This is a genomic window from Microbacterium sp. GCM10027623, from assembly GCF_042666935.1.
GTDB lineage: Bacteria > Actinomycetota > Actinomycetes > Actinomycetales > Microbacteriaceae > Microbacterium.
The window spans coordinates 161,881-217,179 of record NZ_JBHTHE010000002.1; the positions used below are offsets into that span (position 1 = coordinate 161,881).

General features: G+C 68.7%; 54 protein-coding genes, 2 tRNA genes and 1 other RNA gene (2 of these 57 cut by a window edge). 39 read left to right on the forward strand and 18 right to left on the reverse strand.

Features of this window, described 5'->3' with window-relative positions; all coding sequences use genetic code 11:
• On the forward strand, positions 1–7 hold the final stretch of the coding sequence (locus ACFQY2_RS08080) for a VOC family protein (RefSeq protein ID WP_378745223.1). The gene continues 392 nt to the left of window position 1, outside the view; 7 of the gene's 399 nt are visible here — the last part of the coding sequence; the start codon falls outside the window, past its left edge; the stop codon is at positions 5–7.
• 141 nt (positions 8–148) lie between these two features.
• On the opposite strand, the gene ACFQY2_RS08085 is transcribed toward ACFQY2_RS08080, so the two are convergent.
• The 5 genes from ACFQY2_RS08085 to aceB all read right to left on the reverse strand — a co-directional run bounded on the left by ACFQY2_RS08085 (position 149) and on the right by aceB (position 5,698).
• Positions 149–1,366: a pyridoxal phosphate-dependent aminotransferase gene (locus ACFQY2_RS08085; protein ID WP_378745224.1), complete on the reverse strand. Its 1,218-nt coding sequence runs from the start codon at positions 1,364–1,366 to the stop codon at positions 149–151.
• Between the two features lie 49 nt (positions 1,367–1,415).
• The gene (locus tag ACFQY2_RS08090) at positions 1,416–1,856 is read right to left on the reverse strand and encodes a hypothetical protein (protein ID WP_378745225.1); all 441 of its coding nucleotides are present in this window, start codon (positions 1,854–1,856) and stop codon (positions 1,416–1,418) included.
• A gap of 60 nt (positions 1,857–1,916) precedes the next feature.
• Complete coding sequence (gene rraA / locus ACFQY2_RS08095) at positions 1,917–2,381, reverse strand: ribonuclease E activity regulator RraA (protein ID WP_378745226.1); 465 nt, start codon at positions 2,379–2,381, stop codon at positions 1,917–1,919.
• A 76-nt stretch (positions 2,382–2,457) separates the two neighbouring features.
• Entirely contained in the window at positions 2,458–4,053 is a 1,596-nt protein-coding gene (locus ACFQY2_RS08100; RefSeq protein ID WP_378745227.1) for an isocitrate lyase, read from the reverse strand.
• Between the two features lie 40 nt (positions 4,054–4,093).
• Positions 4,094–5,698 (reverse strand): malate synthase A, encoded by a 1,605-nt coding sequence (gene aceB, locus ACFQY2_RS08105; protein ID WP_378746141.1) that lies wholly within the window; start codon positions 5,696–5,698, stop codon positions 4,094–4,096.
• Between the two features lie 213 nt (positions 5,699–5,911).
• Between aceB and ACFQY2_RS08110 the strand changes: the two genes are divergently transcribed.
• Positions 5,912–7,363 (forward strand): helix-turn-helix domain-containing protein, encoded by a 1,452-nt coding sequence (locus tag ACFQY2_RS08110; protein WP_378745228.1) that lies wholly within the window; start codon positions 5,912–5,914, stop codon positions 7,361–7,363.
• 30 nt (positions 7,364–7,393) lie between these two features.
• Here ACFQY2_RS08110 and ACFQY2_RS08115 read toward each other — a convergent pair whose 3' ends face one another.
• Positions 7,394–7,963 (reverse strand): TetR/AcrR family transcriptional regulator, encoded by a 570-nt coding sequence (locus ACFQY2_RS08115; protein WP_378745230.1) that lies wholly within the window; start codon positions 7,961–7,963, stop codon positions 7,394–7,396.
• A 77-nt stretch (positions 7,964–8,040) separates the two neighbouring features.
• Here ACFQY2_RS08115 and ACFQY2_RS08120 point away from each other — a divergent pair, with 77 nt between their 5' ends.
• On the forward strand, positions 8,041–8,739 hold the full coding sequence (locus tag ACFQY2_RS08120; RefSeq protein WP_378745231.1) for an MBL fold metallo-hydrolase: 699 nt from the start codon (positions 8,041–8,043) through the stop codon (positions 8,737–8,739).
• Between the two features lie 76 nt (positions 8,740–8,815).
• Here ACFQY2_RS08120 and ACFQY2_RS08125 read toward each other — a convergent pair whose 3' ends face one another.
• Positions 8,816–10,357 carry a PucR family transcriptional regulator gene (locus ACFQY2_RS08125; RefSeq protein ID WP_378745232.1) on the reverse strand — a complete coding sequence of 514 codons (1,542 nt, stop codon included), beginning with the start codon at positions 10,355–10,357 and terminating at the stop codon, positions 8,816–8,818.
• A gap of 56 nt (positions 10,358–10,413) precedes the next feature.
• Between ACFQY2_RS08125 and gabT the strand changes: the two genes are divergently transcribed.
• The 12 genes from gabT (at position 10,414) to ACFQY2_RS08185 (ending at position 22,188) form a co-directional block, all read left to right on the forward strand.
• On the forward strand, positions 10,414–11,778 hold the full coding sequence (gene gabT, locus ACFQY2_RS08130; protein WP_378745234.1) for a 4-aminobutyrate--2-oxoglutarate transaminase: 1,365 nt from the start codon (positions 10,414–10,416) through the stop codon (positions 11,776–11,778).
• Positions 11,779–11,866: 88 nt separating this feature from the next.
• On the forward strand, positions 11,867–13,339 hold the full coding sequence (locus tag ACFQY2_RS08135; RefSeq protein WP_378745235.1) for an NAD-dependent succinate-semialdehyde dehydrogenase: 1,473 nt from the start codon (positions 11,867–11,869) through the stop codon (positions 13,337–13,339).
• Positions 13,340–13,396: 57 nt separating this feature from the next.
• Positions 13,397–14,758, forward strand: coding sequence for an NAD-dependent succinate-semialdehyde dehydrogenase (locus ACFQY2_RS08140; protein WP_378745236.1), 1,362 nt, complete (start codon positions 13,397–13,399; stop codon positions 14,756–14,758).
• 129 nt (positions 14,759–14,887) lie between these two features.
• Positions 14,888–16,612 (forward strand): ubiquinone-dependent pyruvate dehydrogenase, encoded by a 1,725-nt coding sequence (gene poxB / locus ACFQY2_RS08145; RefSeq protein ID WP_378745237.1) that lies wholly within the window; start codon positions 14,888–14,890, stop codon positions 16,610–16,612.
• Positions 16,613–16,761: 149 nt separating this feature from the next.
• Positions 16,762–16,834: transfer RNA gene (locus tag ACFQY2_RS08150), tRNA-Trp, on the forward strand.
• Positions 16,835–16,875: 41 nt separating this feature from the next.
• Entirely contained in the window at positions 16,876–17,145 is a 270-nt protein-coding gene (gene secE / locus ACFQY2_RS08155; RefSeq protein ID WP_378745238.1) for a preprotein translocase subunit SecE, read from the forward strand.
• A 42-nt stretch (positions 17,146–17,187) separates the two neighbouring features.
• On the forward strand, positions 17,188–18,246 hold the full coding sequence (gene nusG, locus ACFQY2_RS08160; protein ID WP_378745239.1) for a transcription termination/antitermination protein NusG: 1,059 nt from the start codon (positions 17,188–17,190) through the stop codon (positions 18,244–18,246).
• Between the two features lie 341 nt (positions 18,247–18,587).
• Entirely contained in the window at positions 18,588–19,019 is a 432-nt protein-coding gene (gene rplK, locus ACFQY2_RS08165) for a 50S ribosomal protein L11 (protein WP_378745240.1), read from the forward strand.
• An 11-nt stretch (positions 19,020–19,030) separates the two neighbouring features.
• A complete protein-coding gene (gene rplA / locus ACFQY2_RS08170; RefSeq protein WP_378745242.1) occupies positions 19,031–19,720 on the forward strand; it encodes a 50S ribosomal protein L1 in 690 nt (229 codons plus the stop codon).
• Between the two features lie 211 nt (positions 19,721–19,931).
• Positions 19,932–20,741, forward strand: coding sequence for an amino acid ABC transporter substrate-binding protein (locus ACFQY2_RS08175; RefSeq protein ID WP_378745243.1), 810 nt, complete (start codon positions 19,932–19,934; stop codon positions 20,739–20,741).
• 12 nt (positions 20,742–20,753) lie between these two features.
• The gene (locus ACFQY2_RS08180) at positions 20,754–21,416 is read left to right on the forward strand and encodes an amino acid ABC transporter permease (protein WP_378745244.1); all 663 of its coding nucleotides are present in this window, start codon (positions 20,754–20,756) and stop codon (positions 21,414–21,416) included.
• Positions 21,403–22,188 (forward strand): amino acid ABC transporter ATP-binding protein, encoded by a 786-nt coding sequence (locus ACFQY2_RS08185; protein WP_378745245.1) that lies wholly within the window; start codon positions 21,403–21,405, stop codon positions 22,186–22,188. The genes ACFQY2_RS08180 and ACFQY2_RS08185 overlap by 14 nt, the downstream gene beginning before the upstream one ends.
• A 1-nt stretch (position 22,189) precedes the next feature.
• Here ACFQY2_RS08185 and ACFQY2_RS08190 read toward each other — a convergent pair whose 3' ends face one another.
• A complete protein-coding gene (locus tag ACFQY2_RS08190; protein WP_378745246.1) occupies positions 22,190–22,891 on the reverse strand; it encodes a LysE/ArgO family amino acid transporter in 702 nt (233 codons plus the stop codon).
• Between the two features lie 70 nt (positions 22,892–22,961).
• Between ACFQY2_RS08190 and ACFQY2_RS08195 the strand changes: the two genes are divergently transcribed.
• The gene (locus ACFQY2_RS08195) at positions 22,962–23,846 is read left to right on the forward strand and encodes a LysR family transcriptional regulator ArgP (protein WP_378745247.1); all 885 of its coding nucleotides are present in this window, start codon (positions 22,962–22,964) and stop codon (positions 23,844–23,846) included.
• 7 nt (positions 23,847–23,853) lie between these two features.
• On the opposite strand, the gene ACFQY2_RS08200 is transcribed toward ACFQY2_RS08195, so the two are convergent.
• Positions 23,854–24,531: a YqaJ viral recombinase family protein gene (locus ACFQY2_RS08200; RefSeq protein ID WP_378745249.1), complete on the reverse strand. Its 678-nt coding sequence runs from the start codon at positions 24,529–24,531 to the stop codon at positions 23,854–23,856.
• 334 nt (positions 24,532–24,865) lie between these two features.
• On the opposite strand from ACFQY2_RS08200, the gene rplJ reads away from it, so the two are divergent.
• Together rplJ and rplL are read left to right on the forward strand one after the other, a co-directional pair.
• Complete coding sequence (gene rplJ / locus ACFQY2_RS08205) at positions 24,866–25,354, forward strand: 50S ribosomal protein L10 (RefSeq protein ID WP_378745250.1); 489 nt, start codon at positions 24,866–24,868, stop codon at positions 25,352–25,354.
• A gap of 48 nt (positions 25,355–25,402) precedes the next feature.
• Entirely contained in the window at positions 25,403–25,783 is a 381-nt protein-coding gene (gene rplL / locus ACFQY2_RS08210; RefSeq protein ID WP_378745251.1) for a 50S ribosomal protein L7/L12, read from the forward strand.
• Between the two features lie 127 nt (positions 25,784–25,910).
• Here the strand turns inward: rplL and ACFQY2_RS08215 are convergent, their stop codons facing one another.
• On the reverse strand, positions 25,911–26,918 hold the full coding sequence (locus ACFQY2_RS08215; protein WP_378745252.1) for a LacI family DNA-binding transcriptional regulator: 1,008 nt from the start codon (positions 26,916–26,918) through the stop codon (positions 25,911–25,913).
• Positions 26,919–27,166: 248 nt separating this feature from the next.
• Between ACFQY2_RS08215 and ACFQY2_RS08220 the strand changes: the two genes are divergently transcribed.
• From ACFQY2_RS08220 to ACFQY2_RS08245, 6 genes are all read left to right on the forward strand, one after another.
• The gene (locus ACFQY2_RS08220) at positions 27,167–28,498 is read left to right on the forward strand and encodes an ABC transporter substrate-binding protein (RefSeq protein WP_378745254.1); all 1,332 of its coding nucleotides are present in this window, start codon (positions 27,167–27,169) and stop codon (positions 28,496–28,498) included.
• Between the two features lie 146 nt (positions 28,499–28,644).
• Entirely contained in the window at positions 28,645–29,985 is a 1,341-nt protein-coding gene (locus tag ACFQY2_RS08225) for a carbohydrate ABC transporter permease (protein WP_378745255.1), read from the forward strand.
• Positions 29,985–30,953 carry a carbohydrate ABC transporter permease gene (locus tag ACFQY2_RS08230; protein ID WP_378745256.1) on the forward strand — a complete coding sequence of 323 codons (969 nt, stop codon included), beginning with the start codon at positions 29,985–29,987 and terminating at the stop codon, positions 30,951–30,953. Before ACFQY2_RS08225 ends, ACFQY2_RS08230 begins: the two co-directional genes overlap by 1 nt.
• Positions 30,954–31,057: 104 nt before the next feature.
• Entirely contained in the window at positions 31,058–32,452 is a 1,395-nt protein-coding gene (locus ACFQY2_RS08235) for a cystathionine beta-synthase (RefSeq protein ID WP_378745258.1), read from the forward strand.
• Positions 32,453–32,560: 108 nt separating this feature from the next.
• A complete protein-coding gene (locus ACFQY2_RS08240; RefSeq protein WP_378745259.1) occupies positions 32,561–33,718 on the forward strand; it encodes a cystathionine gamma-synthase in 1,158 nt (385 codons plus the stop codon).
• A 226-nt stretch (positions 33,719–33,944) separates the two neighbouring features.
• Positions 33,945–35,261: a multidrug effflux MFS transporter gene (locus ACFQY2_RS08245; RefSeq protein ID WP_378746142.1), complete on the forward strand. Its 1,317-nt coding sequence runs from the start codon at positions 33,945–33,947 to the stop codon at positions 35,259–35,261.
• A gap of 33 nt (positions 35,262–35,294) precedes the next feature.
• On the opposite strand, the gene ACFQY2_RS08250 is transcribed toward ACFQY2_RS08245, so the two are convergent.
• Positions 35,295–35,630, reverse strand: a complete 336-nt coding sequence (locus ACFQY2_RS08250; protein ID WP_378745260.1) for a cupin domain-containing protein — start codon at positions 35,628–35,630, stop codon at positions 35,295–35,297.
• 62 nt (positions 35,631–35,692) lie between these two features.
• Between ACFQY2_RS08250 and ACFQY2_RS08255 the strand changes: the two genes are divergently transcribed.
• Together ACFQY2_RS08255 and ACFQY2_RS08260 are read left to right on the forward strand one after the other, a co-directional pair.
• Positions 35,693–36,382 (forward strand): phosphatase PAP2 family protein, encoded by a 690-nt coding sequence (locus tag ACFQY2_RS08255; RefSeq protein WP_378745261.1) that lies wholly within the window; start codon positions 35,693–35,695, stop codon positions 36,380–36,382.
• Positions 36,379–37,005: a GNAT family N-acetyltransferase gene (locus tag ACFQY2_RS08260; protein WP_378745262.1), complete on the forward strand. Its 627-nt coding sequence runs from the start codon at positions 36,379–36,381 to the stop codon at positions 37,003–37,005. Before ACFQY2_RS08255 ends, ACFQY2_RS08260 begins: the two co-directional genes overlap by 4 nt.
• A gap of 46 nt (positions 37,006–37,051) precedes the next feature.
• On the opposite strand, the gene ACFQY2_RS08265 is transcribed toward ACFQY2_RS08260, so the two are convergent.
• Entirely contained in the window at positions 37,052–37,744 is a 693-nt protein-coding gene (locus ACFQY2_RS08265) for a GntR family transcriptional regulator (RefSeq protein ID WP_378745264.1), read from the reverse strand.
• A gap of 224 nt (positions 37,745–37,968) precedes the next feature.
• On the opposite strand from ACFQY2_RS08265, the gene ACFQY2_RS08270 reads away from it, so the two are divergent.
• Genes ACFQY2_RS08270 through ACFQY2_RS08300 form a run of 7 tightly spaced genes read left to right on the forward strand, consistent with a single transcriptional unit; the run spans position 37,969 to position 46,609 of the window.
• The gene (locus ACFQY2_RS08270) at positions 37,969–39,279 is read left to right on the forward strand and encodes an ABC transporter substrate-binding protein (protein ID WP_378745265.1); all 1,311 of its coding nucleotides are present in this window, start codon (positions 37,969–37,971) and stop codon (positions 39,277–39,279) included.
• Positions 39,276–40,283 (forward strand): carbohydrate ABC transporter permease, encoded by a 1,008-nt coding sequence (locus ACFQY2_RS08275; protein WP_378745266.1) that lies wholly within the window; start codon positions 39,276–39,278, stop codon positions 40,281–40,283. Before ACFQY2_RS08270 ends, ACFQY2_RS08275 begins: the two co-directional genes overlap by 4 nt.
• On the forward strand, positions 40,283–41,152 hold the full coding sequence (locus ACFQY2_RS08280; protein WP_378745267.1) for a carbohydrate ABC transporter permease: 870 nt from the start codon (positions 40,283–40,285) through the stop codon (positions 41,150–41,152). The genes ACFQY2_RS08275 and ACFQY2_RS08280 overlap by 1 nt, the downstream gene beginning before the upstream one ends.
• A 41-nt stretch (positions 41,153–41,193) precedes the next feature.
• Complete coding sequence (locus ACFQY2_RS08285; RefSeq protein ID WP_378745268.1) at positions 41,194–43,368, forward strand: family 10 glycosylhydrolase; 2,175 nt, start codon at positions 41,194–41,196, stop codon at positions 43,366–43,368.
• On the forward strand, positions 43,365–44,150 hold the full coding sequence (gene otnI, locus ACFQY2_RS08290; protein WP_378745269.1) for a 2-oxo-tetronate isomerase: 786 nt from the start codon (positions 43,365–43,367) through the stop codon (positions 44,148–44,150). The genes ACFQY2_RS08285 and otnI overlap by 4 nt, the downstream gene beginning before the upstream one ends.
• Complete coding sequence (locus tag ACFQY2_RS08295) at positions 44,147–45,022, forward strand: 2-hydroxy-3-oxopropionate reductase (RefSeq protein ID WP_378745270.1); 876 nt, start codon at positions 44,147–44,149, stop codon at positions 45,020–45,022. Before otnI ends, ACFQY2_RS08295 begins: the two co-directional genes overlap by 4 nt.
• A 6-nt stretch (positions 45,023–45,028) precedes the next feature.
• Positions 45,029–46,609, forward strand: coding sequence for an amidase family protein (locus tag ACFQY2_RS08300; protein ID WP_378745272.1), 1,581 nt, complete (start codon positions 45,029–45,031; stop codon positions 46,607–46,609).
• An 81-nt stretch (positions 46,610–46,690) separates the two neighbouring features.
• Here ACFQY2_RS08300 and ACFQY2_RS08305 read toward each other — a convergent pair.
• A tRNA-Ser gene (locus ACFQY2_RS08305) sits at positions 46,691–46,775 on the reverse strand.
• Between the two features lie 75 nt (positions 46,776–46,850).
• Between ACFQY2_RS08305 and ACFQY2_RS08310 the strand changes: the two genes are divergently transcribed.
• Positions 46,851–47,738 (forward strand): rhodanese-related sulfurtransferase, encoded by an 888-nt coding sequence (locus ACFQY2_RS08310; RefSeq protein WP_378745273.1) that lies wholly within the window; start codon positions 46,851–46,853, stop codon positions 47,736–47,738.
• Positions 47,739–47,803: 65 nt separating this feature from the next.
• On the opposite strand, the gene ACFQY2_RS08315 is transcribed toward ACFQY2_RS08310, so the two are convergent.
• Genes ACFQY2_RS08315 through ACFQY2_RS08325 form a run of 3 tightly spaced genes read right to left on the reverse strand, consistent with a single transcriptional unit; the run spans position 47,804 to position 52,191 of the window.
• Entirely contained in the window at positions 47,804–49,996 is a 2,193-nt protein-coding gene (locus ACFQY2_RS08315; protein ID WP_378745274.1) for a DUF3488 and DUF4129 domain-containing transglutaminase family protein, read from the reverse strand.
• Entirely contained in the window at positions 49,989–51,173 is a 1,185-nt protein-coding gene (locus tag ACFQY2_RS08320; protein ID WP_378745275.1) for a DUF58 domain-containing protein, read from the reverse strand. The genes ACFQY2_RS08315 and ACFQY2_RS08320 overlap by 8 nt, the downstream gene beginning before the upstream one ends.
• Positions 51,174–51,183: 10 nt before the next feature.
• Positions 51,184–52,191: an AAA family ATPase gene (locus ACFQY2_RS08325; protein ID WP_378745276.1), complete on the reverse strand. Its 1,008-nt coding sequence runs from the start codon at positions 52,189–52,191 to the stop codon at positions 51,184–51,186.
• A gap of 214 nt (positions 52,192–52,405) precedes the next feature.
• On the opposite strand from ACFQY2_RS08325, the gene ffs reads away from it, so the two are divergent.
• The 5 genes from ffs (at position 52,406) to ACFQY2_RS08350 (ending at position 54,754) form a co-directional block, all read left to right on the forward strand.
• Positions 52,406–52,502, forward strand: an RNA gene (gene ffs, locus ACFQY2_RS08330) — signal recognition particle sRNA small type.
• A 63-nt stretch (positions 52,503–52,565) separates the two neighbouring features.
• Positions 52,566–53,162 carry a rhomboid family intramembrane serine protease gene (locus ACFQY2_RS08335; protein WP_378745278.1) on the forward strand — a complete coding sequence of 199 codons (597 nt, stop codon included), beginning with the start codon at positions 52,566–52,568 and terminating at the stop codon, positions 53,160–53,162.
• Positions 53,159–53,794, forward strand: a complete 636-nt coding sequence (locus tag ACFQY2_RS08340; protein WP_378745279.1) for a hypothetical protein — start codon at positions 53,159–53,161, stop codon at positions 53,792–53,794. The genes ACFQY2_RS08335 and ACFQY2_RS08340 overlap by 4 nt, the downstream gene beginning before the upstream one ends.
• Positions 53,795–53,852: 58 nt before the next feature.
• A complete protein-coding gene (locus ACFQY2_RS08345) occupies positions 53,853–54,332 on the forward strand; it encodes a molybdenum cofactor biosynthesis protein B (RefSeq protein ID WP_378745280.1) in 480 nt (159 codons plus the stop codon).
• Positions 54,329–54,754, forward strand: coding sequence for a molybdenum cofactor biosynthesis protein MoaE (locus ACFQY2_RS08350; protein ID WP_378745281.1), 426 nt, complete (start codon positions 54,329–54,331; stop codon positions 54,752–54,754). Before ACFQY2_RS08345 ends, ACFQY2_RS08350 begins: the two co-directional genes overlap by 4 nt.
• Before the next feature lie 87 nt (positions 54,755–54,841).
• Here the strand turns inward: ACFQY2_RS08350 and ACFQY2_RS08355 are convergent, their stop codons facing one another.
• On the reverse strand, positions 54,842–55,075 hold the full coding sequence (locus ACFQY2_RS08355) for a MoaD/ThiS family protein (RefSeq protein ID WP_378745282.1): 234 nt from the start codon (positions 55,073–55,075) through the stop codon (positions 54,842–54,844).
• Between the two features lies 1 nt (position 55,076).
• A protein-coding gene (locus ACFQY2_RS08360) for a DUF6457 domain-containing protein (RefSeq protein WP_378745284.1) crosses the window boundary here: on the reverse strand, positions 55,077–55,299 show its 3' portion. The gene runs 38 nt beyond the window's last position; the window shows 223 of its 261 coding nt (coding positions 39–261); the start codon falls outside the window, past its right edge — the gene reads right to left on this strand; its stop codon occupies positions 55,077–55,079.

A 55,299-nucleotide genomic window follows, 5' to 3' on the forward strand; every position in this document is an offset into this window, starting at 1 on the left:
GGGCTGACCGCCCGGGTGGTCCTGGCGGGGATGCGCCAGCGAGAATGGTCCTGCCGGTTGAGAATGCGCCTGGCAGGGCAATTCTCACGCGGCAAGGCAATTCTCACGCGGGCGGGCCGACGCGGGCGGGCCGACGGCGGGTGGCGGGTCAGGCGAACAGGCGCTGCAGACGCTGCACGCCCTCGAGCAGCTGGTCGTCGCCCAGAGCGTATGACATGCGGATGTAGCCGGACGGGCCGAAGGCCTCACCGGGGACGACCGCGACCTCGGCCTGCTCCAGGATGAGGTCGGCCAGCTCCAGTGACGTGGTCGGCGTCACGCCGCCCCACGTGCGCCCCAGCAGGCCCTGCACGTCGGGGTACACGTAGAAGGCGCCGTGCGGGTTCGGCACGATGAGACCGTCGATCTTCGACAGCTCCGAGACGATCAGTCTGCGTCGGCGGTCGAACGCCTGGCGCATCTTCTCCGCTTCGTCCTGCGGGCCGTTCAGCGCCGCGATCGCTCCGCGCTGGGCGACGTTGTTGACGTTGCTGGTCAGGTGCGACTGCAGGTTGCCGGCGATCTTGATCGCATCAGCGGGTCCGACCATCCAGCCCACTCGCCAGCCGGTCATCGCGTAGGTCTTCGCGACGCCGTTGACGAGGATGGTCTGCGCAGCGGCCTCCGGGACGGCCTCGACGACCGACGTGGCCTTCACGCCGTCGTAGGTGAGGTTCTGGTAGATCTCGTCGGAGATGATCCAGATGCCGTGCTGCACGGCCCATTCGGTGATGGCCTTCGTCTCGTCGGCGGTGTACACCGAGCCGGTCGGGTTGGAGGGCGAGACGAACACGAGCACCGTGGTGCGCTCGGTGCGTGCGGCCTCGAGCTGCTCGACGGTGACCTTGTAGTCCTGATCCGCACCGGCGAACACCTCGACGGGGACGCCGTCGGCCAGACGGATCGCCTCGGGGTAGGTGGTCCAGTACGGTGCGGGCAGCAGCACCTCGTCGCCGGGGTTCACAACCGCCTGGAACGCCTGATAGACGGACTGCTTCCCGCCGTTGGTGACGATCACCTGGCTGGGGGAGACCTCCAGGCCGGAATCGCGCAGCGTCTTCGCGGCGATCGCCTCTCGCAGCGCGGGAAGGCCCGCGGCAGGGGTGTAACGGTAGTTCGCCGGGTCGGCGAGTGCCTCGGCGGCGGCATCCACCACGAACTGCGGCGTCGCGAAGTCGGGCTCACCGGCGGCGTAGGAGATGATCGGCTTGCCCTCGGCCTTGAGGGCCTTGGCCTTCGCGTCCACCTTGAGCGTGGCGGACTCGGCGATGGCACTCAGCTTCTTGGAGAGCTCGTACTTGCGGGAGAGGGGGGCGCGTTCGGTCACACCTCAGATGCTACTCGGCCGGGAGTCCCGCTTCGAGGCTCAGACGCGGTCAGGTGTGGAACGTGTCCGGCACGGCGCAGTAGTCCGCGAACTGCCGGAACGGATGCTGCGGATCGGTGACGTCCACGAGTGCGGTCGATGCCGTGTGCGGCGTCTCGTCGCCGACCATCAGCCAGATGCTGAAGTGCCACATGCCCCGGCGAGTGTCATCCAGCAGGCCGGCGTCGCCCGCGACCACGAGCACCGCGTTCTCGCGCGCGCTGCGGAAGGGACCGACCACCTCGGAGCGCAGCGTGTCGGCATCCGGAGCACCCGGAGTGGCCGACGTCGCGGTGATGCCGCGGGCGGTGAGTGCCGTCGTGAGCTGTGCGGCGAAGGCGGCGGACCGGTCGCGGTCGGGGCTGGCGACGGCGATCAGGCGCGATCCTCGCGCGTACGAGTGCAGGAACTCGTCGATGACGCTGTTCAGGAGGTCGGCTTCGTCGGACATGGCACCAGGGTACGCCGCCTGGAGGACGGCGGGGCGGTGGCCGGGTCGGTGACGCCGGACTCACCGCTCGACCAGGATCCCGTCCTCGTCGGCGTACAGCCGTGCGCGGGGACGGAACGCCACACCCCCGAACTCGAGGGGAACGTCGACCTCGCCTGTTCCCGCCTTCGCGCTCTTGCGCGGGTTCGTCCCCAGCGCCTTGACGCCGAGCCGCATCTGCCCCAGCGCGACGCTGTCACGGACGCAGCCGTGGATCACCACGCCCGACCAGCCGGCATCCACCGCGCTCTGCGCGATCATGTCGCCCATCAGGGCGCTCTCCAGCGACCCCCCGCCGTCGACCACCAGCACGCCGCCGTCGCCGGGTGTCTGGAGGATCTGCTTGACCAGCGCGTTGTCCTGGAAGCAGCGCACCGTGCGGATGGGACCCTCGAACCGCGCGACGCCGCCGAAGGAGCGCAGCTGCAGCGAGAGGGACTGCAGGGCATCGCCGTGCAGGTCGTAGAGGTCGGCCGTGGCGGTCATGGTCTCTCCGATCGGGTGAGGGACGCCGTCGACGGGCTCAGTGACCCGGGGGTCCCTGAGCCCGTCGAAGGGGATGTCAGCTGAACTGGTTCATCGTGTTGTGCTGCCCGCCGGCCTTCAGGGCGGCCTCGCCGGCGAAGTACTCCTTGTGGTTGTCGCCGAGGTCGCTTCCGGCCATGTTCTGGTGCTTGACGGTGGCGATGCCCTGGCGGATCTCCTGGCGCTGCACGTCGCGCACGTAGGTCAGCATGCCCTCGTCGCCGAAGTAGCCCTTGGCCAGATTGTCGGTCGACAGCGCTGCCGTGTGGTACGTCGGCAGGGTGATGAGGTGGTGGAAGATCCCGGCCCGCGCCGACCCGTCGCGCTGGAAGGTGCGGATCTTCTCGTCGGCGATGCGGGCGAGCTCGGTGTCGTCGAACTCCACGCTCATCAGCTTGTCGCGGTCGTACTCCGAGACATCCCTGCCCTCGGCGACGAGCTGATCGAAGGCCTGCTGGCGGAAGTTCAGCGTCCAGTTGAACGACGGGCTGTTGTTGTAGACGAGCTTCGCCGTCGGCATCACCTCGCGGATGCGGTCGACCATGCCGGCGATCTGCTCGACGTGCGGCTTCTCCGTCTCGATCCACAGCAGGTCGGCACCGTTCTGCAGCGAGGTGATGCAGTCCAGCACCACACGGTCGACACCGGTGTCCTTGCGGAACTGGTACAGGTTGCTCGCCAGGCGCTTCGGACGCAGCAGCCGACCATCGCGCTTGATGACCACGTCGCCGTTGCCGAGCTCGCTCTCCTCGATCTCCTCCGCGTCGAGGAAGGAGTTGTACCGGTCGCCGAGGTCGCCGGGCTCGCGCGTGACGGCGAGCTTCTGGGTGAGGCCCGCGCCGAGGGAGTCGGTGCGCGCGACGATGATGCCGTTGTCGATGCCCAGTTCCAGGAAGGCGTAGCGGACCGCGTTCAGCTTCGCGATGAAGTCCTCGTGCGGCACTGTGACCTTGCCGTCCTGGTGGCCGCACTGCTTCTCATCGGAGACCTGGTTCTCGATCTGGATGGCGCAGGCCCCGGCCTCGATCATCTTCTTGGCGAGCAGGTAGGTGGCCTCGGGGTTCCCGAAACCCGCATCGATGTCCGCGATGATCGGGACGACGTGAGTCTCGAAGCCATCGATCTGCGACTGGATGAACTCCTCCGCCGTCTCGTCGCCGGCAGCGCGGGCGGCATCCAGCTGGGTGAACAGCAGGTCCAGCTCCCGGGCGTCGGCCTGACGCAGGAACGTGTAGAGCTCCTCGATCAGCGCCGGCACCACCGTCTTCTCGTGCATCGACTGGTCGGGGAGAGGGCCGAACTCCGAGCGGAGCGCGGCGACCATCCACCCGGACAGGTACAGGTACCGCTTGTTCGTGGATTTCAGATGCTTCTTGATGGAGATGAGCTTCTGCTGCCCGATGAAACCGTGCCAGACGCCCAGCGACTGGGTGTAGAGCGATGAATCGGCGTCGTACTCCGCCATGTCACGGCGCATGATGTCGGCGGTGTACTGCGCGATCTCGAGTCCGGTGCGGAACCGGTTCTGCGCGCGCATGCGTGCGGCGGATTCGGGGTCGATGGCGTCCCAGCCCGATCCGTTGGCGTCCTTCAGCTCCTGGATGGCGGCGATGTCGTCCTGGTAGTGAGTCATGTCATGTCCTTCGTGGTGGATGGCTGATGCGCGTGGAGCGTCAGTCGGTCTCGGTGAGGAAGCGGGAGTACCCCGGCAGGGTGAGGAATGCGGGGAACTCGGGCCGCAACGAGACGTCGCGGAACAGCTCGGCGGCATCGTCGAAGCGGTCGCCGGACGTGCGGGGCGCCTGGCCGAGCATCTCGGTGATCAGTCCTTCCACATAGTCGGCGGTGATCAGCTCGCCCTCCTCGGTGCGACGGTCCTGGTGGACCCACTGCCACACCTGCGAGCGGCTGATCTCCGCCGTCGCGGCGTCCTCCATCAGCCCGTCGATCGCGACCGCGCCCTGGCCGCGCAGCCACGCCTCGATGTATCGGATCGCCACGGACACGTTCTCGCGCACGCCGTTCGCCGTGATGGGTCGTCCGATGCGCAGATCGAGCAGCTGCTCGGCCGTCACATGGACGTCCTCGCGCTGCCTATCCAGCTGGTGGGGGTGCTCGCCGAGCACGGCGTCGAACTCCGCCTGCGCGGCGGGGATCAGGTCGGGGTGCGCGACCCACGTGCCGTCGAAGCCGTCGGCGGCCTCGCGCTGCTTGTCCGCGGACACCTTCGCCAGCGCTCGTTCGGTCAACTCGGGGTCGCGGCGATTCGGGATGAATGCGCTCATGCCGCCGATGGCATACGCACCGCGCTTGTGACAGGTCTTCACCAGCAGCTCGGTGTACGCCCGCATGAACGGCACCGTCATGGTGACCTCGCTGCGGTCGGGGAGCACGAAACGCGCCCCGCGGCCGCGGTAGTTCTTGATGATCGAGAAGATGTAGTCCCAGCGCCCCGCGTTCAGGCCCGCGCAGTGATCGCGCAGCTCGTAGAGGATCTCGTCCATCTCGAAGGCCGCCGGCAGGGTCTCGATCAGCACGGTGGCGCGGATGGTGCCGTGGGGGATGCCGATGTACTCCTCGCTGAACGAGAAGACGTCGTTCCACAGCCGCGCCTCCTCGCTGGACTCCAGCTTGGCGATGTAGAAGTAAGGGCCGCGGCCCGCACCGATCAGCGCCTGCGCGTTGTGGAAGAAGTACAGGCCGAAGTCGACCAGCGAACCGGATGCCGACAGCGTGCGCCCCGTGCGGTCGGTGAACTCGATGTGCTTCTCGGCGAGGTGCCACCCGCGCGGGCGCATCACGATGGTCGGGGTCGTCTCGGCGGTGACGCGGTACTCCTTGCCCTCCGCACTCGTGTGCGTCAGCTCGCCGCGGATCGCGTCGCGCAGCGACAGCTGCCCGCCGACGACGTTGCGCCACACGGGACTGGTCGCATCCTCCTGGTCGGCCAGCCACACCCGGGCGCCGGAGTTGAGGGCATTGATGGTCATCTTCGGATCCGTCGGCCCGGTGATCTCCACGCGCCGGTCCTCCAGACCCGGCCCTGCGCCGGCCACTCGCCAGTCGGCGTCCTCGCGGATGTGGGCCGTGTCCGCGCGGAACTGCGGGTCATGCCCGTTGCCGATCTCGAAGCGGCGTCGCATCCGGTCGGCGAGGCGATCGTGACGACGCCCGGCGAAGCGGTGGTGCAGTTCGGTGAGGAATGCCATCGCCTCGGGGGTCAGGATCTCGTCGAACCGGTCGTGCATCGGGCCGGTGATCTGCATCGCGGGCCCCATGCCGGCGACGGCGGTGCCGAGCGCTTCGATGGGGGCTGTCTGAGACGCGGTGGGGATGCTCATGATCTTTCTCCTCCTGAATGTCGGTCGGCACCGGGTGTGTCGAAGGGCCGGGTGGCTTGCCATCCACTCTGCGAGAACTTCGACTGCACATCCGGCCAGATCCGAGGGGAAGTTCGGCAGAATTTCTGTTTTCGTGACAGAATCGCCGGCATGGTCCTCGCAGAAGCCTCAGAAGACACCGATGCCCTCACGATCGGGCGCCGCATCCGGCAGCTGCGCACCGAGCGGGGGATGACGCTCGAGCAGCTCGCGACCCTCATCGACCGCGCCCCCAGTCAGCTGTCGATGTTCGAGACCGGCAAGCGCGAGCCCAAGCTCACCCTTCTGCAGGCCATCGCCCGCGCGCTGGACACCACGATCGATGCGCTGCTCGCGGGCGAGCCGCTCGACGAACGCAGCACCATGGAGATCGCCCTGGAGCGCGCCATGAAGGGGCAGACGTTCCGGACGCTCGGCATCGCGCCGTTCCGCATCGCGAAGTCGGTGCCCTCCGAGGCGCTCACCGCGATGCTCGCCCTGCACGGCGAGATCGAACGGCTCCGCGACGAGAGGGCGGCGACGCCCGAGGAGGCCCGGCGGGCGAACGTGGAGCTGCGCCACCTCATGCGCCGTCAGGACAACTACTTCGCCGACCTCGAGGCCAAGGCCGCCGAGATCCTCGCGGCGGTGAAGCATCCGGGGGGACCGCTCACCCAGCGCACCGCCTCCGAGATCGCCGCTCACCTCGGTTTCACGCTGCACTACGCGCCTGACCTGCCGCAGACCACGCGCAGCGTCGCCGACCTCGCCAACGGCCGGCTGTACCTTTCCAGCAGCATCCCCGCCAAGGGCGATGCGCGCACGGCGGTGCTGCAGGCGCTGTCCAGTCGCATCCTCGGTCACGGCGAGCCGCGCAGCTATGCGGAGTTCCTGCGTCAGCGGGTGGAGACGAACTATCTCACCGGGGCGCTGCTCGTTCCGGAGGCGCACGTGGTGCCGGTGCTGCACGAGGCCAAGGAGCGCCGGGCGGTGTCCATTGAAGATCTCCGCGACGCCTACTCCGTGTCGTACGAGACGGCCGCGCACCGGTTCACGAACCTCGCCACGCGACACCTGGACATCCCCGTGCACTTCCTCAAGGTCCACGAGTCGGGCACGATCACGAAGGCCTATGAGAACGACGACGTGAACTTCCCGACCGATCGTCTCGGCTCCATCGAGGGGCAGATGTGCTGCCGGCGATGGACGAGCCGGGAGGTGTTCGAGGTCGAGGACCGCTTCAACCCGTACTACCAGTACACCGACACCGGCAACGGCACCTATTGGTGCACCGCCCGTGTCGAACCGTCGAGTGAGGGTCTGCATTCGGTGAGCGTGGGGGTGCGCTTCGACGACACGAAGTGGTTCGTCGGGCGCGACACGCCCAACCGCGGGGTGTCGAAGCACTCGGTGGAGACCTGCTGCCGCCGCGCGCCCGCCGAGCTGGAGGAGCGCTGGCGAGAGCAGTCCTGGCCGAACGTGCGCACGCCGCGCACGCTGCTCGCCACGCTGCCGACCGGGTCGTTCCCCGGGGTGGACACCACAGACGTGTACGAGTTCCTCGAGGCACACGCTCCGCGCTGACGCGGTGTCCGGAGTCGTCGGCGCGCGGGCTCAGTGCGACCGGCGCGCGCCGATCGCGCGCAGCAGTGCGTCGAGGCCGAACTCGAACGCCTCGTCCACGTCGCCGCCCAGGCGGAACGCGCCGGCCTGCTCCATGGTCGAGAATCCGAAGATCCACGCGGTGAGGGTGCGCGCCGCGGGGAGCGGGTCACCCGGGACCGCGGCGGACACGGCGGTCATCAGGATCCGCAGGAGGGGCTCCGACGCGGTCGGGGAGGGTGCCGCCTGCTCGGAGGGTGCCGCGAACAGGAGCGCCGAGACACGCGGTGCCGTCGCGGCGAACGCGCGCAGAGCGCGAGCGAGCTCCTCGAGCGTCTTCGCGGGATCGCGGTCGGGAGACGAGACGTCGACAAGCCCGTCGACCAGCTCTCGGGCGGCGTCGTCCGCGGCGAGGCGCAGCAGATCATGGCGATGCCCGGCGCGCTTGTAGAGGCTGGGGGTGCGCATGCCGACGGCCTTTGCGACCGCGCTCATGGTGACGGCGTCGATGCCGTCCTGTTCGGCGATGCGGCGGATGGCGGCGACGAGTTCTTCCGGGCTGACACGCAGTGGTGCGGGCATGGCGATCCTTCGTTCGGTGCTTCCCTCGAGCATAAGGCTATTGACATTAGCCTTCATGGCTATGTAACGTAGCCATCATGAATGCACAGCTCCTTCGGATCGGCGACGACCTGGTCGCCATGCATGCCGTCGTCACCGATGACGGCGTCACGCTGATCGATGCCGGTCTCACCGGCGATCGCGCGGCGCTGCAGCGTGCGCTGCGCACCGTCGGCCGCACCGTGGCCGATATCCGAGGTGTGGTGCTGACGCATGGCGACAGCGACCACATCGGCGTCGCCGAGTGGCTGCGCGGCGTGCACGGCGTGCCCGTGCACGTGCACGAGGCCGACGCGGCGCGCGCCCGTGGCGAGGAGAGATCGCACGCGCCGGGCGGCTCCTGGCGGATCGGAGCCGTGCTGCGCTTCCTCGCCGTCACGCTTCGGCGCGGCGGATTGCGCACGCAGGCCCTCGGCGAGGTGGTCGCCTTCCGCGACGGAGAGGTGCTCGACCTGCCGGGTGCTCCCGAGATCATCGGACTGCCCGGGCATTCGCCGGGGTCCGTGGCCATCCGTGTGCCGGCCGTCGACGCGCTGTTCGTCGGCGATGCGATCACCACCCGCAACGTGCTCACCGGAGTCGACGCCGTCGTGCTGGGGCCGTTCAGCGATGCACCCGAGCAGACGCGGGCGAGCCTGCAGCGTCTGCGGGCCCTGCCCGAACGACTCGTCGTCCCCGGACACGGACCGCAGTTCGTCGGCACCGCCGCAGAGCTCCTGGACGCGCTGGCGGTCTGAGGGCACGCGCTTCCCGGCGCCCGATCGGGTGCCTCAGCGATATGACGCCGTCGCGTGCGATCGTCGAAGCCGATGCTCAGTCCGGGCCGGCGGCGTGCAGCGCCGCCCACAGCTCCGCTCGCGCGGGGAACGACGACAGATCCGTCCCGAGCAGGGCGGCGGCCCGGGTGATGCGGGTGCGCAGCGTGTGCCGGTGGATGCCCAGGGCGGCCGCGCTGCGCTCGCTGTGCGCATCGTGCTCCAGCCACACCCGCAGGGTGCGCTCCAGCTCGGCCCCGGTCGCCGGATCGTGCGCGTGCAGCGGCGCGAGGCGCGAACGTGCGAGCAGGCGCGCCTCGTCGGTGCTCAGGGCGTCCAGCACCCCGCCGGCCGTCGCATCGGCATAGCGCGTGATCCCAGGACCTCCCCGTCGCAGGGCGGTGAGCGCCTGCGCGTGCGCCCGGGAGAAGGCGGCGTAGTCCGCGGCATCCGACACTCCGATCCGGAGCCCGAACCGCTCGGTCATCCGCTCCAGCGCGTCGGCCTGCGTCGCGCCCACGCACATCACGAGTCCTGCCGGGCCTTCCGCGACGAACGTCCCGCCGTCCACCCGGTCCCACCAGTCGATCACGCCGCCCACGCGGTCCGTTCCTGCGGCGGCGACCGCCACCAGCATCGGCGCGGGTGGAAGCGAACCGAGCACGCGGCGCGCGGGCGCGGGATCGTCGGCGAGCAGCGTGGTGAGCACCTGGGCGCGCAGGCGGCGCCGCGCGCGAGCCAGCTGCTCGTTCTGCTCCAGCGCCAGGCCCGCCATCGCGGTCACCGAGCTGACCACGGCTCGCGCCTCCGGGTCCAGGGCCGTGGCGGCGATGGCCAGGGCGCCGCGCAGCCGTCCGGTGCGTCCCAGCGTGAACACCGTGAACGCCGTCGGCCCGTCCTCGATCGTCCGGCTCGCGGATCCTCCGCGGGACAGAAGTCCGGCGACCTCGGGTGCGACGGCATCCATCGGCTCAGGAGGGGAGAGCGGATGCTGATGCGTGAGCCCTCCGCTCGCGTCGAAGAGCCCTACCCAGCATCCGAGCCGCCGCGACAGCTCGGACAGTGCCGCCTCGAGTCCGCGAGGCCGCAGCGCGGCGACCGCCAGCGCGCGATGCGCCTCCAGGGCCCAGGTGCGCCGGGCGTAGGCGTGCGCGGCGATGGCGCCGGCGTGCACGCGCGCGACCGCCAGGAACGGGATGTCGTACGGCACCTCGAACAGGGCGAGTCCGAAGCCGCGGCAGGCGGCGATGAGCTCGTCGGGCACGCGCTGGCGATGAACGCCCGAGCCGAACCCGAGAGCCAGCACGCCCCGACGCACGAGCCGGGCGACATAGTCCCGTGCGGCGCTCTCATCGTGCTCGGCGAGCTGGGAGCCGGTGGTCAGCAGCAGCAGGCCATCGGAGAGGAACGGCGTCGGGTCGACGAGGTCGGAGTTGTGCACCCACTGCACCTCGCGATCCAGCGTGCCCGGAGCCAGCGCCCTCTCCGCGGTGATCAGTGCGAGTCGCAGCTCGCTGTGGCTCAGCAGCATGCGCAGGGTCGGGGCGGCGGGCGACTCCACGGCATCGCCTCCTCTTGTACGCGTGGGTGAACGGAGCATTCGTATTGTACGGTTCGGCGAAAGACATCCGCGCGTCCGGGACGTAGCCTCCCCTCATGACCCTCATCGACGAGACCACCTCGATCCCCGTCGGCGGACCCACCCTCGAGCAGGTCCGTCGCCTCGTCACCGCACTGCCCGGCCCGCGCTCGGCGGCGCTGCTCGCCCGCAAGTCGGACGCCGTCGCCTCCGGCGTGGCGCATTCCATTCCGGTCGCGGTCGTGGCCGCGGGCGGCGGCGTGATCCTCGACGCCGATGGCAACTCGCTCATCGACCTCGGCTCGGGCATCGCGGTGACGAGCGTCGGCAATGCGCATCCGAAGGTCGCCGCGGCGATCGCCGCGCAGGCCGCGCAGTTCACCCACACCTGCTTCATGGTCTCGCCCTACGAGTCGTACGTCGAGGTCGCCGAGGCGCTGAACCGCCTCACCCCAGGCGCCTTCGCCAAGAAGACCGCCCTGTTCAACTCGGGTGCCGAGGCCGTCGAGAACGCGATCAAGATCGCCCGCAAGCACACCGGCCGCCCGGCCGTCGTCGCCTTCGACCACGGCTACCACGGCCGCACCAACCTGACCATGGCGCTCACCGCCAAGGCGATGCCGTACAAGGCCGGCTTCGGTCCGTTCGCGCCCGAGGTCTATCGGGTGCCCGCTTCGTACCCCTACCGCGACGGACTCAGCGGAGCCGAGGCCGCTCAGCGCGCCACCACGCTCATCGAGAAGCAGATCGGCGCCGACAGTCTGGCTGCCGTCATCATCGAGCCCATTCAGGGAGAGGGCGGCTTCATCGTCCCCGCCGACGGCTTCCTCGACGCGGTGGCGGCCTGGTGCCGCGCCAACGGCGTCGTGTTCATCGCCGACGAGGTGCAGACCGGGTTCGCCCGCACCGGGGCGATGTTCGCCAGCGAGATCTTCGGCATCGAGCCGGACCTCGTCACCACCGCCAAGGGCATCGCCGCGGGCCTCCCGCTCGCCGGCGTCACCGGGCGCGCCGAGATCATGGACGCCGCCCACGCCGGCGGCCTGGGCGGCACCTACGGCGGCAACCCCGTCGCCTGCGCCGCAGCGCTCGCCGCGATCGACGCGTTCGAGAACGACGGACTCGTCGAGCGCGCGCAGCAGATCGGCGCGATCCTTCGCGATCGCCTCGACGCACTCCAGGCATCCGACCCGCGCATCGGCGAGGTGCGCGGACACGGTGCGATGATGGCCGCCGAGTTCGTGGACCCCGCCACCGGCGCTCCGGATGCCGCACTCACCGGCGCCGTCGCCCGAGCGGCCATCGCGGAGGGCGTCGTCGTGCTCACCTGCGGCACGTTCGGCAACGTCATCCGCTTCCTCCCGCCGCTGTCGATCGGCGACGATCTGCTGAACGAAGGCCTCGACGTCATCGCCGCCGCCCTCGAGAGCGCACGACCCTAGACCGCCGGCCGCGATCCCGGTCGGGGGATCCGGATCGCGGCCGGCAACCTCCCCGCACGACGCAACCTCTCCAGAATCGAGACGAAACATGAGCACCATCGCATCGAACGAGCAGGAGCTGCTGGCACGCGTGCCCGGCGGCCTCTTCATCGGCGGAAAGTGGATCGACGCCGAGGAGGGGCGCACCTTCGATGTGCGCGACCCCTCCACGGGCGACGTGATCGCCTCCATCGCAGACGCGACGCCGGCCGACGGCATCCGTGCCCTCGACGCCGCCGTGGCCGCCCAGCAGGAGTGGGCCGCCACCGCCCCCCGCACTCGCAGCGACATCCTGCGCCGCGCCTTCGACCTCGTGCAGGCGCACAAGGAGGATCTGGCGCTGCTCATGACGCTCGAGATGGGCAAACCGCTGGCGGAGTCGCGAGGCGAGGTCGTCTACGGCGGCGAGTTCCTGCGCTGGTTCAGCGAGGAGGCGGTGCGCATCGACGGCCGCTACGGCAGCAATCCCGAGGGCACCGGCCGCATGGTCGTCTCCCAGCGTCCGGTCGGCCCCTCGTTCTTCATCACCCCCTGGAACTTCCCCTTCGCGATGGCGACGCGCAAGATCGCGCCGGCGCTCGCCGCCGGCTGCACGGTCGTGATCAAGCCGCCGGCACTGACGCCGCTGACCACCGTGTTCTTCGCGAAGCTGCTGGAGGAGGCGGGACTGCCCGCCGGCGTGGTCAACGTGGTCCAGACCGCGCGTTCCAGTGCCTTGTCGGCGCCGATCATCGCCGACCCCCGGCTGCGCAAGCTGTCGTTCACCGGCTCGACCGAGGTGGGCCGCAAGCTCATCGCGCAGGCCGCGGACGGCATCCTGCGCGTGTCGATGGAGCTGGGCGGCAACGCACCCTTCGTCGTGTTCGAGGACGCGGATCTCGACAAGGCCGTCGACGGGGCCATGATGGCGAAGTTCCGCAACATCGGACAGGCGTGCACGGCTGCGAACCGTTTCATCGTCCACGAAGCGGTCGCGGAGGAGTTCGCGCGCCGGGTGACCGAGCGCGTGAACGGGATGAAGATCGGCCGGGGCACCGAGGACGGTGTGACCATCGGGCCGCTGATCGACGAGGACGCCGTCGCGAAGGCGCAGCAGCTCGTCGGCGACGCGGTCGAGCGCGGCGCCCGGCTGCTCGCCGGGGGCAATGCGCTCGAGGGCGCCGGCACCTTCTACGAGCCGACCGTCATCACCGACGTGGTGGCCGGCAGCGACATCCTGCGCGAGGAGATCTTCGGACCCGTCCTGGCCATCGCGACCTTCGCCGACGAGGCGGAGGCCGTGCGCCTGGCCAACGACACCGAGTACGGGCTGGTCTCGTACGTCTTCACCGAGGACCTCGGTCGCGGGCACCGCATGATCGACGCGCTCGAGACCGGCATGATGGGACTCAACATCGGCGTCGTCTCGAATGCGGCCGCACCGTTCGGCGGTGTCAAGCAGTCCGGCATCGGCCGCGAGGGCGGCGCCGAGGGAATCCACGAGTACCTGTTCACCAAGTACACCCTGATCCCCAACTCCTGATCGCGCACCGCCGCGTGAGAGGGGCCGGCCCGTGGCCGGCATGAGAGAGGAACCGACATGACCGACTACGCCGTCATCAACCCGGCCACCGGCGAGACCCTCGCCACGTACGACACGTTCACGCAATCCCAGATCGAGGATGCCGTCGCGCTGGCGTCGTCGGCGGCCGTCACCTGGGGGAGGACCGCACCCGCCGACCGTGCCATCGTCATCCGCCGCATCGCCGAGCTGCACCGCTCGCGCAAGGACGAGCTCGGCGCGATCATCGTCCGCGAGATGGGCAAGCCGATCGCCGCTGCCGTCGGCGAGGTGGAGTTCGCCGCCGACATCATCGAGTTCTACGCCGACAACATCGACAGGATCACCGCCGACCAGCCGCTGGACATCCTCGGGGACGGCACGGCAGTCGTGCGCCGTGCTCCGCTGGGTGCGCTGCTCGGGATCATGCCGTGGAACTTCCCGGCCTATCAGGTGGCCCGCTTCGCGGCGCCGAACCTGGCCATCGGCAACACGATCATCCTCAAGCACGCGCCGCAGTGCCCGGAATCGGCCGCAGCGCTGGAGGCGATCTACCGCGACGCGGGCCTTCCCGACGGCGGGTACGTCAACGTGTACGCCACGAACGAGCAGGCGGCGAGCATCATCGCCGACCCCCGCGTGCACGGTGTCTCGGTGACCGGATCCGAGCGCGCGGGCGCGGCCGTCGCGGAGGTCGCCGGACGCAACCTGAAGAAGGTCGCCCTGGAGCTGGGTGGATCCGACCCGTTCATCGTGCTCTCCGCCGACGATCTGGATGCCGTCGTGCAGAGCGCCGTCGACGCGCGCCTGGACAACAACGGGCAGTCCTGCAACGGCGCGAAGCGCTTCATCCTGATCGACGGGCTGTACGACGAGTTCGTGACGAGGTTCACCGCGGCACTGTCGGCCGTGTCGGCCTCGGATCCGACGCGGGAGGACACCGTGCTCGGGCCGCTCTCGTCCGAGGCGGCCGCCGCGCGCCTGCAGGAGCAGATCGACACCGCGCTCGCGCAGGGCGCGACGCTGCTGATCGGCGGCACTCGCGAGGGGACTTTCTTCGCCCCGACCGTGCTCGCCGACGTCACGCCGGAGATGGACGTGTACCGCGAGGAGCTGTTCGGTCCCGCCGCCGTCGTCTACCGGGTGGCCGACGAGGATGCCGCGGTGGCGCTCGCCAACGACACGTCCTTCGGCCTGGGCTCGTACGTCTTCACCACGGACCCCGAGCAGGCCGAACGCGTCGCCGACGGCATCGAGGCGGGAATGGTCTATGTGAACCTCGTGCTCGCCGACAGCCCCGAGCTGCCGTTCGGCGGTGTCAAGCGCAGCGGCACCTCGCGGGAGCTGGGTCTGCTGGCCGCCGACGAGTTCGTCAACAAGAAGCTCATCCGCAGGGGCTGACGGCGGGGCGTGCTCCTGCGGCCGGCGACCCCGCAGGAGCCGCCGCCCCCGCCGTGCCGGAAACGGGGGAGCGCCGACGGTGTCCAGCGCTCCGGCCCCCGCGCCCGTGGGCGGGCATAGGCTCGACCCATGGTCACTGTCGCTGAGAACATGGTCCACGCCCTGCGCGCCAATGGGATCGACCGGATCTACGGCATCCCGGGCGATTCTCTGAACGGCTTCACCGACGCGCTCCGCAAGGACGGCGGGATCCGCTGGGTGCACGTGCGGCACGAGGAGTCGGCGGCGTTCGCCGCGGCGGCGGATGCCGCGCTGACCGGCGAGCTCGCCGTGGTCGCCGGGTCCTGCGGGCCGGGCAACCTGCACCTCATCAACGGTCTGTACGACGCGAACCGCTCGCGCGTGCCCGTACTGGCGATCGCCGCGCACATCCCGACCGTCGAGATCGGCACGGGCTACTTCCAGGAGACGCACCCGCAGGAGCTGTTCCGCGAGTCCAGCGTCTACGTCGAGTACGTCGCCGACCCGGTGCAGATGCCGCGCCTGATGGAGATCGCCATGCGGGCGGCCATCGAGAAGCGCGGCGTCGCCGTGCTCGTCATCCCCGGCGACGTCGCGCTCGCCGAGATCGCCGACGACCGCGCCGTCGTCATCCCGCGCACGCGTTCGGTCGTCATCCCCAGCGGTGCGGAGCTCGACCAGGCCGCCACTCTGCTCAACGCCGCGAAGAAGGTGACGATCCTCGCCGGCGCCGGTGTCGAAGGCGCCCACGACGAGGTGATCGCCCTGGCGGACAGGCTCGCCGCACCCGTCGTGCATGCGCTGCGCGGCAAGGAGTTCATCGAGTACGACAACCCGTTCGACGTCGGCATGACAGGTCTGCTGGGCTTCGCCTCCGGCTTCCGTGCCATGGACGACGCCGACGCGGTGCTCATCCTCGGCTCCGACTTCCCGTACACCCAGTTCTATCCCGACGGCGCGACCACCATCCAGGTCGACATCAGGGGCGAACAGCTGGGCAAGCGGCATCCGCTCGACCTCGGCCTGGTCGGGGACGTGCGGGCGACGACGGACGCCCTTCTGCCGCGCCTGAAGGAGAAGACGAACCGCTCCCACCTGGACGACGCCACCGAGCACTACCGCAAGACCCGCGCCAAGCTCGACGACCTGGCGGTGCCGGCGCGCGGCAAGGCGCCGATCCACCCGCAGTACCTCGCGCGGCTCATCGACGAGGCGGCGGCATCCGACGCCATCTTCACGGCGGATGTCGGATCGCCCACGGTGTGGGCGGCGCGGTACTTCACCATGACGGAGAAGCGCCGGCTGATCGGCTCGTTCAACCACGGCTCCATGGCCAATGCCATCATGCACGCGATCGGCGCGCAGGTGGCCCGCCCCGATCAGCAGGTGATCGCGCTCGCCGGCGACGGCGGACTGGCGATGATGCTCGGCGAGCTCATCACGATCACCCAGAACGACCTGCCGGTGAAGACGATCGTCGTGAACAACTCCTCCCTCAACTTCGTGGAGCTGGAGATGAAGGCCGCCGGGTTCGTCACCTACGGCACCGATCTGCACAACCCCGATTTCGCAGCTGTGGCGCAGGCGCTCGGGATCTTCGCGCGCCGGGTGGAGCGCTCGGAGGACCTGCCGGATGCCGTGGCCGAGGTGCTCGCGCACGAGGGCCCCGCGCTGCTGGACGTCGTCACCGAGCGTCAGGAGCTGTCCATGCCGCCGGCGATCACGGCGGAGCAGGTGAAGGGCTTCGCGCTCTACGCCATCCGCACGGTCATGTCCGGGCGCGGCGACGAACTGCTGGACCTGGCCCGCGCGAACTGGCGGCAGCTCTTCTGAGCCCGTCGCAGCCGATGCGACTCACGCGGGAGTCGCATCGGTTCGGCCGGACGGATCGGATGCCGTACACTTGAGGGGCAGTTGTCTGCATCCTTCACCGTGCCCTCACCGGCGCAGGGGAATGCGGACCCAGAGGCCATCCGGTCTCTAGGGCGGTAGCTCAATTGGCAGAGCAGCGGTCTCCAAAACCGCAGGTTGCAGGTTCGATTCCTGTCCGCCCTGCGCGTCAGCACACAGGCTGACTCACGAAAGGTGCTTGCACGATGGATCAGGACGACGTTCGCGGCGATATCGTCGCAGCAGGCTCGTACTCCCTGCGTGACAAGCAGCTCGGCTTCTTCGGTCGCATCGTGCTGTTCCTCCGTCAGGTGATCAGCGAACTGCGCAAGGTCATCACGCCGACCCGCAAGGAGCTCATCAAGTTCACCGTCGTTGTGCTGGTGTTCGTGGTGATCGTGATGGGCCTGGTGTACGGCCTCGACTCGCTCTTCGGCTACGTGAGCCACCTCGTGTTCGGGGTTCCCGGCAGCTGACGCACCCGCGACTGACGGTCGCAGTGAACGGAAAGAACCAACGTGTCTGAACGATATTCCGACGATGCCGACTGGGCGACAGCCGCTGAGCAGTCCAGTGAAGAGGACGAGGCCCAGGAGGGCAACATCCTCGCCGAGCAGGAGAAGTCCTCCTCGTCCGCCGAGCACGTCGCCCTGCATGTCGAGGACGAAGACGGCTCCGACGAAGAGTACGAAGACGACACGAACGACATCGAAATCGAAGACCCGGAGGCGGACGCGATCGTGAACGACGCTCTCAACCTGGACGAAGCGGCTGAATCACAGGCAGCCGCCGAGGTCCTCAACGACGCTGTGGCGGAGGACACCGCCGAGGCGCAGGCCGCCGCAGCGGAAGAAGTCACCCCCTACGACGGTCCCGACGTGAACGGCGACGACGAGACGCCCGTCGGCGACGACGAGACGCCCGCCGAGGACGCCGGCCAGGACCCGACCGAGGAGGACCCGTACGAGGCCTTCCGGATGGACCTGCGGATGCTGCCAGGCAAGTGGTACGTGATCCACTCCTACGCCGGATTCGAGCGCAAGGTGAAGGCCAACATCGAGCAGCGCAAGTCGACGCTCGAGGTCGAGGACGACATCTATCAGGTCGAGGTCCCGATGGAGGACGTCGTCGAGATCAAGAACGGCCAGCGCAAGATGGTCACGCGGGTGCGCATCCCCGGCTACGTGCTCGTGCGCATGGAGCTCAACGAGGACACCTGGTCGGTCGTGCGACACACCCCGGGCGTCACCGGCTTCGTGGGCAACGCCCACAACCCGACCCCGCTGCGCTTCGAAGAGGCCTTCAACATGCTGAAGGCTCTCGTCGAGGTCAAGGACGTCCCGACCGCGAAGTCCATCGCGGCGAAGGGCGGCGTCGCCGTCGCGCGTCCGATGGCCGCGGAGATCGACTTCGAGGTCGGCGAGACCATCACCATCAAGGAGGGCTCGTTCGCGGGTCTTCCCGGCACGATCAGCGAGATCAACGCCGCCGCCGGCAAGCTCACCGTTCTGGTCTCGCTCTTCGAGCGCGAGACCCCGGTCGAGCTGTCGTTCGAACAGGTCACCAAGATGCTCTGAGCATCAGGTCGTCCGAAGCCCCGTCCGGATTCCGGGCGGGGCTTCGTCGTCCGACACGCGCCCGCTCCAGCGCCGCGACCGCGCCCGAGACGCGAGGAGAGGAGCCGGATGCCGGTCATGGGGCCGCATGACCGGCATCCGGCTCCTCGCCGGCACGCCAGTGGATGACGGAGCGGCACGCGGTGCGTCACCCGGGCGAGGCGGTGGGCGCGCGCGGAGCTCGGCTGGGATCGGGTAGACTTACATGGTTTGTGCGCGAGCACGAACGTCACCGCGCCTCGGAGACGCTGAGGAAGCGGGAGAGGGATGCCCCCGGCATCCGCTCGATGAAAGGAAAGAGAATGGCACCCAAGAAGAAGGTGACCGGCCTGATCAAGCTTCAGATCAACGCCGGTGCAGCCAACCCGGCGCCGCCGATCGGCCCTGCGCTCGGTCAGCACGGCGTCAACATCATGGAGTTCTGCAAGGCGTACAACGCCGCGACCGAGTCGCAGCGCGGCAACGTCATCCCCGTCGAGATCACCGTCTACGAGGACCGCAGCTTCACGTTCATCCTGAAGACCCCGCCGGCTGCTGAGCTGATCAAGAAGGCAGCAGGCGTCAGCAAGGGCTCCGCCACTCCGCACACCGTCAAGGTCGCGAAGATCACGGCAGAGCAGGTCCGTCAGATCGCCGAGCAGAAGCAGGCCGACCTGAACGCGAACGACATCGACGCCGCGTCGAAGATCGTCGCCGGAACCGCCCGCTCCATGGGCATCACGGTCGAGGGCTGAGGGAGATAACAATGGCTACCAAGTCCAAGGCATACCAGGCTGCCGTCGCGAAGATCGAGGCAGACCGTTTCTACACTCCCGCCGAGGCCGTCGCCCTCGCGAAGGAGACCGGCTCGACGAAGCTCGACTCGACCGTCGAGGTCGCGCTCAAGCTCGCCGTCGACCCCCGCAAGGCGGACCAGATGGTGCGCGGCACCGTCATGCTCCCGCACGGCACCGGCAAGACCGCCCGCGTCATCGTGTTCGCCAACGGCCCGGCTGCTGAGGCGGCCATCGCCGCAGGCGCCGACGAGGTCGGCAGCGCCGAGCTGATCGAGAAGGTCGCCGGCGGCTGGACCGACTTCGACGCCGCCGTGTCGACCCCTGAGCTCATGGGCCAGGTCGGCCGTCTCGGCAAGGTGCTCGGACCGCGCGGTCTGATGCCGAACCCGAAGACCGGCACCGTGACTCCGAACCCTGCCAAGGCCGTCGAGGAGATCAAGGGCGGAAAGATCGAGTTCCGTGTCGACAAGCACGCCAACGTCCACTTCATCGTGGGCAAGGCCTCGTTCTCGGCCGAGCAGCTGGACGAGAACATCGGCGCGGCGCTCGAGGAGATCGTGCGTCTGAAGCCGTCGAGCGCGAAGGGCCGTTACATCCAGAAGGGTGTCGTCTCGACCACGTTCGGCCCCGGCATCCCGCTGGACGTCCACGTCATCTGAGTCTGAGGCTCATCCGGAGGACCCCCGCACGGCTCGCGTGCGGGGGTCTTCTGCTCGGTGCGGCCGCCCGCCGCAACCCCGCGACACGCGGGGGAGAATCCCATCCTGCGGAGCGTACGGTGGATGGGGGTCCGCGCACCGCAGCATCCCGCACCCACAGGACCGCGCAGTGAACCACCGCGCACTCATATCACCCCAGGAGGGTACCCGCATGTCCCGTCGTCTCATCACCGTCGCCGCATTGGCCATCGCCGCCGCAGCTCTCACCGGATGCGGCGGTGCAACCGCACCGGCGGACGACTCGGCCGACGCGGGGCCCGACTACGGGCTGGTCTCCGACGGCACGCTCACGGTCGCCACGGAGGGCACGTACCGGCCGTTCAGCTTCCATGCCAACGGCGGCACAGGCGATCTCACCGGCTTCGACGTGGAGGTCATCCAGGCCGTCGCCGACGAGCTGGGACTCAAGGTCACCTTCCAGGAGACGCAGTGGGATGCGATCTTCGCCGGTCTCGATGCGGGCCGATTCGACGTCATCGCCAACCAGGTCACGATCAACGACGAGCGCTCGGCGAAGTACCTCTTCAGCGCTCCGTACACGGTCTCGCCCGGTGTGATCGTGGTCGCCGACGATGACGACTCGATCACCTCGTTCGACGATCTGGCGGGCAAGACCACCGCGCAGTCGCTGACCAGCAACTGGAACGATCTCGCTGTCGAGTCCGGCGCCAAGGTCGAGGCCGTCGACGGCTGGGCGCAGGCTGTCGCCCTCCTGCGTCAGGGCCGCGTGGACGCCACGATCAACGACAAGCTCACCTTCCTCGACTACGAGACCACCGACGGCCCCACCGGTCTGAAGATCGCCGCGGAGACCGACGAGGCCGGCGCGCAGGCGTTCGCCTTCACCAAGGACAAGCAGGCGCTCGTCGACGCGGTCGACGGCGCGCTCGAGGAACTGCGGACCGACGGCACTCTCGCGAAGATCAGCGAGAAGTACTTCGGCGCGGACGTCACCGAGTAGGACGCGACGACGATGGATGCCTGGCAGCTCTTCCTGAACTCCCTCGGGCCCATCGCCCTGGGCGGTGTGCTGGGCACCATCCCGCTCGCGCTGGCCTCGTTCGTCGTGGGCCTCGCCATCGCCGTGGGAGTGGCGCTGATGCGGATCTCGACCCGGCGCGTCGTGTCCGGCATCGCGCGGTTCTACGTCTCCGTGATCCGGGGGACGCCGCTGCTCGTGCAGCTGTTCGTGATCTTCTACGGGATGCCGGCGGTCGGAATCGTCATCGATCCCTGGCCGAGCGCGATCGTCGCCCTGTCGTTGAACGTCGGGGGATACGGCGCCGAGGTCGTGCGGGCCGCCATCCTGTCCGTGCCGAAGGGACAGTGGGAGGCGGCCTACACGGTCGGCATGAACCGCACCCGCACGCTCACGCGGATCATCCTGCCGCAGGCCGCCCGGGTATCGGTGCCACCGCTGTCCAACACGTTCATCTCGCTGGTGAAGGACACCTCGCTCACCTCGACGATCCTGGTCACGGAGCTGTTCCGCGTGTCGCAGCAGATCGCGGCATCGTCCTATCAGGTGATGGTGGTGTACCTCACCGCGGCACTGGTGTACTGGGTGATCTGCCTGGTGCTCGCCACGGGGCAGAGCGCCCTGGAGAGGAGGCTGGACAGTCGTGTCTCGAACTGACCCGTCGGACGGGCCGCTGCTGGCGGCGTCGCAGCTGCACAAGAGCTTCGGAGCCAACGAGGTGCTCCGCGGGATCGATCTGACCCTCCACCGCGGCGAGGTCGTCGTGCTCATCGGCCCGAGCGGCTCGGGCAAGACGACGCTGCTGCGCTCGCTGAACGGGCTGGAGACGCCGGACGCCGGGACGATCGCCGTCGACGGCGGGCTCGAGATCGACTTCGCCGGTCGCGTGTCCGCCCAGCAGCGGTTCGCGTTGCGCGACCGTTCGGCGATGGTCTTCCAGCACCACAACCTGTTCCCGCATTTCACCGTGCTCGAGAACGTCATCGAAGGGCCGTGGCGGGTGCAGGGCCGCCCGAAGGCGGAGGCCGTCGCCGCCGCGCGGCAGCTGCTGGAGCGGGTCGGACTCGCAGGGAAGGAAGACGCCCGACCTCACCAGCTCTCCGGTGGTCAGCAGCAGCGCGTCGGCATCGTCCGGGCCCTCGCCCTGCGCCCTGACCTGCTGCTGTTCGACGAGCCGACCAGTGCGCTGGACCCCGAGCTCGTCGGTGAGGTGCTGCTCGTGATCAAGGAGCTCGCCGACGAGGGGTGGAGCATGGTGGTGGCCACGCACGAGCTCGGTTTCGCACGCGAGGCGGCGGATCGGGTGCTGTTCATGGATCACGGCGCGGTCGTGGAGGAGGGGCCGCCCGCGCAGCTCTTCGGCGCTCCCCGGCATCAGCGCACGCAGAAGTTCCTCACGCGCATCCTGCGTCCGCTCGACGGAGCCTGAGTCACCCCACGAGGACCGGCAGGACGAGACCGATCGCGAGTACGATCATGACGACCGCGATACCGGCGTCGAGCACGCGCCATGCCGCCGGCGTGCGCAGCCAGCGGCCGAGGTGCCTGGCGCCGAAGCCCAGACCGGTGAACCACAGGCAGCTGGCGAGCACCGCCCCGGCGGCGAAGATCCAGCGCCCCTCGCCGTGCGTGGACGCGACCGAGCCGAGCATCAGCACCGTGTCGAGGTAGACGTGCGGGTTGAGCCACGTGAGAGCGAGCACCGTGGCGATGACCGGCACGAGTCGCGTCTTCGGGGCGACCCGTGCGATCGTGCCGGTGATCGACGCCGACGCGAGGGCATCCTCGTCGGGCCGGGTGGCCGAGGATGCGCCGACGGGCGGAGTGGTCCCGTCCGCCTGCAGGCCGCTCCCGCTGCGCCAGGCGCGACGCGCCGCCAGCAGCCCGTAGGCGAGCAGGAACAGCGCGCCGGCCCAGCGGGCGGCGATGACCAGCCAGGGTGCCTGTTCGACCAGGAAGCCGAGGCCGGCGACACCCGCGACGATCAGGACGGCGTCCGAGAGAGCGCAGATCACGACGACGGCGAGCACGTGCTCGCGCCGCAGGCCCTGGCGCAGCACGAAGACGTTCTGAGCGCCGATGGCGACGATGAGCGACAGTCCGAGTCCGAGCCCGGCGAGGAAGGTGAGCACATGTTCACGCTAGAGCGGCGGAAGCATGAGCGCCAGCGAAGAGAACTGCAGGTGCATTAGCATCGCTTATGTGAGGATCGATGCCCAGCTCGCCGCCACCGTCGCCGCGGCCGTGGACGAGGGGAGCTTCGATGCGGCCGCCCGCCGGCTGAACGTGACGCCTTCGGCGGTGAGTCAGCGCATCAAGGCCGTCGAGCGGCAGCTGGGACGGGTGGTGGTCGTGCGCTCACGTCCGGTGCGCGCGACCGAGGCCGGCGAGGCGCTCGTCCGCCTGGCGCGACAGGTCGAGCTGCTGGAGCACGATGCGGTCGCCGCGTTCGGCGCCGCCGCCGGAGAGGAGCCGGACCGCCGCATCCGGGTGCCGCTCGCCGTCAACGCCGACTCGATGGCCACCTGGTTCCTCGCTCCCATCGCACGTGTGGCTCGTCAGCATCCGGTCGACGTCGACCTGCACCGGGATGACCAGAACTACACCGCCAGACTTCTGGAGTCGGGCGAGGTGATGGCCGCGGTGACGAGCGAGTCCGCTCCGGTCGGCGGCAGCGTGGTCACTCTGCTCGGCGTGCTCGAGTACCGGGCCATGGCCGCGCCCGAGTACATGACGCGCTGGTTCGCCCCGGGGGTGACGGATGCCGCGCTGCGCGACGCCCCGTTCGTGGACTTCGATCGTCGCGACACGCTGCAGCACGACTGGCTGCGAGCACGGGGCGTGGATCCCTGGTCGGTGCCGCGGCACTACGTGCCCGCCTCCCACGATTTCTCCGAGGCGGTGCGGCTGGGCCTGGGCTGGGGGCTCATTCCGGCTCCCCAGGCCACGGGCGACCTCGTCGAGCTCGGCGGCCCGCCCACGCGTGTGCCGCTGTACTGGCAGCAGTGGAATCTGCGCTCACCGCTGCTGGACGCGATCGCGGAAGAGGTCGCAGCCGAGGCGCGTCGAGTGCTCGCCCCGCTCTGAACGCGGGTCAGTCCGAGAGTGCCAGGGCGCGGAACATGTCGCGCTCGCGCAGCGAGGTGCGTCCAGCGGGGGCGAGCGGCGCGCGGGACGGCGGCTGCTCGCCGGTGGTGCGGTGGTAGAGCTCGTCGATCAGGCGATTGGCCAGGCCGACCAGACGGCCGATCTGCTTCTCGTCGCGGTCGATCCACACGCTCCGGGGTTCGTCATGGATCGGCTGGAAGTCGACATGCTCCTCCCAGACGAACAGTGTCCGTTCGGCCCCGAGCACGTGCTGCTGCCACCAGACCTGACGCAGATAGGTGCGGGGGATCGTGCGCCAGGACTTGTTGGTCGTCTTGATCTCGGCGAGCAGGACGCGTCCGCCGTCGTCGACGCAGACGCCGTCGGGGGTCGCCAGGTGGCGCTTCTCGATCTCGGCGCAGAAGAGGGCCGAGGAGGGCAGGATGCCGTGGGTCGCTGCCACCCATGCCGCGATCTCGGGTTCGCGGCGGCGTCCGTGATCGGTGTAGGCGTTGCCGCCGAAGCGGGGGCCGTGGCCCAGCTTGGCGTCCGCCGCGCGGGCGATCGAGGCTTCGCCGGACAGCCCGGCGACGTCGGTGGCGGTGATCCCTCGGGCGCGGGCACGGAGCCAGGCGACGCGGTCGCTGGAATCCGCGATGATGCGCGCTGCCAGTTCCGGGGTCACCCATCGACCATAACCCCGCCGCCCCGCACCGTCCTCCCGTACACGCCGCTCGCCGTCATCCGCCTCTTCCGTCCCCGCTCCTGCGCCCCCTCTCGTCGATTTGGGAGGCGGCGCGGGATGCCGTAGAGTGGGGGCAACCGAAGACCGCCGGTCATCGTCGTGTGCGAACACGAAGATCGAAGCTCTGCTCAGCAGGGGCCCGCGCAGGTGTCATAGAGATTCTCTCCCGAGAAACATGCTCCGTGCGCTTGCGCCGGAGCTTTTTTGTTGCCGCGGCGGTGGTCGAGGCCGATGTCACGCAGCCGCGTGACATCCGTACACGTAAGGAGTGACCATGGCGCAGAAGGATGCAACGGTTGCCGAGCTCACGAAGTCTTTCGAGAGCTCGAACGCCGTCCTGCTGACCGAGTACCGCGGTCTGACGGTTGCACAGCTCAAGCAGCTGCGCAACGACATCCGTCAGGACGCGGAATACGCCGTGGTGAAGAACACGCTGACCAAGATCGCCGCGAACAACGCGGGGATCACGACGCTGGACGACGACCTCAAGGGTCCGTCGGCCGTCGCGTTCGTGCACGGTGACTTCGTCGCCACTGCCAAGGCTCTGCGTGACTTCGCCAAGGCCAACCCGCTTCTCGTGATCAAGGGCGGTGTCTTCGAGGGCAAGTCCCTCGACGCCGACGAGGTCAACAAGTACGCCTCGCTCGAGAGCCGTGAGGTTCTGCTGGCGAAGGCTGCGGGCATGATGAAGGCGACGATGGGCAAGGCTGCCGCCACCATCGACGCTCTTCGCGAAAAGCTGGAGACCGCCGAGGCCGCGTGAGCGACCGGCGTTCCTCCCCGACAAACCCCATTCATTAGGAGATAAATCATGGCGAAGCTCACCACTGAGGAACTGCTGGAGCAGTTCTCCGGTCTCACCCTTGTCGAGCTCAGCGAGTTCGTGAAGGCGTTCGAGGAGAAGTTCGACGTCACCGCTGCCGCACCCGTCGCCGTCGCCGGCGCTGCCGGTGCCGGCGCTGCCGAGGCCGAGGAGGAGAAGGACTCGTTCGACGTCATCCTCGAGGCTGCTGGCGACAAGAAGATCCAGGTCATCAAGACCGTCCGCGAGCTCACCTCGCTGGGTCTCGGCGAGGCCAAGGCCGTCGTCGACGGTGCTCCGAAGGCCGTCCTCGAGGGCGCCAACAAGGAGGCCGCAGAGAAGGCCAAGGAGGCCCTCGAGGCCGCCGGCGCCACGGTCACCCTCAAGTAATCACGCGTCACTGCGTGCAGAAGGCCTCGGGATCCGTCCCGGGGCCTTCTGTCGTGTCCGGCGTGAATTCCCGCCGCGGGTACAGGTGGTCGGACGTCCTCGGATGCTGATCCGCCGCACGCACGCTCTAGCCCCGCGGCACCGCCGTCGAGGCGCGCATGATGAGCTCCGACGGCAGCACCCGCCGCACGGGCTCGGCATCCGGGTCCGCCATCCGCGCCATCAGCAGCTGCACAGCGGACACGCCCTGGGCGCGCGGCTGCTGTCTGACCGTGGTCAGGGTGAACATCTCCGCCTGTTCGTGGTCGTCGATGCCCACGATGCTGAGCTCCGACGGCACGGACAGTCCCAGCCTGCGGGCCGCGACGACGCCACCGATCGCGGCCTCATCGCACACGGCGACGAACGCGGTCGGACGGTTCTGCCGGTCACCCAGCATCCGCACCGCCGCCTGATATCCGCCCGGGATGGTCGCGCTGCCGTCGGCGTGACGGATGTGCGCGTCGAGACCGGCGCTCGCCATCGCCGCACGATACCCCGCGAGACGCAGGCCGTCGCCGAAGGCGTGCGTGGCGGCATCCTCGCGTCCGCCGAGGAAGGCGATGTCACGGTGGCCGAGGTCGATCAGATGCTCGGTCGCGATGCGGGCGGCACCCTCGTCGTCGATCGAGACGGCGCTGACGCCCTGGCTGTAGGCGCCCACGCACACCAACGGCGAACCGACGCGCACCAGGCGCTCCAGCTCGTCGGCGCGTGGCTGGATGCCGACGCCGATGATGCCGTCCAGGCGGCGGGCGGGGAGCACCTCTTCGAAGAGCCTGTCGCGCTCGGCCGATTCCTCCCGCACGCCGTAGAGGACCAGATCGTGGCCGGATGCCAGCAGGCCCTCCTGGACGCCGCTGAGCAGCTCCGCGAAGTACCAGCGGTGCAGGGAGGGCATGATCACGCCGACCGACAGGGATCGGCCGGTGGCCAGGCTCATCGCCGAGGAATGCGCGACGTACGACAGCTCCGCAGCCGCCGCGCGCACGCGCTTCCTGGTGTCCTCCGCGACATAGCCGCCGCCGCTGAGGGCGCGGCTGGCCGTGGCCTTGGAGACGCCGGCGCGCGCGGCGACATCGGCGATCGTGCTCATCATTCCTCCGGTCGGGCAATCGAAAGCGTATCGGGATCGCAAGTCGAAGGGAACCGGTTCCAGACGATACGATCTGGGAGCGCTCCCACAAATCGCATCACGTCTCCACAACGGTTGTGAAGATGTGGCTGCGTGGCGTTGTGTGGCGGCGCCCGGGGCAAGTAGGTTGTCCTGGAATCGGTTCCTCACCGACGGCGGATATCGCGGTCCGGCGAGGAGCCGGGATCCACCCGAAGAGGAGAAAACACATGGCTCTGTCACAGCGATACCGCCTGCTCGCTCCCCTCGCCCTGGTCAGTGCGGCTGCGATCGCCCTGACCGGTTGCGCGGAGGCGGCACCCGGCGGCGGGGACGGCGGTTCCGAAGGGAAGGCGACCGTCCGCATCTCCGGCGGCATCACCGGCATCGAGGCCGATGACCTCAACAAGTCGTTCGACGCCTTCGAGAAGGACACCGGCATCAAGGTCGAGTACACGGGCGACAAGGCTTTCGAGGGCAACATCGTCACCAAGGTGACCGGTGGCGACGCCCCCGACATCGCGATCGTTCCCCAGCCGGGTCTGCTGAAGACGCTCGTCGAGACCGGCAAGGTCCAGGCCGCACCGGACGGCGTGTCCAAGGCCGTCGACGAGAACTGGTCCGCCGACTGGAAGAAGTACGGCACCTTCGACGACACCTTCTACGCGGCTCCGATGCTGGCGAACCTGAAGGGCTACGTCTGGTACTCGCCCGCGAGCTTCAAGGAGTGGGGCGTCGAGGCTCCCCAGACCTGGGACGAGATGATGACGCTCACCGAGACCATCCGCGAGAAGACCGGTCAGGCGCCGTGGTGCGCCGGATTCTCGTCGGAGGCCGCGTCGGGCTGGCCCGGCACCGACTGGATCGAGGACCTGGTCCTGCGTCAGTCCGGCCCTGAGGTCTACGACAAGTGGATCGACGGCGACGTGAAGTTCACCGACCCCGAGATCAAGAAGGCCTTCGATGCCGTCGGATCGATCCTGCTCAACCCGGACTACGTCAACGCCGGCTTCGGCGATGTGAAGAGCATCAACTCGACCGCGTTCGGCGACGTCGCGGCCAAGGTCGCCGACGGCAGCTGCGCGCTGACGCACCAGGCGTCCTTCCTCTCGGCGAACTTCCTGGATGTGAAGAACGCCGACGGCGAGACCCCTGAGGTCGGCCCCGACGGTGACGTGTACGCGTTCCTCATGCCGGGCGAGACCGCGGGCGAGCTCCAGGTCGAGGGCGGCGGAGAGTTCGTCGCCGGCTTCAACGACGACCCGTCCACCGTGAAGGTTCTCGAGTTCATGGCATCTCCGGAGTTCGCAGATGCCCGCGTCGAACTCGGCGGCGTGCTCTCGGCCAACAAGAAGGCGGACTCGAGCCTCGCTTCCAGCGAGTTCCTCAAGGAGGCCATGGACATCATGCAGGATGACTCCACGACCTTCCGCTTCGACGCATCCGACCTGATGCCGTCGACGGTGGGCTCCGGGTCGTTCTGGAAGGGCATGGTCGACTGGATCGACGGCAAGCCCACCGATGAGGTGCTGAGCAACATTCAGGCCGGTTACGAGAACTGACCGGCAGCGCTAGTCTGAGCGCTACCTGCTGACAGGTGCGGGGTCGGGCCACGGCTCGACCCCGCACCCGCATCACCTCCCGGGCCGTGGACGCGACGGCCCAGCTGCACCGGGTGTGACCGGTGCCGTACCCAGAAGGGGAACCCATGTCGCAAGTGATCGTCGAGGATACCGAGACGACTGAACTGCCGCGGACCACGCACGGCTCCGACCCGAAGGGGCGCGCGCTCACGCGTATCCTCGTCGTCGCGGGGTTCGTGCTCATCGCGGCCCTGCTCTTCCTGTTGATCTTCTCCGCTCCCGTGGAGGATCCGGCCCGCATCGCACTGGGCCCCCTCTCGCTGAACACGTTCTTCATGTGGCTCGGCAACATGCATCCGCTGCTGCAGATCCCCGTCGTACTGGTGGCCTTCGGCCTCGTCGTCACGATCGTGCTGGTGCTCATCGAGTTCGCTCCCCGCCCGGGCAAGGGCTATTTCTACATGCGGCTGGTCGCCTGCCTGGTGATCCCCGTGCTCGCCTTCATGCTGCTGCGCCCGTACTCCAATGCCGTGCTGTACGTGGTGGGCATCGCGCTGCTCTCCGGCGCACTGCTGTTCTTCGCCGACTACCGCTCCCGACAGGGCGCCGGCTACCTGTTCCAGCTGATCCTGTTCATGGCGCCCGCCGCGATCATGCTGCTGCTCGGGCTGATCTACCCGGCCATCGCGACCTTCGCGAAATCGTTCTTCGACAAGACCGGCACCGACTTCGTCGGTCTGGAGAACTACATCTGGGTCTTCACGAACCCGGTCGGCTCGTCATCCGTCATCAACACCCTCATCTGGGCGCTGCTGGCGCCGACGATCTCGGTGGCGTTCGGTCTCGCCTACGCCGTCTTCATCGACAAGGCGCGCGGCGAGAAGGTGCTGAAGGTTCTCGTCTTCATGCCCGTCGCGATCTCGTTCGTAGGTGCCGGCATCATCTGGAAGTTCATGTACGACTACCGCCAGGGCGACCAGCTCGGTCTGCTGAACGCCCTCGTGACCATGTTCGGGGGTGACCCGGTCAACTGGCTCGCGGTCAAGCCGCTCATCAACACCTTCATGCTGCTGATCGTCTTCATCTGGACCCAGACCGGTTTCGCGATGGTGATCCTCTCGGCCGCGATCAAGGCCGTCCCGGTCGAGCAGATCGAGGCCGCCGAGCTGGACGGCACGAACGCCTGGCAGCGCTTCACCAACGTGACCGTTCCCGGGATCCGTTCGTCGCTGATCGTGGTCCTCACGACCATCACGATCATGTCGCTGAAGGTCTATGACATCGTCGCCGTGATGACCGGCGGACGCGACGACACCAGCGTGCTGGGCTTCGAGATGGTCAACCAGCAGCAGCGCTTCCAGAGCTACGGGCACTCGTCGGCGCTCGCCGTCGTGCTGTTCATCTTCGTGCTGCCGCTGATCATCTACAACGCCCGATCGATGACCAAGCAGAGGGAGATCCGCTGATGACCGCCACCGAAGCCGTCGTGAGGGATACCCGGACCAAGGCCCAGGTCGCCCGCGACACCCGCCGTACCGAGGCGATCGCCCACAAGAAGCTCACCTCCAAGGGGGCGACGATCGCCGCAGTGATCATCGCGTTCTTCTGGACGATTCCCACCTTCGGGCTGTTCGTCACCTCGTTCCGCCCCGGCGCCGACACGCAGTCGACCGGATGGTGGACCGCCTTCACCGACCCGGAGTTCACGCTCGACAACTACGTGGAGGCGCTGAACGCAGGCGGCACGTCCACCACGCTGGCCGTGGCGTTCGTGAACTCCCTGGCGATCACGATCCCCGCCACCGTGTTCCCGATCGTGATCGCATCGCTCGCCGCGTACGCGTTCGCCTGGATCGACTTCAAGGGTCGCAACCTGCTGTTCGTGTTCGTGTTCGCGCTGCAGATCGTCCCGCTGCAGATGGCTCTGGTGCCGCTGCTGAGCCTGTTCTCCAGCGGACTGACGATCGGCGACGTGACGGTCTTCCCTGGCTTCACGCTGAACGATCTGGAATTCAGCTTCGCCCGCGTGTGGATCGCGCACGCGATCTTCGCCCTGCCGCTGGCGACGTTCATGCTGCACAACTTCATCTCCGAGATCCCCGGCGACATCGTCGAAGCCGCTCGGGTGGACGGCGCCGGCCACGGCCAGGTGTTCTTCCGCATCATCCTGCCGCTGGCGATGCCGGCGATCGCGTCGTTCGGCATCTTCCAGTTCCTGTGGGTCTGGAACGATCTGCTGGTCGCGACGATCTTCGCCTCGCCCGGTGCGCTGCCGATCACCCAGGCCCTCAACTCCCTGTCGGGCACGTGGGGCAACAGGTGGTTCCTGCAGTCGGCGGGAACGTTCATCTCGATCATCGTCCCGCTGATCGTGTTCTTCGCGCTGCAGCGCTTCTTCGTCCGCGGCCTGCTCGCCGGCGCGACGAAGGGCTGACGTTTCGACAGGCTCAGCGACCCAGGGTGGTCCCTGAGCCTGTCGAAGGGCCGGATGCTGAAACACTCTCCGCATCCGCCATCCGCACATCTAGCCTGAGACCCATGCGCTACGCGGAGAACATCGTCGACCTGATCGGCGACACCCCCCTGGTCAGGCTCAGCACGGTGACCGACGGCATCGCCTGCACCGTGCTGGTCAAGCTCGAATACCTGAACCCCGGCGGCTCCGCCAAGGACCGCATCGCGACCCGCATCATCGACGCGGCGGAGGCATCCGGGGCCCTGAAACCGGGCGGCACCATCGTCGAGCCCACCAGCGGCAACACCGGGGTCGGCCTGGCACTGGTCGCGCAGCAGCGCGGCTATCGGTGCGTGTTCGTCGTGCCCGACAAGGTCGGCGACGACAAGATCGACGTGCTGCGCGCCTACGGCGCCGAGGTGGTCGTGACGCCGACTTCCGTCCCCGCAGACAGTCCCGAGTCGTATTACAGCGTCAGCGACCGGCTCGCCCGTGAGATCCCCGGAGCCTTCAAGCCGAACCAGTACGAGAACCCGAACGGTCCGCGCAGCCACTACGAGACCACGGGCCCGGAGATCTGGCGCGACACCGACGGCCGTCTCACCCACTTCGTCGCGGGTGTCGGCACCGGCGGGACCATCACCGGCACCGGCCGCTTCCTGCGTGAGGCGTCGGAAGACCGGGTGCGCGTGATCGGCGTGGACCCCGAGGGCAGCGTCTACAGCGGCGGCACCGGTCGCCCCTACCTGGTGGAGGGCGTGGGGGAGGACATCTGGCCGGGTGCGTACGACCCGCAGGTGCCGCATGAGATCATCGCGGTGACGGATGCCGAGGCCTTCGCGATGACGCGGCGACTGGCACGCGAGGAGGGCATCCTCGTCGGCGGCTCCAGCGGCATGGCGGTGGTGGGAGCACTGCGCGCCGCCCGGCACCTGCCCGCGGATGCCGTGATGGTGGTGCTGCTGCCCGACGGCGGGCGCGGCTACCTGGGCAAGATCTTCAACGACTCGTGGATGCGCTCCTACGGTTTCAGCGACGTCGAGGCGGAGGAGACCGTGGCCGACGTGCTCGCCGCTCGCGACACGATCATCAGGCAGAAGCAGCAGACCGGTCGTGCGATCCCCGCGCTGGTGCACACGCACCCCGATGAGACGGTGCTGGAGGCGATCGGCATCATGGCCGAGTATGCGGTCTCGCAGCTGGTGGTGCTCAGCGTGGAGCCGCCGGTGATGATGGGCGAGGTGACCGGTGCGGTCGATGAGAAGGGGCTGCTCGACTTGCTGTTCCGCGGGGACGCGAAGCCCACGGATCCCGTCGGCGCGCACGTGGGGGAGCGGCTGCCGCTCATCGGCATCCACGACTCCGTCGCCCAGGCTCGCGCCGCGCTCGCCGGGGCCGACGCCCTGCTGGTCACGATGGACGGCCGACCGCACACGGTGCTCACCCGGCAGGATCTGATCGGCTATCTCGCCCACTGAGCCCACGGTGCGCAAGGGTCTCGCGACGTAACAGGATGCCGGATGCCGGCCCCGCTCGGCGTAGCGTGGACGGACCGCCGCACCATCCGCCGACCTTCGAGGAGTGTCATGACCGACCACGCCTTCGCCACCCGTGCCATCCACGCCGGCCAGGATGCCGATCCGACGACGGGAGCGATCATCCCGCCGATCTACCAGTCCTCCACGCACGTGCAGGACGGCATCGGCGGCTTCCGCGGCGGGTACGAGTACAACCGCGCCGGCAATCCGACCCGCTCATCGCTGGAGACCCAGCTCGCCGCACTGGAGGGCGGTGCGTCGGCGCTGTCGTTCTCGTCGGGCCTCGCCGCCGAGGACGCTCTGCTGCGCGGCATCCTGCGCCCGGGCGACCACGTGCTGCTGGGCAACGACGTGTACGGCGGCACGTACCGTCTGCTGACGAAGGTGCTGGCGCCGTGGGGGATCGAGACGACCACCGTCGAACTGCAGGATCCGGATGCCGTTCGTCAGGCGCTCCGGCCGCAGACGAAGGTGATCTGGCTGGAGACGCCCAGCAACCCGCTGCTGAAGATCGTCGACATCGCCGGGGTCGCCGAGATCGCTCACGCGGCCGGCGCCGTGCTCGTCGTGGACAACACGTTCGCGTCTCCTGCGCTGCAGCAGCCGCTGGCTCTGGGAGCGGATGTCGTCGTGCACTCCACGACGAAGTACCTCGGCGGCCACTCCGATGTGCTCGGCGGCGCGGTGGTGCTGGCGGACGACCGCTTCGCGGAGGCGGTGGGCTTTCAGCAGTTCGCGGTCGGAGCGGTCTCTGCCCCGCTGGACGCGTGGCTCACCACCCGCGGCATCAAGACCCTCTCCGTCCGTGTGCGTCAGCACAGCGAGAACGCCCAGGCCATCGCCGAATGGGCGGCGTCGCGCGCCGAGTTCTCCACGGTGTACTACCCGGGTCTGCCCGCGCATCCGGGACATGAGATCGCCGCGCGGCAGATGAGCGGGTTCGGCGGGATGCTGTCGCTCGGCCTCGCCGACGGCGCCGCGGCCGCCCGTGCGCTGGCCGAATCGACCTCGCTGTTCCAGCTGGCCGAATCGCTGGGCGGCGTGGAGTCGCTGATCGGCTATCCGCCGGAGATGACGCACGCGTCCGTGCGCGGCACGGCCCTCGCCGTGCCGGATAACGTGGTGCGCCTGTCGGTGGGCATCGAGGACGTCTCGGATCTGATCGCCGATCTGGAGGAAGGTCTCGCGCGCGTCGCCGCGTCGTAGGTCCGGGGGCTGCCGCAATCGACCCCGTTTCGCGAGAAACCACTTCCGTCAAGAGAAACCACGGGCGCACGTGCGTCTCATGCGGAATGTGGTTTCTCGGCGGACGAGAGCGATCGTCGGGGTCGAGTAGCATGGAAGACTTCTCCTGCGTCGAATCGTTTCGGCGCGGTATCCGCTCTTCTCTCGAAAGCCCTCAGTGAGCGACGAACGCACTCCCACCGGCAGCATCCGCGCCATCACCGGAACCATCCGCACCTCCACCCCGACCGGAGCCATCCGCACCCTGGGCGCGGACCCGGCCACGGCCCCGATCGTCCTCCACCCCGGCGATGCGATCTCCCACGCACGCCGGGTGCTGTACATCATCGTGCTGGGCGCCCTCACCGCCCTCGGCCCGTTCACGATCGACCTGTACCTGCCTGCCTTTCCGCAGCTCGAAGAGGACTTCGCGACGTCGGCGGCCATGATCCAGCTGACGCTGACCGGCACGATGATCGGGTTCGCCCTCGGTCAGCTCGTCGTCGGGCCGCTCAGCGACAAGATCGGCCGGCGTGTGCCGCTGATCGCCGTCACCGCGCTGCACGTGCTGGCCAGCATCGCCGCCGCCCTCGCACCCGACCTGATCCTGCTCGGCGTCGCGCGCGTGGTCATGGGGATCGGGGCCGCAGCGGGCGGTGTCGTGGCCATGGCGATCGTGCGCGACCTGTTCGGCGGCAGGCGCCTGGTCGGCATGCTGTCCCGCCTGGCGCTGGTCTCGGGCGTGGCACCGGTGGTCGCTCCGATCGCCGGCTCCGCGCTGCTTGCGGTCATGCCCTGGCGGGGCATCTTCGTCGTGCTCGCCGCGTACGGACTGGTCATGCTCATCGCGGCATCCACGCTGATCCCCGAGACGCTGCCGAAGGCGCGACGGCAGGAGCCGGGATCGAGCACCGTGCTGCAGCGGTACCGCAGCGTGTTCTCCGACCGGGTCTTCGTCGGCGTGCTGGTGATCGGCGGCATGACGTTCTCGGGATTGTTCTCCTATCTGTCGGCGTCGCCGTTCCTCTTCCAGCAGACGCACGGCCTGAACCCCCAGCAATACGGACTGCTGTTCGCAGCGAACTCCCTCGGCGTGGTGGGCGGCGTGCAGGCCGCCTCGCGTCTTGCCGCGCGCTTCGGACCGCAGTGGGTGATGGCGTTCTCCACCGGGATGCTGCTGATCTCCGGTGCGACCATCATCGTCTGCGACCAGGTCGGCGCGGGCTTCTGGGGCACCGTCATCCCGCTGTGGCTGTTCATGACCGCGTGCGGATTCACGTTCCCCTGCGTGCAGGTGCTGGCGCTCGATCGGCACGGCAAGGCGGCCGGCACGGCGGCATCCGTTCTCGGCGCCTGCAACAACGGCATCGCGGCGGTGATCTCGCCCGCGGTGGGTCTGATCTCGGCCGGTTCGGGGATCACCGCGACGACCATGGCGATCGTGATGGTCGGGTGCGCGGTGATCGCGATCCTCGCGCTGTGGCTGATCGTGCGCCCGCGCACGGTCGCGATGCTCGCACCCTGATGCTTCGGACGCGCGGTCGGCCGGCGGAGCGCGTCAGCCCATCAAGGTGAGCAGCACGTGGGACGGCTCCAGAGCCTCGAGCTCGTGGGGTTCCGATGCGGTGACCTGGATCGTCCCGCCGGCGCTGAGGTCGTACTCGACTCCGGCGACGCGGAACAGGATGCGTCCGGAGACCACGGTCACCAGGATCGGCACAGGAGCCCGGTGCTCGCGCAGCACCGTGCCGGCGTCCATGACCAGGGTGCGGATCTTGAAGCCGTCTCCGTCGAGGGTGCGATGGGGACGCACACGGCCCTCCTCGACCGGATGCGCGGCGACGAGGTCTGCGGCCGAGGCCGCGAGCAGCAGGTGAGAGGTGGCGAAGCTCATGATCCGAGCGTATCCCCGGCCGGGTGCGCCGCGGACGGATCGTCGGCAGGCAGAATGGGACGATGACGCGAACTCGGATGCTGATCTCCGGCGGCGCACTGCTGGCCGGCGCCGTCGTCCTGGGCTGGGTGATCGTGGTGCTCTTCGGTGGGGCCGTCGAAGGCCTGGATCCGAGTTGGAACCGACTGATGGGGCAGATCAGGCAGCCCTGGATGCTGACGATCGCCTACGCGCTGAACATCATCGGCGGCGGCTGGAACGCGATCCTGGTCGTGCCACTGCTGATCATCGGGCTGCTGCTGGCGCTGCGCCGGTGGAGAGCGGCGGTGTACGCCGCCGCGGCGTTCGTGGTGAGCGTCGGCCTCACGCAGCTGATCAAGGAGATCTTCGGCCGATCACGGCCGGAAGACCTTCTGGTGGCATCGGATTTCGGGTCCTTCCCGTCGGGGCACACCGCCAATGCGGCGACCATCGCGGCGGTCCTGATCATCGTGTTCCGGCGATGGTGGGTCGTGATCGCGGGGATCATCTGGACCGTGGTGATGGCGCTGTCGCGCACGATCCTCAGCGTGCACTGGCTCACGGACACGATCGGGGCGATACTCGTCGGCGCCGCGGCGGCGATGCTGGTGGCGGCGGTGCTCGGGCGCTGGGCGCGGCTGCCCGGGTTCGAGCAGCTCGTCCCCGGCCCGGACGAGTCCGGCCCGTCAGGTCCGTCAGAACCCGGCCCGAGAACGAAGGGGCTGTCATGACCGACACGTCCGCGGCGGGTGCGTCCCGCATCCGCCCTTACCGTCCCTCCGACCGGGAGGCGATGTACGACGTGTGCGTGAAGACGGCGGACGCCGGAGCGGATGCGACCGGTCTCTTCGAGGACGACCGCCTGTGGGGCGACATCTTCGCCGTGCCGTACGTGGAGCGGCATCCGGATCTCGCCTGGGTCGTGGAATCTCCCGACGGCCGCACGATCGGCTACGTCGTCTCGACCGACGACACCGAGGCCTTCGAGGCCTGGTTCCGCGATGAGTGGTGGCCGCGCGTCGCGGCCCGATACCCCCGGTCGGGCGAGACCGAGCCGACCCGGCAGGACGGCATCATCGACTACGCCGACAGACGCGCCCCCGGGCGCGAGCCGCACGCGGCGCACTACCCGGCGCACCTTCACATCGACCTGCTGCCCGAGACGCAGGGACAGGGACTCGGCCGCCGGCTGATCGAAACCCTGTTCGCCGAGCTGCGACGCCGGGGCGTGCCCGGCCTGCACCTCGGTATGAATCCGCAGAACACCGGCGCCGGTGCCTTCTACGAACGGATCGGGATGCATCGCCTCGATTCGGGCCCCGACACCACCATGTACGGCGTGCGGTTCGACTGACCTCGCCCGCTGGTCCTCTCAGGCGTGGAGTCTTCGCTCCGGGGGCTCAGGGCGTGCTGTCGTCGCCCGTGCCGACACCGTCGGCTCGCGAGAGGAGCCTCTCCTTCGCGTTGCGCAGATGCAGCGCCATGTGCCGCTGTGCGGTGTCGGCGTCTCCGGCGGCGATGGCCTCGAGGATGTCGTTGTGCTCCTGCACGATGGTGGTCGGTCTTGCCGACTGATGAGCTCGGTACTGCCCCATGCTCAGGTGCACCTCTCCCATGATCAGTTCGTGCATGCGGCTCAGGCGCGCGCTGTCCGTGGCCTGGATCAGCGCCGTGTGGAACGAGACGTCCGCCTCCACCTGCTGGTCGAAGGACTCGCTCGACGCCGCGCGCTTGAGTCGTTCGTGCGCTTCCAGCGCAGTCGCCGGCACGGTTGAGGCGCCGGCAAGCCGTGACACCGCGAAGGCCTCGATCGCCTCGCGTGCCAGGAACAGATCCTGGATCTCGGCGGGTCCCAGCGTGGGTATCAGGGCACTGCGATGGGCGGAGCGGATGAGCAGCCCGACGCCGATCAGCCGTTCCAGGCAGGCCTTCGCGGTGGTGCGCGCGACGTTGTAGTCGGTCGCGATCCGTGACTCCGTGAGTTTCTCGCCCTGTCTGAAGTCGCCGCTGATGATCCGCGACCGCACGGACTCGTACAGGGCGTCTGTGAGCGACGCCGTCGCCAGGTGGAACTGCTGAGACCCATGAGCCATGGCAACAATATACTCTCCAGCACTCTTGTTAGACAAGTTTGCTGAATAGTCTTGCTTGCGTGACTACTCACTGCTACGGTCGACGCAGAGTCGTCCGGTGCTCGCTCACCGGTCGCGCACGCGGTGCATCCGACCTCGTGCACGCCAACGTCACATGCATCTCCCCTGCGGCCCGCGCGCGGGCACCGCGCATTTCCTAATCAATGTCGATAAGAGGACTTCCCATGAACATCGATCGCAGAACCTTTCTCGCCCTCTCCGGTATGGCCGGCCTCGGTCTGGGGCTCGCCGCGTGCGGTGTGAGCCAGCCGGGCACCGCGGCCCCAGGCGGTGCGGACGGCGTGAGCCTCCGCTACGGGTGGTGGGGGAACACGATCCGGCAGCGCGCGTACGAGAAGGCCTTCGAGACCTTCGTCGCAGACCATCCGAACGTCACCGTGCAACCGGAGTTCGCGGAGTACGCGGCGTTCCAGGAGCGCATGACCACGCAGATCGCCGGCAAGACCGTGCCGGACATCTTCTGGATCGCGTCCGCGCAGGTGCTGAGCTACTACAAGGCCGGCATCTACCACGACGACCTCGACAAGATCGACACGCTCGATCTGTCGAACTTCACCCCGGAGCAGCTCGCGCTGTTCAAGATCGACGGGAAGCTCAACACCGTGCCGCTGGCGGTCACTGCGCCGGTGGTGCGCTTCAACGAGACGTTCCTGGCGGAAGCAGGTGCCACGCTGCCGGAGGAGGGCTCGGCCGGCTGGTCATGGGATGGTCTGGCGGAGTTCCTCATCGACTACACCAAGGACGCCCCGAAGGGTCGCGTGGGCATCGCGCACAACGCGCAGCAGGATCTCACGTTCGAGTCCTGGCTTCGGCAGCACGGCCAGCAGCTCTGGGACGAAGACGGCAACGTCGGCTTCGACGCCGACGGGCTCGGCGGGTGGCTCGACTGGTGGGAGAAGCTGCGAAAGGCGGGTGCCACCCTCTCCCTGAGCGAGCAGGAGGGTCCCGGTATGGATTGGGCGCTCGCCGGAGACAAGACGCTCATGACCTTCGGAAACGCCAACCACATCGCCGACCACGCCAAGATGTTCCCCGACTACTCCTTCGAACTGCGCGGCATGCCCCTGCTGCCGGATGCGGCGGCGGGGCACACCTTCGGCTTCATGAACCGTCTCACCATCTACTCCGGCATCGATCCGCAGCGTCTCGCGGATGCGGGCAGATTCCTCAGCTTCAATCTGAACCACGAGGCGATGCTCACACCCACGCTCTCGCTCGGCGCGCCGGTATCGGGCAGGCAGCTGGAGGCAGCGTTCGACGTCGCCTCACCGGACGAGCAGAAGATGCTGCGAATCGTGCAGCACAACAACGCGCAGGAATCCAAGCCGCGTTATGAGGCTCCGGCCGGGACCGGCACGTGGCGCAACATCATGACCCGGACGATCGAAGAGATCGTGCTGGGCGGGATGCCCGTCACGCAGGCCTCCCAGAGGATGATCGACGAGGTTCAGCGAGAGATCGATCAGGTGTCATGAGCACGGACGTCGACAGACACGGGACGCACCTCTCGCGTCGGGCGAGCGTTGCGGAGGCCGACCCGATCGGTCCCACCCGGGCTGGTGGCCGGGAGGTCGGTGACGGGCGGAGACGCCGAACGCGTCTGGGCCGCCAGGGCGGGGCCGCGCACGTCTTCCTGCTGCCCTGGTTCGGTGGGCTGCTGCTCATCACGGCGCTGCCGCTGGTGGCATCGCTGTACCTCTCGTTCACCAACTACAACCTCCTGTCCGAACCGGTGTTCATCGGCTGGGACAACTTCACGCGGATGGCGGGAGACCCCCGGTTCCTCTCGTCCGTGGTCGTGACGCTGCGATACGTCCTGATCTCGGTGCCGCTGCAACTGGCCTTCGCCCTGCTGCTCGCGGTGATCCTGGACCGCGGGCTCAGAGGGCTCTCGTTCTACCGCGGGGGGTTCTACCTGCCCTCGCTGCTCGGGGCGAGTGTCGCCGTGGCGATCGTGTGGAAGGAAGTGTTCGGGCACGACGGCTTCGTGAACCAGGTCCTCGGGCTCTTCGGGATCGAGGCGGCGAGCTGGCTCCAGGATCCCACGCGCGCCCTCTCCACACTGATCGTCCTGAACGTGTGGACGTTCGGCTCCCCGATGATCATCTTCCTGGCTGGTCTTCGCCAGGTTCCCGAGGAGTTGTACGAAGCGGCGAAAGTGGATGGTGCAGGTCGCGTGCGCCAGTTCTGGAACATCACGTTGCCGATGATCACGCCGATCGTGTTCTTCAACCTGGTTCTGCAGACGATCGGATCGTTCCAGAGCTTCACGCAGGCGCATGTGATCAGCGGCGGTTCCGGAGGGCCGCTGGATTCGACGCTGTTCTACACGCTCTTCCTGTATCAGCAGGGATTCGTCGGATACAAGATGGGCTACGCGTCCGCATTGGCGTGGGTGCTGCTGGTCTTCATCGGCGTGGTCACGGCCATCCACTTCCTGCTCGCCAGGTACTGGGTCTTCTACGGAGATGAGAACTGATGCGGAATCAGGGAGCGCTGACGCCGGTGCGGCGGCGCAGGGGAGTGCGGGCCGGCTCGGTCATCAAACACGTCCTGCTGTCAGGACTGCTGCTGCTCATGCTCTATCCGCTGCTGTGGATGGTCGTGAGCTCATTCAAACCGGGTGACACCGTGCTGACGGACACCGGGCTGATCCCCGGCGAGATCACGTTCGACAACTACAAGGACGGCTGGAACGCGCTCAACGAGCCCTTCACCCTGTTCTTCTTCAACTCCCTCGTGGTGTCCGTCGGATCCATCGCCGGCAACCTGGTGTCGTGCACGCTGGCCGCTTTCGCGCTGGCCCGATTGAACTTCCGCGGGAAACGCCTCTATTTCGCGATCACGCTCGTGTCCGTGATGCTTCCGCTGCACGTCCTCGTGGTGCCGCAGTACATCTTCTTCTCGGGGCTGGGCATGGTCAACACGTTCTTCCCGCTGCTGCTGCCGAAGTTCCTGGCGACGGATGCGTTCTTCGTGTTCCTGATGGTCCAGTTCATCCGCACCATTCCGAGGGAGCTGGATCAGGCCGCATGGATCGATGGCGCCGGACCCTTCCGGACGTTCTGGTCGATCATCCTGCCCTTGATGTCGCCCGCCCTGGTGACGACGACGATCTTCACCTTCATCTGGACCTGGAACGACTTCTTCGTGCCGCTGATCTACCTGACTTCGCCGAAGGTGTACACGCTGCCCGTCGCGCTGAGCACGCTCGTCGACTCGGAGACCCTCGACGGGATCGGAACGCTGTTCGCGATGTCCGTGCTCTCCCTCATCCCCGTGGTGCTGTTCTTCGCCCTCGCGCAGAAGCACCTGGTCCGCGGCATCGCCACGACGGGGCTCAAGTAGTCCCGCAACCCCGTTCGTAACCAGTCTCAGAAGGAAACAGCGTGAACTCTCACAGCTCAGCACTCGCACTGCCGCACCCCACTCAGAACGATGACCTGCGCAGCGCCACGTGGTACCGGACCGCGACCCGATGGACGCAGATCACCTTCGTGGAGGACGATCCGCACCGAGCCGATCCCGAATTCTGGATCGACATCATGAAGCGCAGTCAGTCCAACGCGGTGTGCATCAGCGCGGGCGGGTACATGGCGTTCTACCCGACGCAGATCCCGTTCCACTACCGGAGCACGTTCCTGAGGGACGCGGACCTGTTCGGCGAACTGGTGAACGGCGCGCGCCGGCTGGGGATGCACGTCATGGCCCGCGTCGACCCGCACGCCATCCATGCCGATGCGGCGGCGGCGCACCCGGAGTGGCTGGAACGAGATGTCAGTGGTGCCCCCGTCCCGCACTGGGCGTTTCCCGACACCTGGGTGACGAGCCCGTTCGGGCCGTACAACAGCGAATTCATCACCGGGGTCGTGCGCGAGCTGGTGGGGACGTACGACATCGACGCGGTCTTCATGAACAGGTGGCAAGGCGACGGGGTGTCCTACACGGCGGGGGTGCGTGAACGGTTTCGCACCGAGATGGGCCTCGACCTTCCGGTGCCGGGCCAGGATCCCGCATCCGAGGAGGCCCTGGCCTGGAAAGCATGGCGCAAGCAGCGGCTCAGCGAGTTGGTCGCATTGTGGGACACCGCGGCGAAAGACGTCAGACCGCACACCAGTGTGATCCCGAACCTGGGCTCGCTGTCGATCCACGAGCTGGATCGCGGACTCATCGGCAAGCACTATCCGCTGTTCTTCATCGACCGTCAGGGGCGCGACGGCGTCGAACCGCTGTGGTCCCCCGGCCGGAACGCGAAGCGCACCCGCGGCGTCTTCCCGGATCGGCCTGTCGGTCTCATCACCTCGGTCGGCCCCGAGAGTCACCAGCATCGATGGAAGGATTCGGTGAACTCACCTGCCGAGACGGCGATGTGGATCGTCGCCGGATTCGCACAGGGTGCCTTCCCCTGGTTCACCAAGTTCAACGGAAAAGTCCCCGACGACCGGTGGATCGCCCCCGTGACGGATGCCTTCGGTCTTCACGCACGCCTGGAACCCTCTCTGGCGGGCAAGACGATTCACGCCCAGGTGGCCGTGATCGACCCAGGCCACCCCTTCGGTGCGCAGTTCCCCGGCGAGCACGCCGAACGTCACCACGACGACGGCTTCTATCACGCGCTGGTGGAAGCGCGCATTCCCTTCGAACTCGTCGCACAGCAGGAGATCTCGACGGAGCGGATCGCCGGATTCGACGTGGTCGTGCTGCCCAGCATCGTGGGTCTGCTTCCCGAGCATCAGGCGGTGCTGGAGGAGTACGTCGCTGGTGGAGGTGCACTCGTCGGGGCGTTCGAGTCCGGACTCGCACACGACACCGACGCCGGCAGGTCCGATCTCGGACCGTTGTTCGGGATCTCGCGCGCGGCCATGCGCGATGGCCTCGTCAAGAACAACTACATCGAACTGCAACGACCCGCCGATCCTGACCCGTTCGATCTGACCGGAGGATTCGACGGCGCGCAACGGGTCATCGGCGGCACTCGGATCGTCGATATCGAGGCCGAGCCCGGTGCCGATGTGCCGTTCAGGTTCATCCCGGACTTTCCCGATCTGCCGATGGAGGAGGTGTACCCGCGTGAGGACGCTGACCGCCCGGCCGTGGTGACCACGCAGAACGATGCCGGCGGACGCACGGTGTACTTCTCCTTCAACGTGGGTGCGATCTTCTGGGAGGCGCTGCAACCCGACCACGGTCGGCTGATCCGGAATGCGATCTTCTGGGCCCTGGACGGACCGCCCGAGGTGACCGGTTCGGGTGCGGGCGTCGTGGAGATCGCGGTGTACCGCGGCGAGGAAGAACTCACCGTCTGCGTCGTGAACCTGACCAACCCGATGGCGATGAAGGGGCCGCTGCGGGAGATCATCCCGCTCGAAGGCCAGACCCTGAGCGTCGCGATCCCCGCGGGACGCAGCGCGACGAGCGTGCGGAGCGAGGTGAGCGGCCGACAGCTCGCGTTCGACGTCGATGCAGGACGCCTGCGGATCGAGCTGCCCGCCATCGAGATGATGGAGGCCGTGTGCGTGAGCTGGGGAACGGCGGACGCGGGCGCTGCAGGAAGGACGTCATGATGAGATTCGCCGCGAACCTCACGATGCTGTACACCCGACTGCCGTTCATCGAGCGCTTCGCCGCCGCGCGGATGGACGGCTTCACCGCTGTGGAGTTCGTCTCTCCGTACGAGCATTCGCCGGACGAACTCGCGCAGGTGCTCCGTGAGAACGACCTGACACCCGTGCTGTTCAATCTCCCCGCGGGTGACTGGGCGGCCGGCGAACGCGGCATCGCGGCTCTTCCCGACCGGAAGCACGAGTTCCGCGAGGGCGTGGAGGGGGCCATCCGGTTCGCGAAGGCTCTCGGGGTCACCCAGCTGAACTGCCTGGCGGGGGCGCCGTCGACGGCGGTGTCCCCGCGCGAGGTCCACGACACTCTCGTGGAGAATCTCGCGTTCGCGGCTGCGGAGCTGGCACGGCACGACATCCGTCTGCTGCTGGAGCCGGTCAACGATCGAGACGTACCCGGATTCGCCGTCGCGACCGTCGAGGATGCCGTCGACATCATCGCTGAAGTCGGCTCACCGAATCTCTTCCTGCAGTACGACCTGTACCACGCTCAGGTCATGCAGGGGGATCTGCTGCCGACCTTCCTGCGCCACCAGGAGATGATCCGCCACATACAGATCGCCGACCACCCCGGCCGTCACGAACCCGGGACGGGTGAGATCAACTATCGCTTCCTGTTGCCGGCCATCCGGTCAGCCGGCTACGAGGGCTGGTTCGGGTGCGAGTACATCCCCGGCGACCCGGGTGGGATGGGATGGTTGTCGGACTTCGACACGGAGGAGGAATCATGAAGGTGGGATTCATCGGACTCGGCGTGATGGGAAGACCGATGGTCGCCCGACTCATCGATGCCGGACACGAACTGTTCGTCAGTCGTGTCAAGGCGGTCTCGGAGTTCCTCGTCGAGGCGGGGGCGACCGGATGCGCGAGCCCCGGCGACGTTGCGCGTGCGGCGGACGTGGTGATCGTCATGGTGCCGAGGACGGAGGATGTGGAACAGGTGCTGTTCGGCGCGAACGGGGTCGCGGAGGGTCTTCGCCCCGGTGCGCTGGTGATCGACATGAGTTCCATCTCGCCGGTGGCCACTCGGGTCTTCGCGCAGCGCGTGCAGGACCTGGGCGCGTCGTATCTGGACGCACCCGTATCCGGCGGCGATGTGGGTGCGAAGGCCGGCACGCTGTCGATCATGGTGGGAGGCGAGGCTTCGGATTTCGAGCGGGCGAGGCCGCTGTTCGAGATCCTGGGCGCGAACATCACCCTGGTGGGTGCGGTCGGGGCGGGTCAGACGACGAAGGTCGCGAACCAGATCATCGTGGCCGGTACGATCCAGGCGGTGGCCGAGGCCCTGCGGCTCGCCGAGGCAGCCGGCGCGGACACGACGAAGGTGCGGGCGGCCATCAGCGGCGGATTCGCCTCGTCGCGAGTTCTCGAGGCTCATGGTCAGCGCATGATCGACGAGGCGTTCGATCCCGGCTTCCGCATCCGCTTGCACCACAAGGACCTCGACATCGCCCTGTCGGCGGCGGAGTCGCTGGGAGTCGAGCTGCCGGTGACGAGCCGAGTGGAACAGCTCATGGCGGCGGCGATGCAGGCGGGGATGGGCGATCTCGACCATTCGGCGCTGTTCGTCCTGCTGCGAGACCCAGACGAATCAGGCCGGTGACGCCGCGTGGCTGAGTCAGCGGGGCGCCGATCCGCCGTCGTGACCGACCGCGACGTCGTGGACGCGCTCGGCCGTTCCGGGATCGCCCTCCCCGAGGAGGAGGTTCCGCTCTACGCGCAGAGCATGCAGGCGGCACTGGAGGAGATCACCGTCTTCCTCGACGCGACGAAGAGCCTCGCCGCTCCGCGCGACGTCGCCGCGGGTCGCGAGCGCGGGTATCGACCGCAACCCTACGAGGATCCGCTCAACGCGTGGCAGTGGCGGTGCACGATCCGCGGCGCCGAAGGGCTGCTCTCCGGAAGATCGGTCTCCTTCAAGGACAACATCGCCGTGGCCGGTGTTCCGATGGGGCTGGCGACCGACCTGCTCGCGGATTTCATCCCGGACATCGATGCCACCGTGGTCCGTCGCGTGCTCGCCGCGGGAGGCACCATCACGGGGAAGAACACCATGGACGGGCTCACCGGCGGACACGGCAACGGCGGGTCCTTCGGAGACAGCGGACCGGTGCTCAATCCGCGGAACCCCGAACACCTCACCGGAGGTTCCACGTCCGGCGGGGCTGCGGCGGTGGCGGCAGGTCAGGTCGACATCGCTTTCGGCGGGGACCAGTCCGGTTCGATCCGCATCCCCGCCGCATGGTGCGGCACGGTCGGGCTGAAGCCCACCTTCGGAATGGTCTCGCATCACGGCGTCGCCTACGACGTCGACCAGTCCGTCGATCATGTCGGGCCGCTCGCGGCGACGGTGCGAGACGCAGCCCTCGCCTTCCAGGCCGTCGCCGGGTACGACGATGCCGATCCGCGCCAGCGCCGCGACATCCCCGAGACCGTGGATGTGATGAGCACACTCGAGGCGGGCATCGCCGGCGTGCGCGTCGGGGTCCTGGAGGAGGGGTTCGCGGATGCCGATCCGGCGGTCTCCGCGGTGGTCTCCGCCTCGATCGAGCGGCTCAGAAGTCTGGGCGCGCAGGTCTCCACGATCTCGGTCCCCGCGCATCTCGAGCTCGCCTCGGCGATGATGGCCGTGCTGATCGGCGGCTCGCGCGCGTCCTTCGAGACGACCATCGCCGGGGCGCACCACACGGCCGGGTATCCGGAGTCGATCGTGACGGCGGTGCAGCACTTCCGCGGCAATCACCCCGAGAAGCTGAACCCGCGTCGGATCCTCTACCTGGGGATCGCCGAGATCGCCCGCCAGAGGTTCGACGACGCGCTGTACGTGCGCGGACAGAACCTGCGCGCGCACTACCGCAGCGCTTTCGACGCGGCCTTCGAACACGTGGATGTGCTGGCGATGCCGACGATGCTGGACGTGGCGCCGAAGCGTGCGGCGGCGCGTCCCCGGTCGGAAGCGCTGCCCGGGTCGATGCGTGAGCCCATGCGGCTGGGCCGCGTGATCCGCAACACCGCACCGGCCAACTACACCGGTCATCCTGCGCTCGCTCTGCCCGTGGGATTCGTCGGGGATCTGCCCGCGAGCCTGCAGCTGGTCGGCCCGCGCTTCAGCGAGGCGCTGCTGCTGCGGTGCGGCTATGCACTCGAGCAGGTCGACGGACACGCAGCCCGGCGCGCAGCGCCGCAGTGAGTCGAGGACGGCACCGAACGCGCCGTCCTGCAGAAATGCCCTGAGCCCCGGAGTTCATCCGGGGCTCAGGGCATTCTGCGGCGGTGACGGAGGGATTCGAACCCTCGGTTGCTTGCACAACACACGCTTTCCAAGCGTGCTCCTTCGGCCGCTCGGACACGTCACCAGGAACAACCTGTCCATCCTATCCGATGGGGTGGGGCCCGACGAACCGGCGGGACGGGCCACGTAGAATCTCTGGGTGCCCACCCCCAAGATCGTGCTGTTCTACGCGTTCGCGCCACTGCCGGATCCCCACGCGATCCGACTGTGGCAACGCGATCTCGGCGAGGCGTTGAAGCTGCGCGGGCGGATCCTCATCTCGGAGCACGGCATCAACGGCACGCTCGGCGGAGACCTTCCCGCCGTCAAGAGATGGCTGCGGCGCTTTCGCGAGTATCCGGCGTTCAAGGATGCCGACATCAAGTGGAGCGAGGGCAGCGGCCTGGATGACGACGGGTACAGCGTCGACTTCCCGAAGCTCAGCGTCAAGGTGCGCGACGAGATCGTGTCATTCGGCGCCCCGGATGAACTCGTCGTCGACGAGAACGGCGTCGTCGGCGGGGGCGCGCGCCTGAGCCCAGGGCAGCTGCATGAGCTGATGGCGCGGCGCGGCGACGAGGTCGTCTTCTTCGACGGGCGCAACGCCCTGGAGGCGGGCATCGGCCGGTTCCGGAACGCGATCGTTCCCGACACCGAGACGACGCGGGACTTCGTGCGCCTGCTCGATGACGGCGTGTACGACGATCTCAAGGGCAAGCCGGTCGTCACCTACTGCACGGGCGGCATCCGCTGCGAGGTGCTGTCGAGCCTGATGGTGTCCCGCGGCTTCGGCGAGGTGTACCAGCTCGACGGCGGCATCGCCCGCTACGGCGAGGAGTACGGCGACGACGGCTTGTGGGAGGGGTCGCTGTACGTGTTCGACAAGCGCGGTTCGGTGGACTTCTCCGACCATGCCGCGGTCATCGGCGAATGCGTCGGATGCGGGGCGACGACCAACCGTACGGCGAACTGTCCCGACGCCGCGTGCACGCGACAGTTCGTGGCGTGCACCACCTGCGATGCGGTGCCCTGCGCCGAGCACGCCTGAGTCGCGCCGATCCCTGCCCCGCCCACCCGCCGCGTGTCGCCTGCTGACGCAAGACCGATGTCGGGTCAGCGGCGTCGCACGAAGAGGGATGCCGGTGCCAGACGCGCGCTCAGGCGCTGGCGCGCGTCCGCACCGGCGGTGAGCTGCCCGGTCACGACGCGCAGCGGCGTGGCCAGATCATCGGCATCCGGAGCCGACGGCGCATAGCTGGCGCGCTCGACAGCGGCCACCAGGGCCGTCATCGATTCGGGATCGGCCCCGCGGGTCGAGGTGAGCATGTCCGCGCGGGCACGCGCGGTCTGCGCGACCGGTGCAGGCAGGCCCAGGTCGACCAGCGTGTCGGAGAGCTCCCGCCAGGCGGCCATCGCGTCGCCCGACCGCGCACGCCTCAACCGCAGCACCCTGCGGACCTCGCGCACCAGCGCCGGCAGCAGCAGCAGCGCCATCACGCCCAGGACCGTCAGCATCACCGGTGTCGGGTCCAGCGCGCGCAGCGTCCCCACCCCTCCCGTCCCGGTGTCTTCATCGGCTCCGGCGCTGCTCGTCGGCGTCGCGGAGGGTCCGGTGGTGGGGGCGATCGTGGGGGTCGGGGCATCCGGTCCGTCGCCGCTGCCGCCGCTGGAGCCGGCGATGAAGTCGGTCGGCACACCCAGTGTCGCCGTCGGCTCGAACGGCACCCAGCCGATGCCTTCGAAATGCACCTCCGGCCAGGAGTGCAGCTGGTCACTGGTGACCGAGTACACGATGCTGTCATCGCGCCTCTGGTCCGTCCCGGAGCCGGGCAGGTAGCCCACGACGATCCGCACCGGCATCCCCAGGCTGTCGGCCATCAGGGCGAACGCGCCGGCGAAGTGGATGCAGTAGCCGGTGCGCTTCTCGAGGAAGGTCGCCACGGCATCAGCTCCCGTGCCGTCGAATCCTTCCTCGACCGGAGCATCGAGCGAGTAGGTGAATTCGTTCCGGAACCAGTCCTGCAGCGCGATCAGCCTGTCGTAGTCGCTGGCGGCGCCGGCGGTGACATCACGCGCGAGCCGGCCGATGATCGGCGGCAGATCCTCCGGCAGGGCCGATGTCGACGCCCCGGAGGCGGTGGTCGCGCGGATCTGCTCGAGCGTCGGCACCGCGGTCGCAGCCTCCACCGTGTAGTCGGCGCCGGCGGCATCGGATGTGGCGCTGACCACCGTGCGATTCTCGCGCACCGCCGACCAGGTGCCCTCCACGCCCGAGAGCTCCTCCGGCGCGTAGGGCACGGGCAGGCGGTCGCTGGAGACGCCCAGCACCCGGATGGACACTTCCGTCTCGACCGTCTTGATCGTCTCGGGCCAGTCCCGTCGACCGAATCCGAGCCGCAGCGGGATCCGGTCGCTGCGATCGGGTCGCCATACGTCGCCGTCGAAGCGCGACAGGGTGGCCATCCGCAGGTAGGGAGGGCTGGCGGAGGAGGTCACCAGCGTCAGAGCCTCGATGCCCTCGGGGCGGCGCAGGTCGTCGCCCAGGCGCAGGTCAGCGCTGACCGTGAGCATGGGTCCTGTGCCCGGCAGCGCAGATCCCAACGGCATCGCCGGGGCGAGCACGAGCGTCGTCAGCACGGCGACCAGCCCGGTGGAGCCGGCGACGAGGTGGGAGGCCTGTCGAGGGGAGCGCGGATCGTGCCGCGCTCCGAACCGCAGCAGCAGCAGGATCATGACGGCCTGCAGCAGGAACCATCCGATGTTGACGGCGCTGAACGAGATCAGCATCGGCATGACCCCCACGACCGAGGTCAGCAGCACGGCCAGCACGACCAGCCGGTGCGCCACCAGCTGGTCGATGAGGATCGCGACCACAGCGAACGCGAGGCCCAGCAGGGTCGCCATGGGCGGCGAGGCGGCGATGGGCGCCACGCCGTTCATGATCTCCTCACCGCTCTGCTGCAGCCGCACACCGATCAGTCGCACCGTCACCCCGGTCGGAAGCAGCCCCATCCAGGCGGTCTCGCCCGCCAGGAGGACGGTGCAGGCCACGGCGGAAGCCAGCACCTGCAGGACCAGCGCCACGGGCTCGCGGACGGCCGGGCGCGCCTGGCGCAGGGCGAGCCGGGAGAGGATGCCGGCGGCCGTCACGACGATCACGACCGTGCAGACGACGAACGTCCAGACGCCCGGGGTGACCGCGCCGGTGTACGACCAGACGGAGATCAGCGTCGCGGCGGCCGCGAGGATGCCGGGGCCCAGCGGACTCAGGCGCGTGCGGTCGGTGCGTGCCGGGACGTTAGGCATGCGCGGCCTTCGAGACCGGTAGCGCGTCCGCCCAGGTCTGGGCGACGTCCGCGTCCGCGGGCAGCAGTGCGGTGTTCCAGCCGTGAGCCGTTGCGGCGGCAAGCGCTTCGGGCTCCGCGGTCGCGGCGAACAGCAGGGGAGCGGCGGCCCCGGCGGTGGTCATCCGCTCGGCATCCTCGACATCCAGCCGCCCGGTGATGAGCACGAGTGGTCCTGGCGGGGTGCTGCCGACGATCGAGCGCAGGTCGCGCTGCTCGCCGCGCGGCCCGGCCATCGCCAGGGCGACCATGAGATCCTCCCGGTCCTCCTCGTGCCCGCGCAGGGCGCCCAGCTGTGCTCCCGACGTGTCGACCACATCCACGCTGTAGCCATCCGTCACCAGCCGGAGAGCGACCGACGCGCACAGCGTGATGGCCGCCTCGAAGGCCGGATCCGGCTCATCCGCGGGGCGATCCCATCGATCCGCCGCGCGGTCGAGGACGACCAGCGCATCGGGACTCGCCTCCTCTTCCTCCTGCCGGACCATGAGGTCTCCGCGGTGGGCGGTCGCGCGCCAATGGATGCGGCGCCGGGAATCGCCGGACGAGTACGGGCGGGGGATGAGATTGTCCGCGCCCTGGCCGATGCGGGTGGAGTGGGTCTGGGCCGTGCCACCGGCGGCGCCCACCTTGGTCGGCAGGGGCGCGAGCGCCACACTCTGCGGGATGACGGTGATCATCCTCGTGTCACCGAACGCCTGCTCGCGCTGCGCCAGGCCGAACGGGTCGACGGTGCGCAGGATCAGAGGGCCGAGCGTGGAGATGCCGCGGCGCACGCCGGTCAGGTCGTAGCGCAGCGTCAGGGCGTCTCCCGGGTAGTCGCCGGTGGCGTCGCCGCTCACCGCCGGAGGAAGGGTGTCTCGCCACGTGCCGTTGGGGATACCGAGCGTGTACAGGTCGAAGCGCACCTGCACCTGCGAGGTCTCACCCACGGCGAGCAGATCCGTCGAGATGCGCCGCGACACGTCCGCGCGCCGCCGCGGCATCCGCACGATCAGCAGGGCGATCAGCGGCAGCGCCACCAGCAGAACGCCGAGGTACAGCAACGGACGCGCCGCGACCACGTTGGCGGCGACGATGAGCAGGATGCCGGAGAGCAGGCATCCCCATCCTCTGCCTGTGAGCGGCCGTCGGTTCATGCGCGCCGTCTCAGCGACGGGTGCCGGCGAACGGCACCGGCACGCGAGCGATGATCTGGTTCAACGCCGCCTCGACGGGTTGCGTGCCGGCGCGGTGCACGCCGCGGGCTGCGAGCAGTCGATGCGCGAAGACCGGGATGACGAGTTCGGTCAGATCGTCCGGCACCACGTACTGCCTGCCGTCGAGGGCGGCCCGCACCTTCGCGGCGCGCACCAGCTGCAGGGTGGCCCGCGGGCTGGCGCCCAGGTGCAGGCTCGGGTCCTGTCTGGTCGCCTGTGCCAGGGCGACGGCGTACTCCTCGAGCGACTCGGCGACGTGCACACGGCGGGTCCAGGCGATGAGTGATCTCACGGTCGTCGCGTCGGTGACGGGACTGATGGCGTCGAGCGGATTGGACGTCTCGCGCTGGCGCAGCATGAGTGTCTCGGCGGCGGCATCCGGGTACCCCATCGAGATGCGCATCATGAACCGGTCGCGCTGCGCTTCCGGGAGGGGATAGGTGCCCTCCATCTCCAGCGGGTTCTGCGTCGCGACCACGAGGAACGGCTCGGGCAGGCGGTGCGTGGCGCCGTCGACGGTGACCTGCTGCTCCTCCATCGCCTCCAGCAGGGCGGACTGCGTCTTGGGCGAGGCGCGGTTGATCTCGTCGGCGATCACGATGTGGGCGAACACCGCGCCCCGCTTGAACTCGAACTCGCGCGCCACCGGGTCGTACACGGCGACGCCGGTCACGTCCCCCGGCAGCAGATCGGGCGTGAACTGGATGCGGCGGACGGTGGCGTCCACGCTGGCCGCCAGCGCTCGGGCCAGCATGGTCTTGCCGACGCCCGGCACGTCCTCGATGAGCAGGTGGCCCTCCGCGAACAGACACGTCAACGCGCTGCGCACGGCTTCTGTCTTGCCGTCGATGACCGAGGAGATCGAGGCGATGATGCGAGACGTCTGCTGAGCGAATTCCTCGGCGGTGATCTCGGCGGCGACCTGCCGGGTCTGCTGCTCGGTCAGCTGCTCTGGCATGCGGTGTCTCCCCTGCGCGACGGTGCGGACTCCGATCGTAACCCGGCCAGGTGACCGCGGCGCAGGATGCGCCGTGGCATTCGGCCGCAGATCTGCACAATTGCGGAGACCTTGCACGATTCGGCTCCGAGATCCTGCAGATCTGCGGAGCTGTGCCGCGGGAGCTGATGCGGGCGATCGTCCGAGCGCGTTCCGACTGTCGGGTAGACTCGTGGACGGCTCTCCGCGTGACGGCATCCAGGCCAATTCCCCCAGGGCGGAAACGCAGCAAGGGTAACCGGGCTCTGTCGGGTGCGCGGAGGGTCTTTTCTTTGCCCTGGGGCGGGGTGGAGACCTTCGGGCCGCTCACCGGAAGTCCTGCGAAGATCGATGCTGTGACCACCGCACCCCCGCCGGCCAAGCCCTCGTCGTTCTCGCGCTTCCTCGCGCCGATCGGCCTGCTGGCGGTGATGTGGACGATCCAGTTCGCGGATGCCGTCCTGCCCGGTTCGTTCACGGGCTGGGGTCTGCGCTCCTGGGACGTCGGCAGCCTGCAGGGCATCGTGCTCGGTCCGCTGCTGCACGTGGGCTGGGCGCACCTGATCGCCAACTCGGTGCCCCTGCTGGTGCTTGGATGCCTCGTCGCCGTCGAAGGGGCGAGACGCTTCTGGCTGGTGACGGCGGTCGTCGCGCTGATCGGCGGCGTCGGCACCTGGCTGATCAATGCGCCAGGGACCCTCACCGTCGGGGCGTCCGTGCTCGTCTTCGGGTATTTCGGCTACGTCGTGCTGCGGGTGATCGCGCCGGGCCGACTGGCGCACCGGCTCGCCTATGCCGCCATCGCCGTCATCGTCGTCGTCCTGTACGGCGCGACGATGCTCGCCGGCATCCTCGGCGCCGCCGCGGGCGTCTCCTGGCAGGCGCACCTGTTCGGCGCGATCGGCGGCGGTGTGCTGGCCTTCACCGGGCGGCGGAGGGAGCCGGCCGCGTGACCAGGCGCCGTTCGCGCGCGTCGACCCTGCGTCGGCGCGCCCGCCGACGCCGTCAGCGCAGGCGGATGCTGAGGATCGCCGCGATCACGGCATCCGTCGCCCTGGCGATATCGACGGTCTTCGTCGTCGTGGGTCTGCTCAGCGCGCCCCGTCCGGATGTCGCCTACTGCGTCGCGGAGCCGCAGGCGTTCCCCGCGGCGGGCGTCGACGGGTGGCGCGGAGAGCAGCTCGAGAACGCGGCGGTCATCGTCGGCACCGCGCGAGAGCTGGGTTTCGGCCGGGACGGTCAGATCATCGGGGTGATGGCGGCGATGGGCGAGAGCTCGCTGCGCAACATCGATTACGGCGACTGGGAGACATCCGGCGTCACCAACCCCGACGGCAGCCGCACCAGCAGCATCGGCCTGTTCCAGCAGCAGTCGTGGTGGGGAACGGCGGAGGAGCGGATGGATCCCGCCACGGCCGCGACGAAGTTCTTCACGCGGCTGGGCAGGCTGCCGGGGTGGCAGGAGATGCCGCCCTCGCATGCGATCAACCGGGTGCAGATCAACTCTGACCGCGAGCATTACGCACGTTTCCTGCACGACGCGACGTCGGTGGTGGATGCGCTCTCGGGCGCGTGCGCGGGGTGAATGTCGGCGGATGCCGCACCCGCCGCGTGGGGCGCGACGCGGTCGCTAGGCTGAGGGCATGTCGCTGGCAGCCGCCGTCATCACCGTCTCCGACCGATCTGCCCGCGGAGAACGAGCGGACACGTCGGGTCCCCTCGCCGTCGCCGCGCTCCGCGCGGCCGGGTTCGAGTGCGCCGACGCCGTGATCATCCCGGACGGCGCCGTGTCGGTGGAGGCGGCTCTGCGCGAGACGCTGCAGCGCGGCATCCGTCTGGTCATCACCACCGGCGGCACCGGCATCTCGCCTCGTGACCGCACGCCTGAGGGCACCGCGCCCGTGCTCGACCGAGAACTGCCGGGCATCGCCGAGGAGCTGCGCCGCCGCGCCACCGCCCAGAAACCCGGCGGCATGCTCTCCCGCGGGCTGTCGGGGATCGCGGGACGTGCGCTCATCGTGAATCTGCCGGGATCGACCGCGGCGGTCGCCGACGGCGTGCGACTCGTGCTCGAGGTCGCACAACACGCGCTCGGGCAGCTCGAAGGGGAAGACCACCGATGACCATCCGACTTGCACAGATCACCACGGAACCGCTCGACGTCGACGCCCACCGCGCCGCCGTCGACGACCCGCGGATGGGCGCCGAGATCACCTTCGTCGGCCGCGTGCGCGACAACGACGAAGACGCCGCCACGCCCGTCGTCGCCCTGGAGTACAGTGCCCACCCGGACGCCGAGACGACCCTGCGCACCCTGGCCGTCCAGGCCATCGGCGACTCGGATGCCATCGTCGCCGCCAGTCACCGCATCGGTCGGCTGGAGGTCGGCGACGCAGCGGTGATCGTGTCGGTCGCGTCCGCCCACCGCGGCATGGCCTACGAGGTCTCCCGCGAACTCATCGAGGCCATCAAGCACAGCCTGCCCATCTGGAAGCGGCAGATCGAATCCGATGGAGCGACCGTCTGGAAGGGTCTCGGCGGCTGACACCGACCGTCTGTGGGGCGCAAACGACCGTTTCCGCACTCATGAAGCAAGCATTTGCGCCCCACAGACGGTGTTGACGGGAGGGGGCTACCCGCCGGCGAACGGCGGCAGCACGTCGACCACGGCGTCGCCGCGCAGCGCCCAGCTGTCATCCACCCGCGCGCCGTCGACCAGCACCGAGCACCGCGGCAGGATCTCGGCCAGCGCCGGATGATCCTCGCGCAGAACCGCCGTCAGAGCTCCGACGGTCGGCGCGTCCACGGTCAGCTGCGCGCTGCCCACGGCCTCCTCGGCCGCGGCGAAGAATCGCACCTGAGCCATCTCATCCCCGCCAATCGCCGGCGAGCTTCGCGATGTCGGCCACGGCAGCGCGGACATCCTCCGGCGAACCGCCGCGACGCCCGGCGACGAGGCCGGCCACGAATGCGCTGAACGGAGCAGCCGGGCGCGCGACGCCGTTCGCGACATCCTTCGCGAGATCCAGGACGAGCGAGATCGGCACATCCTCAGCGGCCAGATCGAAGTGCTCGCGCAGGGCATCGGCC

Coding starts and splice junctions, on each gene's coding strand:
- ACFQY2_RS08090 (WP_378745225.1), bottom strand. CDS start 1,856: ATGTCCGACGAAGCCGACCTCCTGAACAGCGTCATCGACGAGTTCCTG.
- rraA (WP_378745226.1), bottom strand. CDS start 2,381: ATGACCGCCACGGCCGACCTCTACGACCTGCACGGCGATGCCCTGCAG.
- ACFQY2_RS08100 (WP_378745227.1), bottom strand. CDS start 4,053: ATGACTCACTACCAGGACGACATCGCCGCCATCCAGGAGCTGAAGGAC.
- aceB (WP_378746141.1), bottom strand. CDS start 5,698: ATGGGGCCCGCGATGCAGATCACCGGCCCGATGCACGACCGGTTCGAC.
- ACFQY2_RS08110 (WP_378745228.1), top strand. CDS start 5,912: ATGGTCCTCGCAGAAGCCTCAGAAGACACCGATGCCCTCACGATCGGG.
- ACFQY2_RS08115 (WP_378745230.1), bottom strand. CDS start 7,963: ATGCCCGCACCACTGCGTGTCAGCCCGGAAGAACTCGTCGCCGCCATC.
- ACFQY2_RS08120 (WP_378745231.1), top strand. CDS start 8,041: ATGAATGCACAGCTCCTTCGGATCGGCGACGACCTGGTCGCCATGCAT.
- ACFQY2_RS08125 (WP_378745232.1), bottom strand. CDS start 10,357: ATGCTCCGTTCACCCACGCGTACAAGAGGAGGCGATGCCGTGGAGTCG.
- gabT (WP_378745234.1), top strand. CDS start 10,414: ATGACCCTCATCGACGAGACCACCTCGATCCCCGTCGGCGGACCCACC.
- ACFQY2_RS08135 (WP_378745235.1), top strand. CDS start 11,867: ATGAGCACCATCGCATCGAACGAGCAGGAGCTGCTGGCACGCGTGCCC.
- ACFQY2_RS08140 (WP_378745236.1), top strand. CDS start 13,397: ATGACCGACTACGCCGTCATCAACCCGGCCACCGGCGAGACCCTCGCC.
- poxB (WP_378745237.1), top strand. CDS start 14,888: ATGGTCACTGTCGCTGAGAACATGGTCCACGCCCTGCGCGCCAATGGG.
- secE (WP_378745238.1), top strand. CDS start 16,876: ATGGATCAGGACGACGTTCGCGGCGATATCGTCGCAGCAGGCTCGTAC.
- rplK (WP_378745240.1), top strand. CDS start 18,588: ATGGCACCCAAGAAGAAGGTGACCGGCCTGATCAAGCTTCAGATCAAC.
- rplA (WP_378745242.1), top strand. CDS start 19,031: ATGGCTACCAAGTCCAAGGCATACCAGGCTGCCGTCGCGAAGATCGAG.
- ACFQY2_RS08175 (WP_378745243.1), top strand. CDS start 19,932: ATGTCCCGTCGTCTCATCACCGTCGCCGCATTGGCCATCGCCGCCGCA.
- ACFQY2_RS08180 (WP_378745244.1), top strand. CDS start 20,754: ATGGATGCCTGGCAGCTCTTCCTGAACTCCCTCGGGCCCATCGCCCTG.
- rplJ (WP_378745250.1), top strand. CDS start 24,866: ATGGCGCAGAAGGATGCAACGGTTGCCGAGCTCACGAAGTCTTTCGAG.
- rplL (WP_378745251.1), top strand. CDS start 25,403: ATGGCGAAGCTCACCACTGAGGAACTGCTGGAGCAGTTCTCCGGTCTC.
- ACFQY2_RS08215 (WP_378745252.1), bottom strand. CDS start 26,918: ATGAGCACGATCGCCGATGTCGCCGCGCGCGCCGGCGTCTCCAAGGCC.
- ACFQY2_RS08220 (WP_378745254.1), top strand. CDS start 27,167: ATGGCTCTGTCACAGCGATACCGCCTGCTCGCTCCCCTCGCCCTGGTC.
- ACFQY2_RS08225 (WP_378745255.1), top strand. CDS start 28,645: ATGTCGCAAGTGATCGTCGAGGATACCGAGACGACTGAACTGCCGCGG.
- ACFQY2_RS08230 (WP_378745256.1), top strand. CDS start 29,985: ATGACCGCCACCGAAGCCGTCGTGAGGGATACCCGGACCAAGGCCCAG.
- ACFQY2_RS08235 (WP_378745258.1), top strand. CDS start 31,058: ATGCGCTACGCGGAGAACATCGTCGACCTGATCGGCGACACCCCCCTG.
- ACFQY2_RS08240 (WP_378745259.1), top strand. CDS start 32,561: ATGACCGACCACGCCTTCGCCACCCGTGCCATCCACGCCGGCCAGGAT.
- ACFQY2_RS08250 (WP_378745260.1), bottom strand. CDS start 35,630: ATGAGCTTCGCCACCTCTCACCTGCTGCTCGCGGCCTCGGCCGCAGAC.
- ACFQY2_RS08255 (WP_378745261.1), top strand. CDS start 35,693: ATGACGCGAACTCGGATGCTGATCTCCGGCGGCGCACTGCTGGCCGGC.
- ACFQY2_RS08260 (WP_378745262.1), top strand. CDS start 36,379: ATGACCGACACGTCCGCGGCGGGTGCGTCCCGCATCCGCCCTTACCGT.
- ACFQY2_RS08265 (WP_378745264.1), bottom strand. CDS start 37,744: ATGGCTCATGGGTCTCAGCAGTTCCACCTGGCGACGGCGTCGCTCACA.
- ACFQY2_RS08270 (WP_378745265.1), top strand. CDS start 37,969: ATGAACATCGATCGCAGAACCTTTCTCGCCCTCTCCGGTATGGCCGGC.
- ACFQY2_RS08275 (WP_378745266.1), top strand. CDS start 39,276: ATGAGCACGGACGTCGACAGACACGGGACGCACCTCTCGCGTCGGGCG.
- ACFQY2_RS08280 (WP_378745267.1), top strand. CDS start 40,283: ATGCGGAATCAGGGAGCGCTGACGCCGGTGCGGCGGCGCAGGGGAGTG.
- otnI (WP_378745269.1), top strand. CDS start 43,365: ATGATGAGATTCGCCGCGAACCTCACGATGCTGTACACCCGACTGCCG.
- ACFQY2_RS08295 (WP_378745270.1), top strand. CDS start 44,147: ATGAAGGTGGGATTCATCGGACTCGGCGTGATGGGAAGACCGATGGTC.
- ACFQY2_RS08315 (WP_378745274.1), bottom strand. CDS start 49,996: ATGCCTAACGTCCCGGCACGCACCGACCGCACGCGCCTGAGTCCGCTG.
- ACFQY2_RS08320 (WP_378745275.1), bottom strand. CDS start 51,173: ATGAACCGACGGCCGCTCACAGGCAGAGGATGGGGATGCCTGCTCTCC.
- ACFQY2_RS08325 (WP_378745276.1), bottom strand. CDS start 52,191: ATGCCAGAGCAGCTGACCGAGCAGCAGACCCGGCAGGTCGCCGCCGAG.
- ACFQY2_RS08345 (WP_378745280.1), top strand. CDS start 53,853: ATGTCGCTGGCAGCCGCCGTCATCACCGTCTCCGACCGATCTGCCCGC.
- ACFQY2_RS08350 (WP_378745281.1), top strand. CDS start 54,329: ATGACCATCCGACTTGCACAGATCACCACGGAACCGCTCGACGTCGAC.
- ACFQY2_RS08355 (WP_378745282.1), bottom strand. CDS start 55,075: ATGGCTCAGGTGCGATTCTTCGCCGCGGCCGAGGAGGCCGTGGGCAGC.